Source organism: Pseudomonas atagonensis, assembly GCF_011369485.1.
Classification (GTDB): Bacteria; Pseudomonadota; Gammaproteobacteria; order Pseudomonadales; family Pseudomonadaceae; genus Aquipseudomonas; species Aquipseudomonas atagonensis.
The window spans coordinates 1-54603 of the sequence record NZ_VXCA01000019.1 but is presented as its reverse complement, the minus strand read 5'-3'; the positions used below and the strand labels follow the sequence as shown (position 1 = coordinate 54603).

General features: G+C 60.0%; 53 protein-coding genes, 6 tRNA genes and 1 pseudogene. 46 read left to right on the top strand and 14 right to left on the bottom strand.

What is annotated here, in order from left to right:
* The 3 genes from xopAW to F2P67_RS13810 all read right to left on the bottom strand — a co-directional run.
* Positions 1-275, bottom strand: a 275-nt coding sequence (gene xopAW / locus F2P67_RS13820; RefSeq protein WP_166221005.1) for an EF-hand domain-containing protein, incomplete at its 3' end; no start/stop codon positions are given.
* Positions 276-393: 118 nt separating this feature from the next.
* The gene (locus F2P67_RS13815) at positions 394-1443 is read right to left on the bottom strand and encodes a sensor histidine kinase (protein ID WP_166221004.1); all 1050 of its coding nucleotides are present in this window, start codon (positions 1441-1443) and stop codon (positions 394-396) included.
* Positions 1443-2192 carry a response regulator gene (locus F2P67_RS13810; RefSeq protein ID WP_484573262.1) on the bottom strand — a complete coding sequence of 250 codons (750 nt, stop codon included), beginning with the start codon at positions 2190-2192 and terminating at the stop codon, positions 1443-1445. The genes F2P67_RS13815 and F2P67_RS13810 overlap by 1 nt, the downstream gene beginning before the upstream one ends.
* Before the next feature lie 295 nt (positions 2193-2487).
* Here F2P67_RS13810 and pyrF point away from each other — a divergent pair, with 295 nt between their 5' ends.
* Complete coding sequence (gene pyrF, locus F2P67_RS13805) at positions 2488-3186, top strand: orotidine-5'-phosphate decarboxylase (protein WP_007960372.1); 699 nt, start codon at positions 2488-2490, stop codon at positions 3184-3186.
* A 52-nt stretch (positions 3187-3238) separates the two neighbouring features.
* On the opposite strand, the gene F2P67_RS13800 is transcribed toward pyrF, so the two are convergent.
* Positions 3239-4243: an NADP-dependent oxidoreductase gene (locus tag F2P67_RS13800; protein WP_166221002.1), complete on the bottom strand. Its 1005-nt coding sequence runs from the start codon at positions 4241-4243 to the stop codon at positions 3239-3241.
* Between the two features lie 236 nt (positions 4244-4479).
* Between F2P67_RS13800 and F2P67_RS13795 the strand changes: the two genes are divergently transcribed.
* The 4 genes and pseudogenes from F2P67_RS13795 (at position 4480) to F2P67_RS28100 (ending at position 8896) form a co-directional block, all read left to right on the top strand.
* Entirely contained in the window at positions 4480-5241 is a 762-nt protein-coding gene (locus F2P67_RS13795; protein WP_166221001.1) for an SDR family oxidoreductase, read from the top strand.
* A gap of 190 nt (positions 5242-5431) precedes the next feature.
* Positions 5432-6811, top strand: coding sequence for an aminotransferase-like domain-containing protein (locus F2P67_RS13790; protein WP_166221000.1), 1380 nt, complete (start codon positions 5432-5434; stop codon positions 6809-6811).
* Positions 6812-6928: 117 nt separating this feature from the next.
* A pseudogene (locus tag F2P67_RS28105) lies at positions 6929-8038 on the top strand (HAMP domain-containing protein); the annotation flags it as partial.
* Positions 8015-8896 carry a methyl-accepting chemotaxis protein gene (locus F2P67_RS28100; RefSeq protein ID WP_425511024.1) on the top strand — a complete coding sequence of 294 codons (882 nt, stop codon included), beginning with the start codon at positions 8015-8017 and terminating at the stop codon, positions 8894-8896. The pseudogene F2P67_RS28105 and the gene F2P67_RS28100, both read left to right, overlap by 24 nt.
* Positions 8897-9230: 334 nt before the next feature.
* On the opposite strand, the gene F2P67_RS13780 is transcribed toward F2P67_RS28100, so the two are convergent.
* Positions 9231-9989, bottom strand: coding sequence for a hypothetical protein (locus F2P67_RS13780; RefSeq protein ID WP_178120929.1), 759 nt, complete (start codon positions 9987-9989; stop codon positions 9231-9233).
* A gap of 383 nt (positions 9990-10372) precedes the next feature.
* On the opposite strand from F2P67_RS13780, the gene F2P67_RS13775 reads away from it, so the two are divergent.
* The 6 genes from F2P67_RS13775 to F2P67_RS13750 all read left to right on the top strand — a co-directional run bounded on the left by F2P67_RS13775 (position 10373) and on the right by F2P67_RS13750 (position 10993).
* Positions 10373-10448, top strand: a tRNA-Glu gene (locus F2P67_RS13775).
* A 2-nt stretch (positions 10449-10450) separates the two neighbouring features.
* Positions 10451-10526 (top strand) — tRNA-Gly (locus F2P67_RS13770).
* Positions 10527-10630: 104 nt separating this feature from the next.
* Positions 10631-10706: transfer RNA gene (locus tag F2P67_RS13765), tRNA-Glu, on the top strand.
* Between the two features lie 3 nt (positions 10707-10709).
* A tRNA-Gly gene (locus F2P67_RS13760) sits at positions 10710-10785 on the top strand.
* Positions 10786-10839: 54 nt separating this feature from the next.
* A tRNA-Glu gene (locus F2P67_RS13755) sits at positions 10840-10915 on the top strand.
* A gap of 2 nt (positions 10916-10917) precedes the next feature.
* A tRNA-Gly gene (locus tag F2P67_RS13750) sits at positions 10918-10993 on the top strand.
* 136 nt (positions 10994-11129) lie between these two features.
* Here F2P67_RS13750 and F2P67_RS13745 read toward each other — a convergent pair.
* From F2P67_RS13745 to F2P67_RS13730, 4 genes are all read right to left on the bottom strand, one after another.
* On the bottom strand, positions 11130-12869 hold the full coding sequence (locus F2P67_RS13745; RefSeq protein ID WP_166220997.1) for a dipeptidase: 1740 nt from the start codon (positions 12867-12869) through the stop codon (positions 11130-11132).
* 186 nt (positions 12870-13055) lie between these two features.
* A complete protein-coding gene (locus F2P67_RS13740) occupies positions 13056-13694 on the bottom strand; it encodes a LysE family translocator (RefSeq protein WP_166220996.1) in 639 nt (212 codons plus the stop codon).
* A 1-nt stretch (position 13695) separates the two neighbouring features.
* On the bottom strand, positions 13696-14466 hold the full coding sequence (locus tag F2P67_RS13735) for a 2OG-Fe(II) oxygenase (RefSeq protein ID WP_166220995.1): 771 nt from the start codon (positions 14464-14466) through the stop codon (positions 13696-13698).
* Positions 14467-14555: 89 nt separating this feature from the next.
* Positions 14556-15182 (bottom strand): alanyl-tRNA editing protein, encoded by a 627-nt coding sequence (locus tag F2P67_RS13730; protein ID WP_166220994.1) that lies wholly within the window; start codon positions 15180-15182, stop codon positions 14556-14558.
* A 90-nt stretch (positions 15183-15272) separates the two neighbouring features.
* Between F2P67_RS13730 and F2P67_RS13725 the strand changes: the two genes are divergently transcribed.
* The gene (locus F2P67_RS13725) at positions 15273-16271 is read left to right on the top strand and encodes a LysR substrate-binding domain-containing protein (protein WP_166220993.1); all 999 of its coding nucleotides are present in this window, start codon (positions 15273-15275) and stop codon (positions 16269-16271) included.
* A 62-nt stretch (positions 16272-16333) separates the two neighbouring features.
* On the opposite strand, the gene F2P67_RS13720 is transcribed toward F2P67_RS13725, so the two are convergent.
* Positions 16334-16741 (bottom strand): PA2817 family protein, encoded by a 408-nt coding sequence (locus tag F2P67_RS13720; protein WP_007950758.1) that lies wholly within the window; start codon positions 16739-16741, stop codon positions 16334-16336.
* An 88-nt stretch (positions 16742-16829) separates the two neighbouring features.
* A complete protein-coding gene (locus tag F2P67_RS13715) occupies positions 16830-19277 on the bottom strand; it encodes an acyl-CoA dehydrogenase (protein WP_166220992.1) in 2448 nt (815 codons plus the stop codon).
* Positions 19278-19526: 249 nt separating this feature from the next.
* Here F2P67_RS13715 and F2P67_RS13710 point away from each other — a divergent pair, with 249 nt between their 5' ends.
* The 4 genes from F2P67_RS13710 (at position 19527) to F2P67_RS13695 (ending at position 22698) form a co-directional block, all read left to right on the top strand.
* Entirely contained in the window at positions 19527-20198 is a 672-nt protein-coding gene (locus tag F2P67_RS13710) for a transglutaminase-like domain-containing protein (protein WP_166220991.1), read from the top strand.
* Between the two features lie 44 nt (positions 20199-20242).
* Positions 20243-20866: a glutathione S-transferase family protein gene (locus F2P67_RS13705; RefSeq protein ID WP_166220990.1), complete on the top strand. Its 624-nt coding sequence runs from the start codon at positions 20243-20245 to the stop codon at positions 20864-20866.
* 123 nt (positions 20867-20989) lie between these two features.
* The gene (locus F2P67_RS13700) at positions 20990-21922 is read left to right on the top strand and encodes an ABC transporter ATP-binding protein (RefSeq protein WP_166220989.1); all 933 of its coding nucleotides are present in this window, start codon (positions 20990-20992) and stop codon (positions 21920-21922) included.
* Complete coding sequence (locus tag F2P67_RS13695; RefSeq protein WP_166220988.1) at positions 21919-22698, top strand: ABC transporter permease; 780 nt, start codon at positions 21919-21921, stop codon at positions 22696-22698. The genes F2P67_RS13700 and F2P67_RS13695 overlap by 4 nt, the downstream gene beginning before the upstream one ends.
* Before the next feature lie 64 nt (positions 22699-22762).
* Here the strand turns inward: F2P67_RS13695 and F2P67_RS13690 are convergent, their stop codons facing one another.
* The gene (locus F2P67_RS13690) at positions 22763-23281 is read right to left on the bottom strand and encodes a DUF2062 domain-containing protein (protein ID WP_166220987.1); all 519 of its coding nucleotides are present in this window, start codon (positions 23279-23281) and stop codon (positions 22763-22765) included.
* 136 nt (positions 23282-23417) lie between these two features.
* On the opposite strand from F2P67_RS13690, the gene F2P67_RS13685 reads away from it, so the two are divergent.
* The 12 genes from F2P67_RS13685 to F2P67_RS13630 all read left to right on the top strand — a co-directional run bounded on the left by F2P67_RS13685 (position 23418) and on the right by F2P67_RS13630 (position 34882).
* Positions 23418-25652 (top strand): DNA internalization-related competence protein ComEC/Rec2, encoded by a 2235-nt coding sequence (locus tag F2P67_RS13685; protein WP_166220986.1) that lies wholly within the window; start codon positions 23418-23420, stop codon positions 25650-25652.
* A 101-nt stretch (positions 25653-25753) separates the two neighbouring features.
* On the top strand, positions 25754-26389 hold the full coding sequence (locus F2P67_RS13680; protein ID WP_016771007.1) for a MotA/TolQ/ExbB proton channel family protein: 636 nt from the start codon (positions 25754-25756) through the stop codon (positions 26387-26389).
* Positions 26386-26814, top strand: a complete 429-nt coding sequence (locus tag F2P67_RS13675; protein ID WP_166220985.1) for a biopolymer transporter ExbD — start codon at positions 26386-26388, stop codon at positions 26812-26814. Before F2P67_RS13680 ends, F2P67_RS13675 begins: the two co-directional genes overlap by 4 nt.
* Positions 26814-27824, top strand: a complete 1011-nt coding sequence (gene lpxK, locus F2P67_RS13670; protein WP_166220984.1) for a tetraacyldisaccharide 4'-kinase — start codon at positions 26814-26816, stop codon at positions 27822-27824. Before F2P67_RS13675 ends, lpxK begins: the two co-directional genes overlap by 1 nt.
* 23 nt (positions 27825-27847) lie before the next feature.
* Complete coding sequence (locus tag F2P67_RS13665) at positions 27848-28033, top strand: Trm112 family protein (RefSeq protein WP_003174668.1); 186 nt, start codon at positions 27848-27850, stop codon at positions 28031-28033.
* Positions 28030-28794: a 3-deoxy-manno-octulosonate cytidylyltransferase gene (kdsB, locus tag F2P67_RS13660; protein ID WP_166220983.1), complete on the top strand. Its 765-nt coding sequence runs from the start codon at positions 28030-28032 to the stop codon at positions 28792-28794. The genes F2P67_RS13665 and kdsB overlap by 4 nt, the downstream gene beginning before the upstream one ends.
* Complete coding sequence (locus F2P67_RS13655; protein WP_166220982.1) at positions 28794-29258, top strand: low molecular weight protein-tyrosine-phosphatase; 465 nt, start codon at positions 28794-28796, stop codon at positions 29256-29258. The genes kdsB and F2P67_RS13655 overlap by 1 nt, the downstream gene beginning before the upstream one ends.
* Positions 29255-30274 carry a UDP-N-acetylmuramate dehydrogenase gene (gene murB, locus F2P67_RS13650; RefSeq protein ID WP_166220981.1) on the top strand — a complete coding sequence of 340 codons (1020 nt, stop codon included), beginning with the start codon at positions 29255-29257 and terminating at the stop codon, positions 30272-30274. Before F2P67_RS13655 ends, murB begins: the two co-directional genes overlap by 4 nt.
* 246 nt (positions 30275-30520) lie before the next feature.
* Positions 30521-30991, top strand: coding sequence for a (2Fe-2S)-binding protein (locus F2P67_RS13645; protein ID WP_166220980.1), 471 nt, complete (start codon positions 30521-30523; stop codon positions 30989-30991).
* Positions 30988-33309 carry a xanthine dehydrogenase family protein molybdopterin-binding subunit gene (locus F2P67_RS13640; RefSeq protein ID WP_166220979.1) on the top strand — a complete coding sequence of 774 codons (2322 nt, stop codon included), beginning with the start codon at positions 30988-30990 and terminating at the stop codon, positions 33307-33309. The genes F2P67_RS13645 and F2P67_RS13640 overlap by 4 nt, the downstream gene beginning before the upstream one ends.
* Positions 33309-34289: an XdhC family protein gene (locus F2P67_RS13635; RefSeq protein WP_166220978.1), complete on the top strand. Its 981-nt coding sequence runs from the start codon at positions 33309-33311 to the stop codon at positions 34287-34289. The genes F2P67_RS13640 and F2P67_RS13635 overlap by 1 nt, the downstream gene beginning before the upstream one ends.
* Positions 34286-34882, top strand: a complete 597-nt coding sequence (locus F2P67_RS13630; RefSeq protein ID WP_166220977.1) for a nucleotidyltransferase family protein — start codon at positions 34286-34288, stop codon at positions 34880-34882. Before F2P67_RS13635 ends, F2P67_RS13630 begins: the two co-directional genes overlap by 4 nt.
* A 108-nt stretch (positions 34883-34990) precedes the next feature.
* On the opposite strand, the gene rne is transcribed toward F2P67_RS13630, so the two are convergent.
* Complete coding sequence (rne, locus tag F2P67_RS13625; RefSeq protein ID WP_166220976.1) at positions 34991-38218, bottom strand: ribonuclease E; 3228 nt, start codon at positions 38216-38218, stop codon at positions 34991-34993.
* A gap of 699 nt (positions 38219-38917) precedes the next feature.
* Between rne and rluC the strand changes: the two genes are divergently transcribed.
* The 3 genes from rluC to F2P67_RS13610 are packed head-to-tail and all read left to right on the top strand — an operon-like array spanning position 38918 to position 41543.
* The gene (gene rluC, locus F2P67_RS13620) at positions 38918-39880 is read left to right on the top strand and encodes a 23S rRNA pseudouridine(955/2504/2580) synthase RluC (RefSeq protein ID WP_007950779.1); all 963 of its coding nucleotides are present in this window, start codon (positions 38918-38920) and stop codon (positions 39878-39880) included.
* Positions 39867-40529, top strand: coding sequence for an HAD-IA family hydrolase (locus tag F2P67_RS13615; protein WP_166220975.1), 663 nt, complete (start codon positions 39867-39869; stop codon positions 40527-40529). The genes rluC and F2P67_RS13615 overlap by 14 nt, the downstream gene beginning before the upstream one ends.
* A gap of 24 nt (positions 40530-40553) precedes the next feature.
* Positions 40554-41543, top strand: coding sequence for a S49 family peptidase (locus F2P67_RS13610; protein ID WP_166220974.1), 990 nt, complete (start codon positions 40554-40556; stop codon positions 41541-41543).
* A 48-nt stretch (positions 41544-41591) separates the two neighbouring features.
* Here F2P67_RS13610 and F2P67_RS13605 read toward each other — a convergent pair whose 3' ends face one another.
* Positions 41592-42170 carry a Maf family protein gene (locus F2P67_RS13605; protein ID WP_166220973.1) on the bottom strand — a complete coding sequence of 193 codons (579 nt, stop codon included), beginning with the start codon at positions 42168-42170 and terminating at the stop codon, positions 41592-41594.
* Between the two features lie 105 nt (positions 42171-42275).
* Between F2P67_RS13605 and F2P67_RS13600 the strand changes: the two genes are divergently transcribed.
* The 15 genes from F2P67_RS13600 (at position 42276) to F2P67_RS13530 (ending at position 54548) form a co-directional block, all read left to right on the top strand.
* On the top strand, positions 42276-42803 hold the full coding sequence (locus tag F2P67_RS13600) for a YceD family protein (RefSeq protein WP_003204262.1): 528 nt from the start codon (positions 42276-42278) through the stop codon (positions 42801-42803).
* Positions 42804-42816: 13 nt separating this feature from the next.
* Positions 42817-42999, top strand: coding sequence for a 50S ribosomal protein L32 (gene rpmF / locus F2P67_RS13595; RefSeq protein WP_003179396.1), 183 nt, complete (start codon positions 42817-42819; stop codon positions 42997-42999).
* Between the two features lie 4 nt (positions 43000-43003).
* The gene (gene plsX / locus F2P67_RS13590) at positions 43004-44014 is read left to right on the top strand and encodes a phosphate acyltransferase PlsX (protein ID WP_166220972.1); all 1011 of its coding nucleotides are present in this window, start codon (positions 43004-43006) and stop codon (positions 44012-44014) included.
* 125 nt (positions 44015-44139) lie between these two features.
* Positions 44140-45078: an ACP S-malonyltransferase gene (gene fabD / locus F2P67_RS13585; protein ID WP_166220971.1), complete on the top strand. Its 939-nt coding sequence runs from the start codon at positions 44140-44142 to the stop codon at positions 45076-45078.
* Positions 45079-45094: 16 nt separating this feature from the next.
* Positions 45095-45838, top strand: a complete 744-nt coding sequence (fabG, locus tag F2P67_RS13580) for a 3-oxoacyl-ACP reductase FabG (protein ID WP_166220970.1) — start codon at positions 45095-45097, stop codon at positions 45836-45838.
* Positions 45839-46034: 196 nt separating this feature from the next.
* Positions 46035-46271 (top strand): acyl carrier protein, encoded by a 237-nt coding sequence (acpP, locus tag F2P67_RS13575; RefSeq protein ID WP_003175607.1) that lies wholly within the window; start codon positions 46035-46037, stop codon positions 46269-46271.
* A gap of 111 nt (positions 46272-46382) precedes the next feature.
* Positions 46383-47627, top strand: a complete 1245-nt coding sequence (fabF, locus tag F2P67_RS13570) for a beta-ketoacyl-ACP synthase II (RefSeq protein WP_007908259.1) — start codon at positions 46383-46385, stop codon at positions 47625-47627.
* On the top strand, positions 47627-48442 hold the full coding sequence (pabC, locus tag F2P67_RS13565) for an aminodeoxychorismate lyase (RefSeq protein ID WP_166220969.1): 816 nt from the start codon (positions 47627-47629) through the stop codon (positions 48440-48442). The genes fabF and pabC overlap by 1 nt, the downstream gene beginning before the upstream one ends.
* Before the next feature lie 3 nt (positions 48443-48445).
* Entirely contained in the window at positions 48446-49618 is a 1173-nt protein-coding gene (gene mltG, locus F2P67_RS13560; RefSeq protein ID WP_166220968.1) for an endolytic transglycosylase MltG, read from the top strand.
* Positions 49619-49637: 19 nt separating this feature from the next.
* Positions 49638-50270 carry a dTMP kinase gene (gene tmk, locus F2P67_RS13555; protein WP_166220967.1) on the top strand — a complete coding sequence of 211 codons (633 nt, stop codon included), beginning with the start codon at positions 49638-49640 and terminating at the stop codon, positions 50268-50270.
* Positions 50263-51246 carry a DNA polymerase III subunit delta' gene (locus F2P67_RS13550; protein ID WP_166220966.1) on the top strand — a complete coding sequence of 328 codons (984 nt, stop codon included), beginning with the start codon at positions 50263-50265 and terminating at the stop codon, positions 51244-51246. Before tmk ends, F2P67_RS13550 begins: the two co-directional genes overlap by 8 nt.
* 42 nt (positions 51247-51288) lie before the next feature.
* Positions 51289-51645 carry a PilZ domain-containing protein gene (locus tag F2P67_RS13545; RefSeq protein ID WP_166220965.1) on the top strand — a complete coding sequence of 119 codons (357 nt, stop codon included), beginning with the start codon at positions 51289-51291 and terminating at the stop codon, positions 51643-51645.
* Between the two features lie 15 nt (positions 51646-51660).
* Positions 51661-52452, top strand: a complete 792-nt coding sequence (locus tag F2P67_RS13540; RefSeq protein ID WP_166220964.1) for a TatD family hydrolase — start codon at positions 51661-51663, stop codon at positions 52450-52452.
* 351 nt (positions 52453-52803) lie between these two features.
* Positions 52804-53442 carry a TetR/AcrR family transcriptional regulator gene (locus F2P67_RS13535; protein ID WP_007908276.1) on the top strand — a complete coding sequence of 213 codons (639 nt, stop codon included), beginning with the start codon at positions 52804-52806 and terminating at the stop codon, positions 53440-53442.
* 137 nt (positions 53443-53579) lie between these two features.
* Positions 53580-54548, top strand: a complete 969-nt coding sequence (locus F2P67_RS13530) for a GTP 3',8-cyclase MoaA (protein ID WP_166220963.1) — start codon at positions 53580-53582, stop codon at positions 54546-54548.
* The last annotated feature ends 55 nt before the right edge of the window (positions 54549-54603 follow it).

Genomic DNA, 54603 nt, shown 5'->3' with positions numbered 1-54603 from the left:
GGCGGCGGCGGGGGCATGGCGGTCATTTCTTCGGCGCTGAGGCTGCCGCTGTCGTCGCTGTCCAGATCACCGAATTGCTTGCTCAGGCTGACCAGCAGGCCATCATCGGACTTTTGTGACAGGGCGCTTTTCAGTTCGTCCTGATCCACCGCGCCGTCGCCATTGCTGTCGAGCTTGGCGAACAGTTCTTTTTGCAGTTGCTGGCTGCGGGCATTTTGCGTGGTGGTGCTGCTGGTGCTGGTATAGCTCGTGTAGTTGCTGACGCTACCGATCATCGGGCTCACTCCTTGGATGGAAAACCGGTGGGTGTACCGGCTTGTGCAGCCTCAAGGGGCAAGTTGTCGTGGGTATGTGGAGTTTGTACCGGGTGGTACACAGACAGAAGGGCCGCTCTCAGGCGCGGGGCAGGCGGATGACAGCGGTGAGGCCACCGCCCGGCGTTTCTTCGAGTTTCAGTTCGCCGCCCAGCCGTTGTGCCGCTTCGCGGGCGATGGTCATGCCCAGGCCGACACCGCCGGAGTTGCGGTTGCGTGAACCTTCCAGACGATAAAACGGCTCAAACACCGCTTCGCGTTTGTCTTCGGCAATGCCCGGGCCGTGGTCGATCACGCGGATCAGCAGTTGCTCGCGTTGATCCGCCAATTCAATGTGTGCCTGTCCGGCATAACGCAGGGCGTTGTCCAGCAGGTTGTTGATACACGAACGCAGCGCCATCGGCTGCACCGGCAGGGGTGCGCAGTGGCCGCTGACCTGGACATCGGCGCCCTGGTCCTGAGCGTTTTCACACAGTGATTCGACCAGCGCCTGCACGTCCATCAATTGCAGCGCCTCACTGGTGCGCTGTTCGTGCAGGTAAGTGAGCGTGGCGTCGAGCATGCCGATCATGTCGTTCAAGTCCTGACGCATTTGGCCTTGCAGCTTTTCGTCGCTGATGTTTTCCAGACGCAGTTTCAGCCGCGACAGCGGGGTGCGCAGGTCGTGGGACACGGCGCCAAGCATACGTGCACGTTGCTGCACCTGTTCGCGGATGCGTTGCTGCATCAGGTTGAAGGTGTGCGCGGCTTGCCTGGCCTCCCGGGGGCCGGACTCATCGAGAGGCGGGCTGTCGAGGTTTTCACTGAGGCGTTCGGCGGCGTCGCTCAGGCGCTGGATCGGTCGGCTGAGCAGTTTGGCGCCGTACCAGGCGGCGATCATCAACGAGACAAATTGAAAGGTCAGCGGCACGATCGGCCCGCCAAACCAAGGACGCGGCGGGCGTGGCGGATAACGCGGATCGAGGGGAGGTCGCTGCCCCTCGGCGTCTTGCGAAGCTTCCGGTGGGGGTGGCGGCGGTGGTGGGCCGTAATGGTGGAACCAGGCAAAAGCCAACAGGTGCGCCAGGACAATCGCCACAAACAGCACGCCAAACAGGCGGCCGAACAGCGTGTCGAAGCGCACCCGCATCAGCCGATGTCCCGCGCGTCGAACAGATAGCCCTCACCGCGCACGGTTTTGATCAGCTGTGGGGCTTTCGGATCGTCGCCGAGTTTCTGCCGCAGGCGCGAGACCAGCAGATCGATGCTGCGGTCGAACGCTTCGATCGAGCGGCCACGGGCGGCGTCGAGCAATTGCTCGCGGCTGAGTACCCGGCGCGGGCGTTCGATGAACACCCAAAGCAGACGGAATTCTGCGTTGGACAGCGGCACGACGAGGCCGTCGTCGGCGATCAACTGGCGCAGGACGCTGTTCAGGCGCCAGTTGTCAAAGCGAATGTTCGCCCGCTGTTCGGTGCGGTCGTCGCGTACCCGGCGCAGGATGGTCTGAATCCGTGCCACCAGTTCGCGCGGTTCGAACGGTTTGGCCATGTAGTCATCGGCGCCGAGTTCCAGGCCGATGATGCGGTCGGTCGGTTCGCAGCGTGCGGTGAGCATCAGGATCGGGATATCCGACTCGGCGCGTAGCCAGCGGCACAGCGACAAGCCGTCTTCACCGGGTAACATCAGGTCGAGCACGACCACGTCGAAATGCTCGCCCTGCATCGCCTGACGCATCGCTGCACCGTCGGTTACGCCACTGGCGTGAATGTTGAAACGCGCGAGGTAGTCGATCATCAGCTCACGGATCGGCACGTCGTCGTCGACGATCAGGGCGCGAATGCTCCAGCGCTTGTCGTCTTTTGGCTCATCCGTCACGGTCGTTTGGGTGTTGTGCATGGGGCTGTTCATCTGCCAGTAGGCCGCCAACCACAAAGATGGGCTGCGAGGTTGTGGTTTCAGCATAGGCGTCCGGCCGTGAGGCGGGAAGTGCTGATGTAAGGACGTGTTGCGGCTGGCGAGGCTAGCGCGGGTGCTTGTTGGCGACATGTCGGTTGTGTATCGGGTTCGACACAATAGCAGCGGGCGCTATGCTGATCACGGCTGGCGCGACGATTTACCGATCATCGGGTGCCGCGCCGCCGCCGGTTCCGCTACAATGCGCGCCGATTTCGACTTGCCTGAGAGCCCACCCATGTCCGCCTGCCAGACTCCTATCATCGTCGCCTTGGATTTCCCCACCCGTGACGCCGCACTGAAGCTGGCCGACCAGTTGGACCCGAAACTGTGCCGGGTCAAAGTGGGCAAGGAACTGTTCACCAGTTGCGCCGCGGAAATCGTCGGCACCCTGCGTGACAAAGGTTTTGAAGTATTCCTCGACCTGAAATTCCACGACATTCCCAACACCACCGCGATGGCCGTGAAAGCCGCCGCTGAAATGGGTGTGTGGATGGTCAACGTTCACTGCTCCGGCGGTCTGCGCATGATGGCGGCTTGCCGTGAAGAGCTGGACAAACGCAGCGGGCCGCAGCCGCTGCTGATCGGCGTGACCGTGTTGACCAGCATGGAGCGTGAGGATCTGGCGGGTATCGGGCTGGACATCGAGCCACAAGAGCAAGTGCTGCGTCTGGCCGCGCTGGCCGAGAAGGCCGGGATGGACGGTCTGGTGTGCTCGGCGCTGGAAGCCACGGCACTGAAAACCGCGCATCCGTCGCTGCAACTGGTGACCCCGGGTATCCGCCCGGCGGGCAGCGCCCAGGACGACCAGCGTCGCATTCTGACCCCGCGTCAGGCGCTGGATGCCGGTTCCGACTATCTGGTGATCGGCCGTCCGATCAGCCAGGCGGCGGATCCGGCCAAGGCCCTGGCCTCGGTAGTTGCCGAACTGGCCTGAGCGAACAGCTGAAGCATCAAAGAAGGGAGCCCGATGGCTCCCTTCTTTGTTTTCAGACCTTCAACACCAATTTGCCGAAATTCTCGCCGCTGAACAGTTTGCTCAGGGTTTCCGGAAAGGTCTCCAGACCTTCGACGATGTCTTCCTTGCTCTTGAGTTGCCCATTGGCCATCCAGCCAGCCATTTCCTGCGCGGCACTCGCATATTGCGCGGCATAGTCCATCACCACAAAGCCTTCCATCCGCGCACGGTTGACGAGCAGCGACAGATAGTTGGCCGGGCCTTTCACCGCTTCCTTGTTGTTGTACTGGCTGATGGCGCCGCAGATCACCACGCGCGCTTTCAGGTTGATACGGCTGAGCACGGCGTCGAGGATGTCGCCGCCGACATTGTCGAAATACACGTCCACGCCTTTCGGGCATTCACGTTTTAGCCCGGCGGCCACGTCTTCGCTCTTGTAGTCGATGGCGCCGTCGAAGCCCAGTTCATCGATAAGGAATTTGCATTTGTCGGCGCCGCCGGCGATGCCGACCACGCGACAGCCTTTGATCTTGGCAATCTGCCCGGCAATGCTGCCCACCGCGCCTGCTGCGCCAGACAACACCACGGTATCGCCGGCCTTCGGAGCACCGACGTCGAGCAGGGCGAAGTAGGCGGTCATGCCGGTCATGCCCAATGCGGACAGGTAAACCGGCAGCGGTGCCAGTTTCGGATCGACCTTGTAGAAACCTCTTGGCTCGCCGAGGAAATAATCCTGCACGCCAAGGGCGCCGTTGACGTAGTCGCCGACGGCAAACCCCGGATTATTCGACGCGACGACTTTGCCTACGCCCAACGCGCGCATGACCTCACCGATAGCGACCGGCGGGATGTAGGACTTGCCCTCATTCATCCAGCCACGCATGGCCGGGTCGAGGGACAAGTATTCGTTCTTGACCAGAATCTGTCCCGTTGCAGGCTCGCCGAGCGGTACTTCCTGATAGGTGAACGTCTCGCGGGTGGCGGCGCCCACCGGGCGTTTGGCGAGCAGGAACTGGCGATTGGTCTGGGTAGTCATGACAGGCACTCAAGCTGAATGAAGCCTTGTTGATAGACCTTCATCGGCCAAGTCGCAAGGTTGGCTGATGCGGCGAATGCAGGTTGATCCAGTGCAGTGATAGTTGCCCCTGCGGTTTTATCACTGCGATCCATGGAAGGGTAAGCGGCCTTTTGATAGTGCTGACGCCGCACGGGCCGCTGTGGCTATGCTGCAGACAGGCAAATCCGCGCATCCATCCGTTCGAGGGCATAACAATGAGCATGACGTTTTCCGGCCAGGTTGTCGTAGTGACGGGCGCCGCCAATGGTATCGGCCGGGCAACCGCCCAGGCATTCGCCGCCGAAGGCCTGAAAGTGGTGGTCGCCGACCTTGATACGGCCGGAGGCGAGGGGACGGTTGCGCTGATTCGTACAGCCGGTGGCGAAGCGACCTTCGTGCGTTGCAACGTAACCGTCGAGAGTGAAGTGAAAAATCTGATGGACGAGGTGATCAATACCTACGGCCGCCTCGACTACGCCTTCAACAACGCTGGCATCGAGATAGAGAAAGGCAAACTGCCGGAAGGCACCATGGAGGAATTCGACGCGATCATGGGCGTCAACGTCAAAGGTGTCTGGTTGTGCATGAAGTATCAATTGCCGTTGCTGTTGGCTCAGGGCGGTGGCGCCATCGTCAACACGGCGTCGGTGGCAGGACTAGGTGCGGCACCGAAGATGAGCATTTATGCTGCGTCAAAACATGCGGTGATCGGCCTGACCAAGTCGGCGGCCATCGAATACGCCAAGAAGAAAATCCGCGTCAACGCGGTCTGCCCGGCCGTAATCGATACTGACATGTTTCGTCGCGCCTACGAGGCAGACCCGAAGAAAGGCGAGTTTGCCAACGCGATGCACCCGGTCGGACGCATCGGCAAGGTCGAAGAAATCGCCAGTGCCGTGCTTTATCTGTGCAGTGACGGTGCAGCGTTTACCACCGGCCATTCACTGGCGGTGGACGGCGGTGTTACCGCGTTCTAAGTCAAAGCAGCGCAGAAAAACAACCCGCCATCGTGCGGGTTTTTTATGCATTACGTTGAGTTCCGTGTATATCCTAAACAATGTGTTTCAAAGCGTTAGAACCGATGTTTTTGACGGTGTTGTCGCACAGCCAGTGGGCTGTGGCTGTGATTTACTGCCGCCAGCAAAACGGACAGGAGTTTGCGTGCTCATGGAATTGAGAATTGACCGACAGGCAATGGTGCCGGTCGTACAGCAGATTGTTGACGGAATTATCGACTGGATCCTGCGAAGTGGTGTGGCGCCGACCACGCGGTTGCCCTCTGTGCGACAAATAGCGCGGACCAATCTGCTTAGTCAGTCGTGTGTCATCGAGGCCTGTGAGCGGTTGGTGGCGCAGGGTGTTCTTAGCACCCGACAGGGTGCCGGGTTCATGGTCGCGGCGCCCCTTTCACCCGCCGTCGGTCGTAGTGAACCCCAGTTCGACAGTGGCCTGGTCTGGAGTCAAGCGTGCGGCTCGCCCGGCGGGTTGAAGCTTGGCAGCGGCGGGTTGCCGGAGAGTTGGCGTGAGTCCGATGATCTCAGCTACGCCATTCGGGAAGTGGCGCGAACCGACATGGCCAGTCTGTTCAATTACAGCTGCGCGCGGGGCCTGCCGGCACTGCGTGAGCTGATCGTCAAACGCCTCAAGCTGTTCGATATCGAGTCCGTCGACGAACAGGTACTTACCACGGCCGGAGCCAGTCATGCACTGGACCTGATCGTGCGCACACTATTGAAGGCCGGCGATTACGTGCTGGTAGAAACCCCGGGTTACCCACCGTTGTTCGATCTGTTGCGCCTGCATGGCGTGCACATGCTCGAAGTGCCCCGCACGCCGACGGGGCCGGACATTGCGGTGCTTGAAAGTTTGCTGATGCAGTTCCAGCCGGTTGCCCTGTTCATCAACAGCCACCATCACAACCCGACGGGTACGTGTCTGACCCCTGTGGTCGCGCAGCAGCTTTTGCAGGTCTGCAGGCGCCACGCGGTGCGGCTGATTGAAGACGACGTTTACGCCGATCTGCACCACAGCAACGGTGCGCGGCTGACGGCACTCGATGAGCGGGTGATCTACGTTGGCAGTTTTTCGAAAACCCTGAGCAGTTCGTTGCGGGTCGGCTTCGTCGTCGCCGATCGCGAGCTGATCGCGCAAATGGCTCGGGTCAAGATGATCAGCAGCATGGGCGCGTCCCGGTTCAGTGAAGCGGTACTCGCCAGCCTGATTGCCAGCGGTGCGTATCGAAAACTGGTGCAGCGCCAGCGTCAGCGCTTGAGTACCGATCGAACCGCCGCGTTGCAGATTCTCGAAGATGCCGATTGGGAGGTGTTCGGCAAACCGCTGGGCGGCCTGTTCATCTGGGCCCGTTCGGCGATCACCGAGCGCAGCCGCCTGCACTTGCATGCTCAGCGCAGCGGCGTGTTGCTGTCGGCGGCGAATGCCTTCAGCCCCAGCGGTGAAAACACCGAGTGGCACCGAATCAACGTGGCCTACGCCTGTGATCCACGGGCGCGGCAGTTTTTCCGCAATACCGGTGTGGATCGACCTTGAGTGTTCTGAAAGCGACGCGAACGTAGCTTTTTGCCATTATTCCGACGCCAGAGACTTGTGCTGGTTAGTGGCCGTTGCGAATCTTCGTCAACAGACTTTGGCAGGGGACTACGCGCAATGATTTCGGCCGTGCAAGGACGTTTTGCCAACCTCGGTATGGCGAAAAAACTGGGTATCGGGTTTGTGCTGGTGCTGCTGTTGACGGCGCTGGTCGCGGCCATTGGCGTCTGGTCCCTGCAGACCATCAGTCAGCGCTTCGACGGCCTCAAGCAGATGTCGTCGCTCAACAGCGGATTGCTCAAAGTGCGCCTGCTGGAACAGGAATATGCCTTGCGCGGTAACCCGAAAACCGCGGATGCCCTGCGCGAAGGGGTCGATGGGCTGATCGCCCAGGCCAACGAACTCAAGGCTCAGTCACCGGCCAATGTGCCGGTGATGACCGATGTCGAGCAGTCGCTGGACGCCTATCGCAAGGCGTTCGATGAGTTCGTGTCGCTGACGCAGGCCAAGGATCTGGCACTGGAAATGGCCAGTTGGTCGGTCTCCAGCGTCGCCAACAACCTCGATGTGCTGCAGGCCGGGCTGGCCGATGATGGCGCGTATACGCTGAAAGACACCGAGGGCAAGGACGGTGCGCAGTTCATTGAACAGGCCGGTCAGGTCAGCCAGGTTTCGCGGTTGATGCTGCAAGCCATGAACGAGGCGCGGATTCGTCTTGACCAGAGTCGCAAGGGCGATGCCGAGAGCGCCGGCAAGGGCAACATCGAGCAGGCCGCGCAGGCACAGACTCAGGCCGAGGCGCTGAAATCCACGGTCAAGGACGAAGGCTATCTGACGGTGCTCAACGAAGTGTCGGGGCACATTGCCGGTTTCAATGACAAACTTGCCGAGTACACCGGGTTGCTGGCCCAGGAAAAAACCGTCTACGAACAACTGCACCAGCGTGCCGCGCAGGTGGTGGAGCGGGTGGATCAGGCCTATGCCGCTGAAGACAGCGCCATGCAGGCAGAGCTGAAAAAGAACTCGGTGTTGATCATTGGCTCATCGGCCCTGGCCTTGTTGGTCGGGTTGATCGCCGCTTGGCTGATCACTCGCCTGATCGTCGCGCCCCTGCGCAGTGTGATTCAGGTGGCGCAGCAGATTGCCGCCGGTGATTTGAGTGCGACGGTGGACGTGACGCGGCGCGATGAAATCGGTCAATTGATGCTAGCGATGCAGCAGATGGGTGCCGGGCTGAGCCAGATTGTCAGCGGCTTGCAGGCGGGGATCGAGCAGCTGGCGAGTTCGGCGCAATCGCTGTCGGCGGTCACCGAGCAGACCAACCTCGAGGTCAGCAGTCAGAAAGAGGAAACCGAGCAGGTGGCCACGGCCATGAACCAGATGACCGCCACGGTTCACGACGTCGCGCGCAATGCCGAGGAGGCAGCGCTGGCAGCGCAGACTGCCGATGGCAAGGTCGAGAGTGGCCAGCAGGTGGTGCGTCAGAGCATGGCGCGGATCGGGCAACTGGCGGATTCGGCGACGTCGGCGAGTTCGAGCATTGAAAGTCTCAGTGCTGAAATCCAGAACATTGGTACGGTGCTTGAAGTGATCAAGAGTGTGGCCGAGCAGACCAATCTGCTGGCGCTGAATGCGGCGATCGAGGCGGCGCGGGCGGGGGAGCAGGGCAGGGGCTTTGCGGTGGTGGCCGATGAGGTTCGTGCGTTGGCCCGGCGTACGCAGCAGTCGACTGAGGAGATCGAGCGGCTGGTCAGTGCGTTGCGGTCGGCGGCGCATTCGTCAGTGCAGCAGATTCAGAGCAGCGGCGAGTTGGTGAAGCTGGCGGTGAGTGATGCTTTGCAGACCGAGAGTGCGCTGGGGAGTATTGCGGCGGCGGTTTCGTTGATTCAGCAGATGAATCAGCAGATTGCGGCGGCGGCCGAGGAGCAGAGTTCGGTGGCCGAGGAGATTAATCGCAGTGTGACGAGTATTCGCGCGAGTGCGGATCAGTCGTCGATTGCGATGCGCGGGAATGCGGCTTCGAGTATTGAGCTGGCGCAGTTGGGGAGTGAGTTGCGCGGGATGGTTGGGCATTTTCGGCTTTGACGCTTTTGACTTGGCGGCCTTTGGGCCGACCATGTTTTGGGTGGTTGGTGTGAATATCCGTTGCTTCGGNNGATCAAGATCAAGAGCGGTACTCGAGCTAACGCTCATTGTGGTGAGTGGGGCGGCATTCGCCGCGTTTGGGGTGTAGTCATTTTCGCGTGTGCGATGGCGGCTTGGCAGCCGACCAGTCTCTGGCTGGTGAGCCTGCTCAAACTGTGGGAGGGGGCTTGCTCCCGAAGAGGCCGGTTGGGGCTGCGGCTCTCTGCTGGGCTGTGCGAAAATTTTTGCCCCACAAAAAAGCCACCTTTCGGTGGCTTTTCTTCAGCATCTGCAATCAGTCGTAGATGACTTTTTTCTTCCAGTCCGCATCCGCCTCAACATCTTTGAGGCCGGCAGTAAGCTGGTTTTCTTCGCCTTCGACCGGGGCGATTTTGTCCATGACCTGGGCGTTGGCGCGGGCGAGGAGTTTTTCCAGGTATTGCAGTTGTTCGGCGTAGACCTGCGGGTCTTGCTGTTTGCGCAGGTATTGCACGCCGCGTTCGAAGGCGAGGCGGGCCTGGCCGGGCTGGTTTTGCTGGAGGGATTGCTGGCCGAGGTTGTTGAAGAATTCGATGTGCAGCAGGACCAGGATATGGCGGACTTCGCGGATCCAGTGTTTGGCTTCGTTCGGTGGCAGGAAGCCGTCGTGGGCGGCGCGGGTGATCTGGCCGTGGAGGGCTTCGAGCAGGAAGCGGACGTCTTTGGCTTTGGCTTCGGTCAGGATCGGGGCCGGCGGGTTGTTGACCGGGATCGATTCGCCCTGGGCGACCAGTGCGCTGAGTTCAGTGATGCGTGCCTTGGTCGTCGCGCTGGTTTTTTCCAGATTCAGCAGGCGCTGACAGACGTTCAGTTCCAGGCGGGTCAGCAACAGTTTGAGGGCCGGGGTCATGAACTGGCCGGGGAAGGTTTCGGTCAGTTCGCCGCAGCGGCGCAGGCGGTCGTTGAGTTCTACTTTGGTGCGGGCCTTCTCCAGTTTGTTGTTTTCCACCACATGGTTCATGTAGCCAATGGCGATCAGGATTGCGATCCCGGCTACGACGAGCAGGGTGATCATGAGTGGTGTCACCGGTAAGACCTCTTTATAGGGTTCGCATGCGAGTTTAGTGGCTGGGCATTTAGGCGCCTAGCGCCGCTCGACGAGTTGGATCGGCTGGTCAATCTGTATCGGCCGCGTGCTGCTTATATGAATGCTGGCGCTTGATGTGCAGATTGCCATCACTGTGCGGTGGACTATAACGTCTTGGCGAGTGGCGGAATATAGGCGTCAATCGCTGGACGACGGAAATGCCCGAATGGCTGCGTAAAGCAGGTCGAAGTCATTGATTTAAATAAATTTATATCTGGGGGTTGACGACCTCTCAATCCATCCATAGAATGCGCGCCACTTGCAGCGTAAAGCACACAGCGAAACGCGGCAGGGAGTGAATGTTGTAGTGTGTCCCCTTCGTCTAGTGGCCTAGGACACCGCCCTTTCACGGCGGTAACAGGGGTTCGAGTCCCCTAGGGGACGCCAATGCGGGAATAGCTCAGTTGGTAGAGCACGACCTTGCCAAGGTCGGGGTCGCGAGTTCGAGTCTCGTTTCCCGCTCCAATTTTAAACAGCACTGCTTTCGGGCGGGGCTGAGTGAAACCAGAACCCAGTCTTCGGATGCGGATCTGGACACCGAAACACACACCATGTGTTCCGGGTAGCGTGTCCCCTTCGTCTAGTGGCCTAGGACACCGCCCTTTCACGGCGGTAACAGGGGTTCGAGTCCCCTAGGGGACGCCATTTGCGGGAATAGCTCAGTTGGTAGAGCACGACCTTGCCAAGGTCGGGGTCGCGAGTTCGAGTCTCGTTTCCCGCTCCAAATTCGAAAACGCCGCTCAGTGAGCGGCGTTTTTATTAGTGAAAGTTGTAGCCTGTCCCCTTCGTCTAGTGGCCTAGGACACCGCCCTTTCACGGCGGTAACAGGGGTTCGAGTCCCCTAGGGGACGCCATTGCGGGAATAGCTCAGTTGGTAGAGCACGACCTTGCCAAGGTCGGGGTCGCGAGTTCGAGTCTCGTTTCCCGCTCCAAATTCACAAAAACGCCGATCAGTGATGATCGGCGTTTTTGTTTGTGCGTGATTCGTCGATGAAAAAAGGACCTCCGAGGAGGTCCTTCTTTCTGCCTGAACAATGATGGACCGCTGTTGGGCGGCCCATCGAGTTGTCAGAGCTTCGGCAACTGCCCGATACGGCCCATCATTTCAGTGACGATCTGCAGATCCAGCATGAACTGATCAACGGTCTTGAACTCGCCATCGGTATGCCCGGTGTATTTGACTTCAGGTCGTGCCAGACCAAATTGCACGCCATTCGGCAGTTCATGCACCGAGGTCGCACCGGCAGAGGTGCCGAACTCGTGTTTCATGCCGAGGTTTTCCGTGGATACCGCCAGCAGTGCCTTGACCCACTCACCTTCCGGATTGCGGTACATCGGTTCGGCGATCGAATAGTCGAAGGCTACAGCGACGTGGGTCTTCTTGGTCCAGGCGCTAAGCTTGTCGGCGATTTCAGCCTTGAGCTTCTCCGGCGACTTGCCCTTAGGCACGCGCAGGTTGACGGCCAGTTTAAAGGCTTTGTCGTCCTCGCCAACGTAAGTCAGCGAAGTGGTCAGCGGGCCCATGAAGGCGTCGCTGAAGCCTACGCCGAGTTTCTTGCCTTGGTAATCCAGGCCCCAGTTGTCGGCGGCGTAGCGGGCTGCGTCGGTGAATTGGTTGTGTTTGAGGGCGACTTTGCCATCCAGACTGTTGATAAACACCAACATGCGCGCCACCGGGTTAACGCCGGACTCCGGCTCGGAAGAATGCGCGGAAACGCCAGTGACGCTCAGTTTGACGTCCTTGCCGTCAACCTTCGCCGAAACCTGGAAGTCGCCACCATTGGCTTTGGCGTATGCCGTGCCGGCCTTTTGCAGGCTGGCTGCCAGTTCGGCAGGCTTGTCGGTCACCAGCGTGACAACAGACACCGACGGAATCTGGTTGGTCGCCAGGCCGCCGGTCATCGCAGTGATTTCCGCACCTTTGCCTTCACCTTTGCGCTTGGCGAAGTTGGCCATGACGGTGCCGTAGCCTTTTTCGGCAATCACAACCGGGTAACCACCATCCAGCGCCATGTTGTAGGCCGGCGTCGGGTTGTGTTCGAAGTAGTAAGGAATTGCGTCGCCAGTGGTTTCTTCGGTGGTATCGACCAGCAGCTTGAAGTTACGTGCCAGCGGCAGTTTTTCCTCCTTGATCACTTTCATCGCATACATCGCGACGACGATGCCGTTCTTGTCGTCCTCGGTGCCGCGACCGTACATGCGGTCGCCGATCAGGGTGACTTTGAATGGGTCGAGTTTGGTGCCGTCCTTGAGCACCCAGTTTTCCGGCGTTACCGGCACCACGTCGGCGTGGGCGTGAATGCCTACGACTTCATCGCCTTTGCCTTCGAGGGAGATTTCGTAGACGCGGTTATCGACGTTGCGGAAGTTCAGATTGAAAGATTCGGCAAGGCTTTTGATCTTGTCGGCAATCTTGATGAATTCCGGATTGTCGTGCTGGGCGACGCCCTCTTTGCGGAACGTCGGAATTTCGACCAGTTCGCGCAGGGTTTCCAGTGCGGCTTTGCCGTACTTGACGCGGGTGTAGAGGCCCAGCAGGCGATGGATTTCGTTCTGCTGTTCGGCAGTCAGGGTTTTGTTGTCGAGAAAAGCGCTGATGGCCGGGCCGAGATTATCGCTTTTGGCGATGTCGCTCTTGGCTAGGCTGCCCAGAAACTCGCGAAAATCCGTGACGCTTTTGTCGTCGAAGGATTTCAGGATGACCGCGCTCTGTTGTGGCGTGATGTTCGCTTGAGCGGCTGTGGTAAACGACGCGAGGCTGGCCAGCATCAGGGTAGCGGCGGCCAGTTGCTTGAGGGAGAAGTCCATTACGGAGGCATTCCTTGGCAGGCAGTTGATAAGAAGTTTCTGTCGGATGTGTCAGAAACGTTTTGCAAACTAACACCCCGAGGGAGTGCCAAGGGAGTCTTGAAACTTGATCTGTCGCACAGAAACGCAAAAGAGGCGCACAAATGAAAAGTCCCGGCAGGGTATGCCGGGACTTTTTTATGCGGGTTACATCGACAACATCAAGCGGCCGGCGAACAGAATCAGGATCACACCCATGCTGCGTTCGAACCAGTGCCCCATGCGCATGAACAACAGGCGCACTTTGTTGCTGGAGAAAAACAGCGCAACGATCACGAACCACAGTGCGTTCACGGCGCACATCCACACGCCGTACAGCGCCTGAATGTGCAGCGGTGTGTTGGCGCTGATGATTGTGGTGAAAATCGCCAGGAAAAACAGCGTCGCTTTCGGGTTGGTGGCATTGGTCAGAAAACCGGTACTGAACGCTTTGAACAGGGTTTGCTCGACCAGTGGTTCGTCGACGGTTTTTTCGCCTTCAAGTGTCGACTTCGGTTTGCTGCGAATCAGGCAGACCCCGAGGTAAAGGATGTAGGCGCCGCCGACCACTTTGGCTACTGTCAGCAGCCACGGCGTGGTGTGCATCAATGCGCCGACGCCGAGCAACGTGTAGAGAACGTGCACGGAAATCCCCGCGCCAATGCCCAGCGCCGTGCAGATTCCCACCCATCGGCCAAAGCGCACGCTCTGGCGAATGGTCACGGCGAAGTCCGGGCCGGGAGCGACGACGGCGAGAAAATGGATGGTGGCCAGCGCCAGAAATTCGCCCAGGTAATTCGAATACATCTCAGCTCCAGAAAGTCAGGGGTGAAGCATTGCCGCGATAGCCGACAAAGAACGAAAGGCTCAAGCGCGGATCCGCCACACCCGGGGTCACCGAATGCATGCAGCGCGAATTGAACATGATGAAATCGCCAGGTTGCGGCCGTACTTCGAGGGTTGGCGGGCCAAGCAACGCCGGGTCGATGCCATAGCTGTCGCCACGCATCTCGTCGAACTGATCCGGGGAAATATCGTCGTCCCACATCTGCAACGCGCCGCCCTCGGTCGGCATGTTCAGGTACACGTTGCAGGCGAACTGCGCCTCCAGGCTGCGCGCCTGAAAACTGTCTGGCGCGTCCTTGGCGAAAATGTCGTGATGGGCGAGGAAGCACACCCCCGGTTTCACCACGCGTGACAGGCCGACGTACATTTTGCGGCCGTAGAGGTTTTCCAGGTGTGCACCGGCCGGCCAGGATTCATCGAGCATGCAGCGCAAGGTGTCGATCGGCGAGGAGTAGGGCGCACAGCGATTGCGCAATTCGGCAATGTTGCTGGTGGCGCGTTCGAAATAATCCTCGATCAGCAACGGCTGGTTCTCCGCCTCGTAAAACGCCATGCCGATACGCCCGATACTGGGCGCGTTGATGTAGCCCTCAAAGCCTGGAGCGAGAATCTTGTCGCCAATCTGGATCGCCAGCGGTTCGGGCAAAAAGCCTCTGACGCGGAGGGCGAGGACTTCTTCGTTGGCCAGTTTTTTTATGCACGTCTCATCGAGACGCTCGACGTCTAGCATCATGTTATTTAGGTCCATCTATCGATAGTCAACGGAACCTGCGAGTGCGGTTCCCCGGCGCCGGACGCCGCGCGAGGCAGCGTCCGAAATGCTCAATCCACGCTGTAGTGGACGGACAACGTGCCCTTCTTCTGCGAAAGGGACGCGATCATGACTGTGCCCAGATCCTTCAGGCTGCGTACATGGGTGCCACCACAGCCATAGGCCGGGAGTTCACCGAAACCGATTTCCCGCGCGCCTTCGCGCAACGAGGTAAGACGTGGCAGATCGTGCTCGATCCACTGGTTGATGCCGTGTTGAACCGTGTCAGCGTCGATTTCCTGCGCGGCATCCCCCGGCTTGAATTGCACACGACCCTCGTCGGGCCAGTGGTGCGCCTTGATCGGCGTCCAGCCCATGGCTTGCACGAAGTGCCCGATCAGGTGGCCGGCTGAATGCATGCGGGTGTTGAAGCAACGACGTTGTTCGTCGACGCGAATACAGGTCATGCCGAGTGGCACCGGGCGGTCGACGAAATGAACGATCCGTTCGGGTTCCTGCACGACGCGCAGCACCTGACTTTCGCCGATCCAGCCGGTATCGCAGGGCTGGCCGCCACCTTGTGGATGAAACAGCGTGGCGCGCAGCACCACGGCAAACTCGTGCTCTTGGGGCGTGCAGTCGAGGACTTCCACATTAGCCTTGAGGTCATCACTATGGAAAAAGAGGCGAAGCGTCATATTCCATGCCCTTATTAAAGTTTCTGTTTTTATTATATGAATCGTGCAATAACGTGATAATCCGTTCAAACATCAAAGGACTTGTGCGCTGTGAGCATCAATCTCCCGCTGCCGCTGCTCGGTGAAATGGCAATCTTCGTCAAGGTCGTCGAGACCGGCAGCTTCTCCGAAGCCGCGCGTCAATTGGGCTCTTCACCCTCGGCGGTCAGTCGCAGCATTTCCCGTCTGGAAAAAGCGCTGGCCACGCGATTGTTGCAGCGCACCACGCGCAAATTGCGCCTGAGCGATGGTGGCGAGGAGGTGTTCAAGCGCTGTCAGGAAATGGTCAGCGCCGCCAAGTCAGTGATGGAAATCAGCGGCCAGTTCACCCATGAAGCGGAAGGCCTGGTGCGGGTCAGCGTGCCGAAAGCGGTGGGGCGCTTTGTGATTCATCCGCATATGCCGGAATTTTTGCGCCGTTATCCCAAAGTCGATGTCGAGCTGCTGCTGGAAGATCGACAAGTCGATCTGATCGACGATCACGTCGATCTGGCGATTCGCATCACCGAGCGGCCGCCTGCCGGACTGGTCGGTCGGCAATTGCTGACCATCGATCATCTGCTCTGTGCCACCCCGCAATACCTGGCCGAACACGGCACGCCGGCGCATCCACATGATTTGCTCAATCACGGCTGTATTTATCTGGGCGAAACCCCGAGCGATGCGCGCTGGAAATTCAAGAAAGGCAGCAAAGCGGTGACGGTCGGCGTGCGAGGTCGATATGCCGCCAACCATACCGGCGTGCGCCTGGGCGCGGTGTTGCAGCACATCGGTATCGGCAGCCTGCCGTATTTCACCGCGCGGTATGCTCTGGAGCAGAAATTGGTGGTGCAGGTGTTACCGGACTGGACATTCCTCGCGTCCTACCACGGCGGGCTTTGGCTGCTGCATTCGCCAACGCGCTACCTGCCGCCGAAGTTGCGGGTGTTTATCGATTATCTGGTGGAGTGCCTGGAGAAAGAGCCGACCCTGAGCAAACCGGGAAAGTCAGTCGAGGCGAGCAACGCCGCGATGGCCTATGAATTGCCCGAGAGCGAAGGGCTGCTTTAACCGCGCCAATAAAAAAGGCCCGCATGGACAACCATGCGGGCCTTTTCATGAGCGCTTGAAAATCAGTGCTTGCTGTCCTGAGCGGACATCGCCAGCAGTTGTTTTTCCTGATTCCAGTCGAACGGCTCATCGTTCTGTTCGGCTTCGTAGCGGCGTTCTTCCAGCGCCTGATACATGTCGATTTCTTCATCAGACAGGTAATGCAGGCAGTCGCCAGCGAAGAACCACAGCAGATCCCGCGGGATCAGGTGAGCAATTTGCGGATAGCGGGTAATCACTTGAGTCAGGATGTCCTGGCCCAGGTATTGGCTTTCGATGGGTTCGATCGGCAGCGACGCCAGCAGTTCGTCAAAGCGCTCCAGGAACAAGGCATGGCTTTCTTCGGGAACCTGATCGGCCTCACCTACGGCGACCAGGATACTGCGCAGGTGGTCGAGCAAAACCAGATGATCGGCAACGACATTGGACACGAGATAAGTCCTCAAGAGCAAAACGGGCGCAGGAGTATAAAGCCCTCGCGCCCGTTTTTCACAAATAACAGCTCTGTGGCTGTCGCACTCAGCGGACTTTACCTTCCGCCTGTTTCAGCTCTTCCTTGTCGAAATCATCGACATCAATCACTTTGCGCCGCGCCGCTTCGGCATCGCGCAGGCTCTGCGCTTCCCCGGGTTGCAACACGCCGGCCTCCAGCGCCGCGTCGATGGCGTGCTCGCCGGCGACCGGTTTGACCTGGCCGCTTTTCAGCGAGGTATGCAGTTTCTTATGCAGTGGTTGCGCGGCGTTCAATTGATCGCAGGCGTGCTGCAATGCGCCGACTGCATCGTCTGCCGATTGTGGGCGGTAGCAGCCGGCGAGCAGTTCCTCCAGCGCCGGATCACCTTTGGCCCGGCCAATTATACCGGCCACTTCTGCGCCGAGTTTGTCCGACGGGCCTTTGTGTCGACGGCCGAACGGGAACACGATGACTCGCAGCAGGCAACCGAACACCTTGTTCGGGAAGTTGCTCAGCAGTTCGTCCAGTGCGCGTTCCGACTGCCCCAGGCTTTCCTCCATCGCCCAGCGGAACAAGGGTTCCATGTACGCCGGCGAATCGAGGTCGTGATAACGCTTGAGCGCCGCAGACGCCAGATACAGATTGCTCAAGACGTCCCCCAGGCGGGCCGACAGGCGTTCGCGGCGTTTCAGCTCGCCACCCAGCAACATCATGCTGAAGTCGGCGAGCATGGCGAACGCCGCTGCCTGACGATTGAGTGCACGGAAGTAGCCCTGGCTGATTTTGTCCCCCGGCGCATGTTCGAAGTGGCCAAACCCTAGGTTCAGCACCAGTGTGCTGGCGGCATTGCTGACGGCAAAACCGATGTGCTTGAGCAGCAGACCGTCGAACTCTTTGAGTGCCTGGTCTTTGTCCTCGCGACCGGCCAGGGCCATTTCCTTGAGCACGAACGGATGGCAACGAATCGCGCCCTGACCGAAGATCATCAGGTTGCGCGAGAGAATGTTCGCGCCTTCCACGGTGATGAAGATCGGCGCTCCGTTCCAGCTGCGCCCCAGGTAGTTGTTCGGGCCCATGATGATCGCCTTGCCGCCATGAACGTCCATGGCGTGGCTGATGCACTCGCGACCGCGTTCGGTGAGGTGGTACTTGAGGATCGCCGACAACACCGACGGTTTTTCGCCCAGATCCACTGCGTTGGCGGTCAGCATGCGCGCGGCGTCCATCATCCAGGCGTTGCCGCCGATGCGCGCCATGGCTTCCTGAATCCCTTCGAATGCCGACAACGGTACGTTGAACTGTTCGCGAATCTGCGCGTACTGCCCGGTGACCAGACTGGTGAACTTGGCTGCACCCGTGCCAACGGCCGGCAGCGAAATCGACCGCCCGACCGACAGGCAATTCATGAGCATCATCCAGCCTTTGCCGAGCATTTCCTGACCGCCGATGAGGAAGTCCAGCGGGATGAATACGTCCTTGCCGGAGTTCGGGCCGTTCATGAACGCCGCCCCCAGGGGCAGATGCCGGCGACCGATTTCAACGCCGGCGGTATCGGTCGGGATCAGCGCCAGGCTGATACCCAGGTCTTCTTTTTCGCCCAGTAGGTGATCCGGGTCATAAGCCTTGAACGCGAGGCCAAGCAGCGTCGCCACCGGGCCGAGGGTGATGTAGCGTTTTTCCCAGTTCAGGCGCAGGCCAAGCACTTCCTGGCCCTCCCATTGACCTTTGCAGATGATCCCGGTGTCGGGCATCGCACCGGCATCGGAACCAGCGAGCGGGCCGGTGAGGGCGAAGCACGGAATATCGTCGCCACGGGCCAGGCGTGGCAGATAGTGATTGCGTTGTTCGTCGGTGCCGTAATGCAGCAGCAGTTCGGCCGGGCCCAGCGAGTTGGGCACCATGACGGTGGAAGCTAGGTCGCCGCTGCGGGTGGCGAGTTTCATCGCCACTTGCGAGTGGGCGTAGGCCGAGAAGCCTTTGCCGCCAAACTCTTTCGGAATGATCAGGGCGAAGAAGCCGTGTTCCTTGATGTGCGTCCAGGCCTCAGGCGGCAAATCCATCGACTGGCCGATCTGCCAGTCAGTGACCATCGCGCAGAGTTCTTCGGTCGGACCGTCGATAAAAGCCTGTTCCTCTTCGCTCAGTTGCACCTTGGGATAGGACAGCAGCTTGTCCCAGTCCGGGCGGCCGCTGAACAGCTCGCCATCCCACCAGACCGTGCCGGCATCGATCGCGTCGCGTTCGGTCTGCGACATCGGTGGCAGGGTTTTCTGGAACCAGTTGAACAGCGGCGCGGTGAAGTGTTTGCGGCGCAGGTCAGGCAACAGCAACGGTGCGGCCACAACCGCCAGCACCACCCAGAAAATCAGCAAAAGCCAGCCTGGCGCGTGACTGAGGATCCCCATCGCCAGCAGGTAAACGGCAACGATGCCCAGCGCGGGCAGCGGCGCGATCCGCCGGTGGGCGAGATACGCCACGCCAATGAACAAAACCAGTATCCACAACAACAGCATATTCAGTCCTCCGTGAACCAAGGCCAATCGACCCTCCAGAGCTTAGACGGCATCTGCAAAACCGGGCGGTCAGAACTTGGTGATTGAAATCGTGGGAAACCCCGGATGGTTTTCGTAGGTTCGGTGGGCAACACGCGTGGGAAATCGTTCGCCGATCCCGCGTCTTTGCGTCCAAGTTTGGCCGAAACGTCGTTATCTCTGTGCTGGAGCTGTCGTTAGACTCGGGACTCAACCAGGAGAACTGTCGTCATGCACGAGTATCTGAGCCCCGGCCGCTTCATCGATAGTGACCACCCGGCAGTGGTGGAGTTCGCCGAGAAACACCGAGGTGCCAGCCGCGACCCGCGCACGCAGGCGATCAATCTGTATTACGCCGTGCGCGAGGCTGTGCGTTACAACATGTACACCTTCAGCCGCGATCCGCAGACCTTGCGCGGCAGCTACGCGCTGGCCGCAGGGGAGAGTTATTGCGTGCCCAAGGCCACGCTGCTGGCCGGTTGTGCGCGGCACTGCGCGATCCCGGCGCGCATCGGTCTGGCGGATGTGAAAAACCATCTGTCGACGCCGCGTCTGCTGGAGCTGCTGAGAAGCGAAGTGTTCGCCATGCACGGCTACACCGAGCTGTTTCTCGACGGGCGCTGGGTGAAGGCGACGCCGGCGTTCAATCAGAAACTCTGCGAGATGTTCAACGTTGCGCCGCTGGAATTCGACGGCATTCACGACAGTGTTTTCCACCCGTACAACAGCGAGGGTGCGCAACTGATGGAGTATCTGGTCGATCACGGCCAGTTCGCCGATGTACCGGAAACCTTCTTCTTCGAGCACCTGCAAAAATGCTATCCGCACCTGTTCAACGATCAGCAGACGCCGCTGTCCGGTGATGTACGCGGTGACGTGCGCAGTGATGTCAGCGGCCGCTGATCCGGCGTATGCTGCTTGGCCACTTCATTTGAAAAGAGGCGGTCATGCTGAAGATCTGGGGACGTAAAAACTCATCGAATGTCAGGAAGCCATTGTGGGCCGCCGAAGAACTTGGCCTGGCTTACGAAGCGATCGATGCCGGTGGTGCGTTCGGTGTGGTCGACACACCCGAGTACCGGGCGATGAACCCGAACGGGCGGGTGCCGGTGATCGAAGATGATGGTTTCGTTCTGTGGGAGTCCAACGCCATCGTTCGTTATCTGCTGGCCAGACATGCGTCGAGCACGGCGTGGTATCCGGCGGATCCGCAAGCACGGGCCATTGCCGATAAGTGGATGGACTGGACCACTTCGAGTTTTGCCGGGCCTTTTCGCACGGTGTTCTGGGGCGTTCTGCGCACCCCCGCCGACAAGCAGGACTGGCCGGCGATCAACGCTGCAATCAAAGAGTGCAACGAGTTGCTGAGCATGGCCGACCAGGCTTTGGCCGGTCAGCCGTACTTGTCCGGCAGTGAAATCGGCATGGGCGACATTCCCCTCGGCAGTTTCATTTATGCCTGGTTCGAGATGCCCATCGAGCGCGCCCCGCAACCGCACTTGCAGGCCTGGTACGAGCGGCTGAAGCTGCGTGCGGCGTATCAAAAAGCAGTCATGACCGCGTTGACTTGATAATAACTATCGACACACTTGACTGTACTTGTGCGGCGGCGGCAAGCACCATTGCGCACTTGCGCTGCGGTTCGATCCATCGCCGCCGTCTCCTTTTATCCCTTCATGGTGCGTAAATCAGATATGAGTTCCGCTCTGTCCATCCGGCAGCTAACCAAAACCTACGGCAACGGGTTCCAGGCCTTGAGTGGTATCGATCTGGACGTCGCCGAAGGTGATTTTTTCGCCTTGCTCGGCCCTAACGGTGCCGGCAAATCCACAACCATCGGCATTCTCTCGACCCTGGTGAACAAGACCAGCGGTACGGTGAATATCTTTGGCAATGACCTGGACAAGAACCCGGCAGCGCTCAAGCGCTCGATCGGCGTGGTGCCCCAGGAATTCAACTTCAACCAGTTTGAAAAGACCTTCGACATCGTCGTGACCCAGGCCGGTTACTACGGCATTCCGGCGAAGATCGCCAAGGAACGCGCCGAGCAGTATCTGACGCAGCTCGGCCTGTGGGACAAGCGCGATGTACCGTCGCGTTCGCTGTCCGGCGGCATGAAGCGCCGTCTGATGATCGCCCGTGCACTGGTGCACGAGCCGCGTCTGCTGATCCTCGACGAACCGACCGCAGGCGTCGACATCGAGCTGCGCCGTTCGATGTGGACGTTCCTCACCGAACTGAACCAGAAAGGCATCACCATCATCCTCACCACGCACTATCTGGAAGAGGCCGAGCAACTGTGCCGCAACATCGGCATCATCGACCACGGCACCATTGTCGAGAACACCAGCATGAAACAGCTGCTGGGCCAGTTGCACGTGGAGACCTTCCTGCTGGACTTGAAGAACGACTTGAACGCCGCGCCGCAATTGATCGGCTACCCCGCCCGCTTGATCGACAGCCATACCCTGGAAGTCCAGGTCGACAAATCCATGGGCATCACGGCGTTGTTTACCCAGTTGGCGCAGCAGAACATTGAAGTGTTGAGCCTGCGCAACAAAACCAATCGCCTCGAGGAGCTGTTCGTGTCTCTGGTGGAGAAAAATCTGTCGAAGGTGGCGGTATGAGTTCCGAATTCCGTCCCAACCTTGTCGCGCTGAACACCATCATTTACCGCGAGGTCAAACGCTTCACGCGGATATGGCCGCAAACCTTGCTGCCGCCGGCGATCACCATGGTTTTGTACTTCGTGATCTTCGGCAACCTGATCGGCCGGCAGATCGGCGACATGGGTGGCTTCACCTACATGGAGTACATCGTGCCGGGGCTGATCATGATGTCGGTGATCACCAACTCGTACGGCAACGTGGTCTCAAGCTTCTTTGGCAGCAAGTTCCAGCGCTCGATCGAGGAGCTGATGGTCTCGCCGGTCTCGCCGCACACGATTCTGATCGGCTACACCTGTGGCGGCGTGCTGCGTGGTTTGATGGTTGGTGTGATCGTGACGATTCTGTCGCTGTTCTTCACCCATTTGCAGGTGCATCACCTGGGCGTGACCATTCTGGTGGTCGTGCTGACGGCGACGATCTTCTCGCTGCTGGGCTTCATCAACGCTGTGTTTGCGCGCAACTTCGATGACATTTCGATCATCCCGACGTTTGTACTGACACCGCTGACCTACCTGGGAGGGGTGTTTTACTCGATCACATTGCTGCCACCGTTCTGGCAGACCGTGTCGCTGGCCAACCCGGTGCTGCACATGGTCAATGCCTTCCGTTACGGCATTCTGGGCGTGTCGGATATTCGCATCGGGATTGCGATCACCTTCATGCTGGTGGCAACGGTGGTGCTGTACTTCGGTTGCGCACGGTTGCTGGTGAGTGGGCGCGGGATGCGTACTTGACGCCATACCGCACGAACACTGACAGCACAAAAAAACGGCCTCCATTGCGGAGGCCGTTTTGCATTCACGACATTCGGTTTTTCTTGCGCCGCGCCCACTGCCGCGCCACCCACCAGCGCCAATACAGCATCACCGCAAAGTAGGCGAGGGCGCCGAGTACCAGCCCGCACACTACCGAGCCCAGCAGAAACGGTTGCCACAAGGTCGACAGTTCACCGCTGATCCATTCCCACGTCAACTCGTCCGGCAGGTGCCGCGCGGGGACGTCCATCAGCCACGCCCCGGCCTGATAGGTGCAGAAAAATACCGCCGGCATGGTAATCGGATTGGTCAGCCACACCAGGCTCACCGCAATCGGCATGTTGCCGCGCACGGTGATGGCCAGCGCTGCCGCCACCAGCATTTGCGCCGGAATCGGCAGAAAAGCCGCGAACAGACCCACCGCCATCGCCCGGGCGACCGAGTGGCGATTGAGGTGCCAGAGGTTCGGGTCATGCAGCAACTTGCCGAGAAAGCGTAAGGATTTGTGTTCCCTGATGCTCGTCGGATCGGGCATGTAACGTTTGAATAAGCGCCGGGGCATAAGGCTTCTCGGTCGGTTAAGGCGGCAAGTATGTCTGGATTCTACGAACCGCCCATTCAGACTTTGTGACAATTGTTGACGACGCTCGTGCCCGACACCCGCTATGCCTAGGGAAGGAACTCTCAAGGACGGGCTTATGCGCACAGGGATGATGGCGCTGGCAGTCGGTCTGCTGGTTCCGGTTTTTATGCCGGCGTTACCGCCGGTCTGGTTAATGCTGTTGCTGCCAGTCGTGGCTTTGATCCTGCTGCCGTTTCGCAGTTATCCGCTGGCGCTGTTGTTGTTCGGTTTCACGTGGGCCAGCGTCAGTGCGCAATGGGCGTTGAACGATCGGCTGCCCGTTGAGCTGGATGGCGAAACCCGCTGGGTCGAAGGGCGGGTGATCGGTCTGCCGCAAAGCAGCGATGGCGTAGTGCGCTTCGAACTTGCAGATGCGCGCTCGCGGCACGAAACGCTGCCGACATTGATGCGCCTGGCCTGGTACGCCGGGCCGCCGGTCAACAGCGGCGAGCGCTGGCGTCTGGCGGTCAAACTCAAGCGTCCCGCGGGCTTGCTCAATCCTGACGCGTTCGACTACGAAGCCTGGCTACTGGCGCAACGCATCGGCGCAACCGGCACGATCAAGGATGGCGAGCGCCTGACACCGGCGCGCGGTGCCTGGCGTGATGGCATTCGCCAGCGACTGCTGGCCGTGGATGCACAGGGTCGGGGCGGTGCGCTGGCTGCGTTAGTGCTGGGTGACGGTTCGGGGCTCAGCCGTGAGGACTGGCAGATTCTGCAGGACACCGGCACCGTGCACTTGCTGGTGATTTCCGGCCAACACATCGGCCTGTTGGCGGCGGTGATGTATCTGCTGGTCGCCGGATTGGCGCGTTTTGGGCTGTGGCCGTTGCGCTGGCCGTGGTTGCCGTGGGCCTGTGGGCTGGCGTTCGCGGCGGCGCTCGGCTACGGATTACTCGCCGGATTCGATGTGCCGGTGCAGCGCGCCTGTGTGATGGTCGGGTTGGTGTTGTTATGGCGATTGCGTTTCCGTCATCTTGGGGCGTGGTGGCCACTGCTGCTGGCGTTCAACGCCGTGTTGTTGCTGGATCCACTGGTCAGCTTGCGTCCCGGTTTCTGGTTGTCGTTCGCCGCGGTGGCGGTGCTGATTTTCACCTTTGGCGGTCGCCTCGGGGCGTGGCGTTGGTGGCAGACCTGGACGCGGGCGCAATGGTTGATCGCGATCGGTTTGTGCCCGGTGCTGCTGGCGCTGAATTTGCCGATCAGTCTGAGCGGGCCGCTGGCGAATTTGCTCGCCGTGCCGTGGGTCAGTCTGGTGGTGCTGCCGCCCGCGTTGCTCGGCACGCTGTTGTTGCCGCTGCCCTATGTCGGCGAAGGTTTATTGTGGCTGGCCGGTGGCTTGATCGATTGGCTGTTTCAAGGACTGGCGGTGATTGCCGGGCAATGGCCAGCGTGGGTGGCTGCGTCGATTCCGAGTGGGGTCTGGGGACTTGGCTGTCTCGGTGCAGTGTTATTGTTGCTGCCGCGCGGCCTGCCCATGCGTCCGCTGGGTTGGCCGTTGTTGCTGATCCTCGCTGTGCCGCCCCGAGAACGCTTGAATGAAGGACTTGCCGATGTCTGGCAACTGGATGTCGGGCAAGGTCTGGCGATTCTGATTCGCACCCGTCACCACACCCTGCTTTACGACGCCGGGCCGCGTTTCGGTGATTTCGATCTGGGTCAAAGGGTGGTGCTGCCGGCGTTGCGCAAACTGCGTGTCGAGCGACTGGATCTGATGCTGCTCAGCCATGCGGATGCAGACCACGCTGGCGGTGCACTGGCGGTTGCACGCGGTTTACCGGTCAGTCGAGTCATCAGCGGCGATCCGCCGGGACTGCCAGCGGAATTGAATGCCGAAGCCTGCGCAAGCGGCCAGCAATGGCAGTGGGACGGCGTCCGCTTCCAGCTCTGGCAATGGGCGGATGCCGACGACAGCAATCAGCGCTCCTGCGTATTGCAGATCGAAGCCAATGGCGAACGCCTGCTGCTGACCGGTGATATCGACACTCACGCCGAACAGGTCCTGCTCGACAGCCCGCTGGCGGTGCCCACGCATTGGCTGCAAGCGCCGCATCACGGCAGTCGCAGTTCCTCGTCGATGGCTTTGCTCAAAGCCCTGAAACCCGAAGCCGTGCTGATTTCCCGAGGGCAGGGCAATTCCTTCGGTCATCCGCACCCGACGGTGCTCGCTCGTTACCGAAAGCAGGGTCTGCGCATTTACGACAGCGCCGAGCAGGGCGCCATTCATCTGCAACTGGGACGCTTCAAACCACCGTGGACGATGCGCCAGCAGCGGCGTTTCTGGCGCGATCCGCCGGCGCCCGCCCGTTGATCGGCAGGAGCAGAAATGCTCTATCACGGTCGTCGGGGAGTCGGGACTCAACGTTTACCCTATATGGTAAAGTGGCGCACTTTTTCGAGGGGACTGTCACTGTGTGGGAATTGGTCAAATCCGGCGGCTGGATGATGTTGCCGATCATTCTGAGTTCCATCGCGGCCATGGCGATTGTCGCCGAGCGCCTGTGGACCCTGCGCGCCAGTCGCGTCACCCCCGAGCATTTGCTGGGTCAGGTCTGGGTCTGGATCAAGGACAAACAGCTGAATAAAGAAAAACTCAAGGAGTTGCGTGCCAATTCGCCGCTGGGGGAAATCCTCGCTGCCGGCCTGGCCAACTCCAAGCATGGTCGCGAGATCATGAAAGAGTGCATTGAAGAGGCCGCCGCCCGGGTCATTCACGAACTCGAGCGCTACATCAATGCACTTGGCACCATTGCCGCGATGGCGCCGTTGCTGGGCCTGCTCGGCACCGTGCTGGGCATGATCGATATTTTCAGTGCATTCACCGGTTCCGGCATGACCACTAACGCCTCGGTACTGGCCGGTGGTATCTCCAAGGCGCTGATCACCACGGCGGCGGGCCTGATGGTCGGTATTCCGGCGGTGTTCTTCCACCGGTTCCTGCAACGGCGCATTGATGAGCTGGTGGTCGGTATGGAGCAGGAAGCGATCAAACTGGTTGAAGTGGTGCAGGGCGACCGTGACGTCGATCTGGCCGAGGGCAAAGCGTGAAATTTCGTCGCAAGCCTCGGGAAACGGTAGACATCAACCTCGCGTCGCTGATCGACGTGGTGTTCATTTTGCTGCTGTTTTTTGTCGTGACCACCACATTCACCCGCGAAACCCAGTTGCGTGTCGATTTGCCGGAGTCGGTCAGCGGCTCGCCGGCCGAAGATCAGCAGCTCAAGCAGATTGATGTGGCCATCAGCGCTGAAGGCGTGTTTTCGGTGAACAACAAGATTCTGCCGAAAAACGATCTGGCGACCCTGATGGAAGCCATGCAGAAAGAGTCCAACGGCGATACCAACATGCCGTTGTCGATCAGTGCTGATGGCAAGACTCAGCATCAATCCGTGATCACCGCCATGGACGCGGCCGGCAAGCTCGGTTTCAGCCATCTGCGCATGACCACGGTCGAGGCGGCGCCCAAATCCTGATGAGCCTGTCCGATCGTTTGCTCGCCGCGTGGTATCAGGGGCATCCGGCCCTGACGCTGCTGCGGCCGCTGGAATGGTTGTACCGCCGGGTGGTGGTCAAAAAACGCCGGCGCTTTCTCGAGGGCGAAGGCCAGATCTATCAGCCACCGGTGCCGCTGATCGTGGTCGGCAACATCACCGTGGGCGGCACTGGCAAGACGCCGATGATTCTCTGGTTGATCGAACATTGCCGACGCCGTGGTTTGCGTGTTGGCGTGGTCAGCCGTGGCTACGGTGCCAAACCGGCGCAATTGCCGTGGCGGGTCGAGGCCGAGCAGAGCGCCGATATTGCCGGCGACGAACCGCTGTTGATCGTCCAGCGCACCGGCGTGCCGCTGATGATCGACCCTGATCGCAGCGCAGCGGTCAAAGCCTTGATCGCCAGCGAACCGCTGGATCTGATTCTGTCCGATGACGGCATGCAACATTATCGTCTGGCCCGTGATCTGGAACTGGTGTTGATCGACGCCGCCCGTGGCCTCGGCAATAAACGTTGTTTGCCGGCAGGGCCGTTGCGCGAGCCGATCGAGCGTCTGCAAAGCGTCGACGGTGTGCTGTTCAATGGCGCCAGCGAGGATCGCGACGACGGTTTCGCTTTCCGTCTGCAACCCACGGCGCTGGTCAACCTGCTCAGCGGCGAGCGCCAGTCGCTCGAACATTTTGCGCCGGGGCAGCGCGTGCACGCGGTGGCCGGGATCGGCAACCCGCAACGTTTCTTCAATACCCTCGAAGCGCTAGACTGGCGGCCGGTTCCGCATGCATTTGCCGACCACGCCGAATACAGCGTGCAGGCCTTGAATTTCACACCGTCATTGCCGTTGGTGATGACCGAAAAGGACGCGGTGAAGTGCCGTGCCTTCGCGGCTGCCGACTGGTGGTATCTGGCGGTCGATGCCGTGCCGTCGCCGGCCTTCGTGGCCTGGTTCGACACACAGTTGATGCGCCTGTTACCGGATCGTGTTTTGCCTTAACTCTTCTATTTCTGGGAATGTTCATGGACACCAAATTGCTCGACATCCTCGCGTGCCCGATCTGCAAAGGCCCGCTCAAGCTCAGCGCCGACAAGACCGAATTGATCAGCAAGGGCGCCGGTCTGGCGTATCCGATCCGCGACGGCATCCCGGTAATGCTCGAAAGCGAAGCCCGTACCCTGACCACCGACGAGCGTCTGGATAAATGACCACTGCCTTCACCGTTGTCATCCCGTCGCGTTACGCCTCGACCCGCCTGCCGGGCAAACCACTGCTGTTGATCGCCGGCAAGCCGATGATCCAGCACGTCTGGGAGCAGGCGAGCAAAAGCAGCGCCTCCCGTGTCGTGGTGGCCACTGACGATGCGCGCATCGTTGAGGCCTGCAAGGGTTTTGGCGCCGAAGTGGTGCTGACCCGTGAAGATCACAACTCCGGCACCGATCGTCTGGCCGAGGTCGCCGCGAAACTGGGCCTTGAGCCCGATGCAATCGTGGTCAACGTGCAGGGCGACGAGCCGCTGATTCCACCGAGCGTGATCGATCAGGTCGCGGCCAACCTCGCCGCCCACACCGAGGCGCGCATGGCCACCCTGGCCGAGCCGATCGAAGACGTCGAAACCCTGTTCAACCCGAACGTGGTCAAGGTCGTCAGCGACCTCAACGGTCTGGCGCTGACCTTTAGCCGCGCTACGTTGCCGTGGGCTCGCGATGCATTTGCCAAGAGCCGCGAGCAATTGCCCGAAGGTGTGCCGTACCGTCGCCATATCGGCATTTATGCCTACCGTGCCGGTTTCCTCCAGGACTTCGTGAGTTGGGCCCCGTGCTGGCTGGAAAACACCGAATCCCTCGAACAACTGCGTGCCCTGTGGCACGGCGTGCGGATTCACGTGGCCGATGCGTTGATCGCACCGCCGACTGGCGTCGACACCGTCGAAGACCTTGAGCGCGTTCGACGCCTGCTGGAGGCCTGATGCGCGTTCTGTTCGTGTGCCTGGGCAACATCTGCCGCTCGCCCACCGCCGAAGGCGTGTTGCGCCACAAATTGCGCGAAGCGGGGCTGGCGGAGCAGGTTGAAGTGGCCTCCGCCGGCACCGGTGACTGGCACGTCGGCAATCCGCCGGACAAGCGTAGTCAGGCTGCCGCCAGGTCGCGCGGTTATGACCTGTCGGCGCAACGCGCGCAGCAAGTCAGCCGTGCCGATTTCGCCAGCTACGACCTGATTCTGGCCATGGACAACAGCAACCTGCGTAATCTCAAGGCGCTGCAACCGTCCACCGGCAAGGCTGAGCTAGACCTGTTCCTGCGCCGCTACGCCGGGGTTGTCGATGAAGTGCCGGACCCGTATTACGACGGCGATCAGGGCTTCGAACAGGTGCTGGATCTGATTGAAGCGGCTTGTGACCAATTGCTGATCGAAGTGAAGGGCCGGCTATGAGTTTGCAGGTACAGGCGCAGGTTTCCCTGAAACCGTTCAACAGTTTTGGCGTCGACGTTCGCGCGCAACTGTTTGCCGAGGCCCACAGCGACGCCGATGTGCGTGAAGCGCTGGCCTATGCCGCGTCGAACGCCGTGCCGTTGCTGGTGATCGGTGGCGGCAGCAACTTGCTGCTAACCGCCGACATTCCAGCCCTGGTGTTACGCATGGCCACTCGCGGAATTCGCGTGATCAGCGACGACGGCAATCGCGTGGTGATCGAAGCCGAGGCCGGCGAACCCTGGCACCCCTTTGTGCAGCACACCTTGGCGGCGGGTTTCTCCGGTCTGGAAAACCTCAGTCTGATCCCGGGCACTGTTGGCGCTGCGCCGATGCAGAACATCGGCGCCTACGGTGTCGAGATCAAGGATGTGTTTGCCGGTCTCACGGCGCTGGATCGCCAGACCGGTGAACTGCGCGACTTCAGCCTGGAAGAGTGCAACTTCGCCTACCGCGACAGCCTGTTCAAGCAGCAGCCTGGACGCTGGCTGATTCTGCGGGTGCGGTTCAAGCTCGACCGCGTCGCTCATTTGCATCTGGAATATGGCCCGGTGCGTCAGCGCCTGAGCGAGCAGGGCATTGACCAGCCAACACCCAGCGACGTCAGTCGCGCAATCTGCAGCATCCGCAGTGAAAAACTGCCGGACCCGGCGGTGCTCGGCAATGCCGGCAGCTTCTTCAAGAATCCGCTGGTGTCGACGGCCATCCTCGCGCAGATCAAAGTGCAGCACCCGGATGTGGTGGCCTACGCGCAGCCGGACGGGCAGATGAAACTGGCGGCGGGCTGGTTAATTGAGCGCGCTGGCTGGAAAGGCTTCCGTGAAGCCGATGCCGGCGTGCATAAATTGCAGGCGCTGGTGCTGGTCAACTACGGTGGCGCGACCGGGCTGCAATTGCTCGATCTGGCGCAACGTATCCAGAAAGACATTGCAGAACGTTTCAATGTCGAGCTGGAAATGGAGCCCAACCGCTATTGAGGCTACGCTTTCAAGCAGTCTCCAAAGCCCTGCACTGGTGAAAAAGTGCAGGGCTTTTTTGTTAACGCTGGGTTAACTTAGCGAGCTAACGATACCGATCATTTGCTCCACCAAAGGCCCGGTGCAGACATTCCCGTCAGCACAAGAGAGCCTCATTAGCCTGAGCCGATCTGCACGAACCCACCGCCGATTTTCCGGCGGCAGATTGCTCGACCCCATAACCTCCATGAATATGCGGGCGTGCCCATGATTACCCTGAAACTCAATGGCCAAGACCATTCACTCGATGTCACCGAAGACATGCCGCTGTTGTGGGCTATTCGTGACGTCGCCGGTTACAACGGCACCAAATTCGGCTGCGGCATGGGCCTGTGCGGTGCCTGCACCATTCATATCGATGGGTTGCCCGCGCGCAGTTGCATCACGCCGATCGGCTCGGTGGTCGGCCAGAACGTCACCACCATCGATAACCTGCACGCCGACCCGGTCGGGCAAATCGTTCAGCAGGCCTGGCTCGATACGGCGGTCGCCCAATGCGGTTTCTGTCAGGGCGGGCAAATCATGTCGGCCACCGCATTGCTCAAAACCAACCCGAACCCGAGCGACGAGCAGATCGAAGAGGCAATGGTCGGTAACATTTGCCGTTGCGGCACCTATAACCGGATCAAATCCGCGATCCGTCAGGCGTCCACGCATTTGAAGGAGGCGAAAGCATGAGCCGCCTTCCGAACGATTTCGCCCTGAGCAATCTCAGTCGTCGAGGTTTTCTCAAAGGTGTCGGCGCTACCGGTGCGCTGGTGTTGGCGGCCAGTTGGGGCTGGCAGGACGCACTGGCCGAAGACAAGCCCAAGCAGTTCGGCGCCGATGGCATGCCCAACGGCTGGATCGATGATCCGAAGGTCTACGTCAGCATTGCAGCGGAAGGCACGGTGACTGTGGTCTGCAACCGCTCGGAGATGGGGCAGGGCGTGCGTACCAGTCTGACCATGGTCGTCGCCGATGAGCTGGAAGCTGACTGGACTCACGTCAAAGTGCAGCAGGCGCCGGGCGATGAAGTGCGTTTTGGCAACCAGGACACCGACGGTTCGCGCAGCATGCGCCACTGGTACGAGGCGATGCGTCGTTGCGGCGCCGCAGCCCGAACCATGCTTGAGCAGGCTGCTGCCGAACAATGGAAGGTGCCGGTTGGCGAGTGTCATGCGCAACTGCACAAAGTCATTCACAAGCCGTCCGGTCGTGAGCTGGGTTACGGCGAACTTGCCGCTGCGGCGAGTGCTCTGCCGGTACCGGCGCGCGACAGCTTGCGTCTCAAGCAGCCGTCGGAGTTTCGCTACATCGGCAAGGAAAGCAGCAAAGCCATCGACGGTGCCGACATCGTCAACGGTCGCGCGGTGTACGGCGCTGACGTGCATTTCGACGGCATGTTGTACGCGACCATCGCCCGCCCGGCGGTGTATGGCGGCAAGGTCAAATCGCTGGACGACAGCACCACGCTGAAAGTCCCTGGCGTGCTCAAAGTGATTCAGATCGAAAGTCGCCCGTTGCCTTCGGAGTTCCAGCCGTTGGGTGGTGTGGCCGTGGTGGCCAGCAATACCTGGGCGGCGATCAAGGGGCGTGAGGCGCTGAAGATCGAATGGGACGATGGCCCGAACGCCAGTTATGACTCCATCGCCTATCGCAAGGAGCTGGAAGCCGCGTCGCTGAAGCCCGGCAAAGTGGTGCGCAATACCGGTGACATCGACAAGGCTTTGAGCGGTGCTGCCAGCACGCTTGAAGCTTCTTACTATTTGCCGCACTTGGCGCAGGCACCGATGGAGCCGATGGTCGCCATTGCTCGTTACAACAACGGGGTGTGTGAGGCCTGGGCGCCGAGTCAGGCGCCGCAGGTCACCCGTGAGCGAATCGCTGAACGCCTCGGTTTGCCGTTCGATAACGTCACTTTCAACGTCACGTTGCTGGGTGGCGGTTTCGGTCGCAAGTCAAAACCGGACTTCGTTGTCGAAGCGGCGATCCTCGCCAAGGAGTTTCCTGGTAAAGCGGTGCGGGTGCAGTGGACGCGCGAGGATGACATCCATAACTCTTACTTCCACACCGTGTCCGCCGAATATTTGAAGGCCGGGATCGGCAAGGATGGCATGCCGTCCGGTTGGTTGCATCGCACGGTCGCGCCAAGTATCACTGCGCTGTTCGCGCCGGGCATGAACCACGAAGCGGCGTTCGAATTGGGCATGGGCTTCACCAACATGGCTTATGCCATCCCCAATGTGCGCCTGGAAAACCCCGAAGCCACGGTGCATACGCGGGTCGGCTGGTATCGCTCGGTGTCGAACATTCCCCACGGTTTTGCGATCCAGAGTTTTGTCGACGAACTGGCGCACAAGGCGGGAGAAGACCCGCTCAAGTACCAGGTCAAACTGCTCGGCCCGGATCGGCAGATCGACCCGCGCACCCTGAGCGAAGAGTGGAACTACGGTGAATCCCCCGAGCGTTATCCGATCGACACCGGGCGTATGCGTACCGTGCTGGAAACGGCGGCCAAAGCGGCCGACTGGGGGCGCAAATTGCCCAAGGGCCGTGGTCTGGGGCTGGCGGTGCATTACAGCTTCGTCACCTATGTGGCGGCGGTGATCGAGGTTGAAGTCAAAGATGACGGTTCGCTGATCGTACACAAGGCGGATATCGCCGTGGATTGCGGGCCGCAGATCAACCCTGAGCGCATTCGTTCGCAGTTCGAGGGCGCCTGCGTGATGGGCCTGGGCAATGCGGTGCTGGGCGAAATCAGTTTCAAGGACGGCAAGGTCCAGCAGGACAATTTCCACATGTACGAAGTCGCGCGCATGTCGCTGGCGCCGAAGGAAGTGGCGGTGCATCTGGTGACGCCGCCGGGCGACGTACCGTTGGGCGGTGTCGGTGAGCCGGGCGTGCCGCCGATTGCGCCGGCATTGTGCAACGCGATCTTCGCGGCCACCGGCAAGCGCATCCGTAATCTGCCGGTGCGTTATCAGTTGCAGGGCTGGCAGAAGGCAGAAGCCTGATGGACAGCGTCGACCTCAATGTCCTGCGCAGTGTCCTCGAGTGGCGCCGTGCCGGACAGCGGGTGGTGTTGTTTAGCGTGGTGCAGACCTGGGGCACCGCGCCCCGGGCGCCCGGCGCGATGTTGGCGTTGCGCGAAGATGGCGTGGTGATCGGCTCGGTGTCCGGTGGCTGTGTCGAGGACGATCTGATCGCTCGCCTGCACGACGGGCGCATTGCCACCGAGGGGCCGCCGGTGCAACTGATTACCTACGGCGTCACCCGGGAGGAGGCGGCGCGGTTTGGCTTGCCGTGTGGCGGCACCCTGCGTCTTACCGAGGAACGAGTCGGTGATCCGGCCTGGGTTGCCGAGTTGCTGGCGCGTTGTGAAGCCCATGAAATCGTCGCCCGAGAGTTGAATATCGAAACCGGTGAAGTGGTGCTGACTGCCGCGAGCAAATCCGACTCTCTGGCATTCGACGGCAAAACCCTGCGTGCGATTTATGGGCCTCGCTGGCGGCTGCTGCTGATCGGCGCGGGGCAGTTGTCGCGTTATGTGGCGGACATGGCGCGGCTGCTGGATTTCGAAGTGCTGATCTGCGATCCGCGCACCGAGTTCGTCTACGGTTGGGAAGAGCACCACGGTCGGTTCGTCCCCGGCATGCCGGATGATGCTGTGCTGAGCATTCAAACCGATGAGCGCACGGCGATTGTCGCGCTGACCCACGATCCGCGACTGGACGATATGGCTTTGCTCACGGCACTCGACTCGCCAGCCTTCTACGTCGGCGCATTGGGCTCGCGGGTCAACAGTCAGAAACGCCGGGAGAATCTGGCTCAGCTAGGCTTGTCGGTACAGGCGATTGATCGTTTGCACGGGCCGATAGGCCTGCACATCGGCAGTCACTCGCCGGCGGAAATTGCCTTGTCCTTGCTGGCGGAAATTGTCGCGATCAAGAACGGCGTCGAGTTGAAACAGAAAAAGACATGGGAGGGCGCATGAGTCGATCCATCGCAGTGATTGTGCTGGCGGCGGGCGAGGGCAGTCGCTTTCGCGAAGTCGCGGGCGCCGACAAGGATAAATTGCTCGCCGATTGCACCGGGCGCGATGGCGCAGTGCGTTCGGTGATCGAGCAGGTGTTGGTCAATCTGCCGGCCAGTCTCGACAAGCGGGTAATGGTGACCACTGAGGCGCGACCGCAGGCCATGCGCATGGCCCAGGCTTATGGCTGCGAGATTGTGTCGATTGAGTCAACCGGGATGGGCGACAGCATTGCTGCCGGTGTGGCGGCATGCCCGGATGTCGATGGCTGGCTGATCGTGCTGGGTGATATGCCGTTTATCCTGCCGTCGAGTATCGAGCGGGTGGTGGCGGCGATGGCGGACGATGCGGTGAGCGTGCCGGTGCAGGACGGCGAGTTCGGCCATCCGGTGGGGTTTGGGCGTTCGTTCGCTGCAGGGCTGCAGGCGTTGAACGGTGATCGAGGCGCCAGGCCGCTGTTCAAACAGGGGCGGGTGGTTGAGGTGGCGGTGGAGGATCCCGGAGTGTTGTGGGATATCGATGTGCCTGAATCTCTGCTCTTCCCTCAATCCTGAGCCCTGCACAGATCCCTTGTAGGAGTGAGTGGTGTTGAGGGTTAAAACCGAGGCAAAAAAAGCCCCGCCAGGCTTTCACCTGGCGGGGCTTTTTATTGGCTTCTGGAATCAGACGAGCGGTTTAGGCTCGTGTTCTTTTTCCTGGGCCTCTTCGTGTTGCTCTACCGCGTCCTGAACGGAGCGTGGAGCTTCAGCGATCACCGATTCAACCACGGCTTCTTCAGTGACCGGGGCAGGTGCTGCCTCGACCACTTCAGCTACAACGGCTGGTTCGGCAGCTACTGGAGCGGCAGCGGCAGCCAGTTCGGCTTCTTTCGCCAGACGCTCTTCTTCACGCTTGCGACGACGCACTTCACGTGGGTCGTTTGGCGCGCGGCCGTTAGGCGTCAGAGCGCTGACTGGAGCAACCTCGGCAACCGGAGCCGGAGCTTCGGCAACCACCGGCACTTCGACGACCGGTGCTTCAACGACTGGCGCTGGAGCAGGTTCGGCAGCCTTGGCTTCCTCAAACACTGGCGCTTCAACCACTGGAGCTTCAACCACAGGCGCTGGGGTTTCAGCGACAACCGGCTCGGCTACCCAGTTGAATGCGGTCTGTTCTTCGCGAACTTCACGCACGGTTTCGGTCACGGTTTCAGCGACGGTTTCGACAACCGGCTCGGCAACCACAACCGGCGCTGGCTCTACCTGAGGCAGGGTTTCCTGCACCGGTGCCACTTCAACTTCCGGAGCTGCGATCACTTCCACCGGGGTGGTAGCTTCTACTACCGGTGCTTCTACTGCAGCAGTTTCCTGGACGGCAGCGGTGGCACGTTCGGCTTGCTCGTGAGCTTGTGCTTCAGCCGGGGCGCTGATCACGCTGCTGGCAACGGCTGCAGTGACAGCCAGGCCGGCGGCCAGATCGGCGGTGCTTGGCTCGGCAGCGTTTTCGCCGGCTTCGGACTCTTCCGAGCCTTCGATCACGTTGCCGTTGGCATCACGCTGACGCTCACGACGGTTGCTGCGACGACGCTGGCCACGGGAGCGACGACGTGGACGATCGCCTTCGGCGTTCTCCGAACCGTCTTCCGGCAGTTGCTCTTCGTTGCTGGTGATTTCTTCTTCAGCGACGGCAGCGACTTGTTCTGCACGCGGTTGACGCTCTTCACGCGGAGGGCGCGGCGCGCGTTCTTCGCGTGGCTGACGGGCCGGACGCTCTTCAGCGGTGGCGGCAACGGCAACAGCGGGGGCTGCGTCCAGAGGCTCGCGCAGTTCACGTACGCGTTCTTCACGCTCGCCACGTGGCTTGCGGTCTTCGCGCGGTGCGCGCGGTGCACGTTCTTCGCGAGGCGCGCGTGGTGCGCGTTCTTCACGAGCTACCGGTGCTTCGTCACGGGACTCACGCGGCTCGCGGACTTCACGAGGCTCACGGGCTTCACGTGGTTGACGCTCTTCACGCGGCTCGCGTGGAGCGCGTTCTTCACGCGGGGCACGTTCTTCGCGAGGCTTGCGCTCTTCATCGCGGCGACCGTTACGGTTGCGGCTCTGCTGGCGACCGTTGCGACGCTCCTCGTTACGAGCAGGGCGTTCGGTAGCCGGTTTTTCAACCACGGCCGGAGCGGCTGGCTCTTCTTTGGTGGCGAACAGGCTGACCAGCGACTTCACCAGACCCTTGAACAGGCTTGGCTCTGGTGCGGCAACCGGAGCCGGTGCAGCAGCGGCAGGTGCGGCGACTTCGGTCGGAACCGGGGCGTTGGCGCGGGCCGGAGCTGTCTTGACCGCAGCTTCCTGGCGAACCAGAGTGCGGGTCGCAGCGGCTGGCTGGACTTCTTCGACTTCAGCAGCAGCAGCAGCGATTTCGTAGCTGGACTGGTTGGTCGCAGCTTCCGGGCTGTCGTCACGCAGACGCTGAACTTCGAAGTGCGGGGTTTCCAGGTGATCGTTCGGCAGAATGACGATACGAGCACGGGTGCGCAGTTCGATCTTGGTAATCGAGTTGCGTTTTTCGTTGAGCAGGAACGCCGCCACCGGGATCGGCACTTGTGCGCGAACTTCGGCGGTACGGTCTTTCAGGGCTTCTTCTTCGATCAGGCGCAGAATCGCCAGCGACAGCGATTCAACGTCACGGATGATGCCGGTGCCGTTGCAACGCGGGCAGACGATGCCGCTGCTTTCGCCCAGCGAAGGACGCAGGCGCTGACGGGACATTTCCAGCAGACCGAAGCGCGAGATGCGGCCGATCTGCACGCGAGCGCGGTCGGCTTCCAGGCATTCGCGGACTTTCTCTTCCACGGCGCGCTGGTTCTTGGCAGGAGTCATGTCGATGAAGTCGATCACGATCAGGCCGCCGATGTCGCGCAGGCGCAACTGACGGGCGATTTCTTCAGCCGCTTCAAGGTTGGTCTGCAGGGCGGTTTCTTCGATGTCGCTGCCTTTGGTGGCGCGCGCCGAGTTGATGTCGATGGACACCAGGGCTTCGGTCGGGTCGATGACGATGGAACCGCCGGAAGGCAGTTCGACGACGCGCTGGAAAGCGGTTTCGATCTGGCTTTCGATCTGGAAGCGGTTGAACAGCGGAACGCTGTCTTCGTACAGCTTGATCTTGCTGGCGTACTGCGGCATTACCTGGCGAATGAAGGTCAGGGCTTCGTCCTGGGCTTCAACGCTGTCGATCAGCACTTCGCCGATGTCCTGGCGCAGGTAATCGCGGATGGCGCGGATGATCACGTTGCTTTCCTGGTAGATCAGGAATGGCGCGGAACGATCCAGCGAGGCTTCTTTGATGGCGGTCCACAGTTGCAGCAGGTAGTCGAGGTCCCACTGCATTTCTTCGCTGCTGCGGCCAAGGCCGGCAGTGCGCACGATCAGACCCATGTCGGCCGGTGCAACCAGGCCGTTCAGCGCTTCACGCAGTTCGTTGCGCTCTTCGCCTTCGATGCGACGGGAGATGCCGCCGGCACGCGGGTTGTTCGGCATCAGCACGAGGTAACGACCGGCCAGGCTGATGAAGGTGGTCAGGGCTGCGCCCTTGTTGCCACGTTCTTCTTTTTCGACCTGAACGATGACTTCCTGGCCTTCGCTCAGGACGTCCTTGATGTTGACGCGGCCTTCAGGCGCTTTCTTGAAGTATTCGCGGGAGATTTCTTTGAGGGGCAGGAAGCCGTGGCGCTCGGAGCCGAAATCGACAAAGGCAGCCTCAAGGCTTGGTTCGATGCGAGTGATACGGCCTTTATAAATGTTGGCCTTCTTCTGCTCGCGTGCACCGGATTCGATGTCCAGGTCGTAGAGGCGTTGGCCATCTACCAGTGCAACACGCAACTCTTCGGGTTGAGTTGCGTTAATCAGCATTCTTTTCATGTAGTACCGTCGGTTTCCGGGCTGCCGGAAACGGCGTTCGGCACACACGACTTCTCACGGTCGGTGTCAGGTGCGTCGGGAGTGGTTGGCCATTCCCGTGTCCAGCGATGTACGACCAATTGGGCCGATACCGCGACGTACGCGTCCTGCTTGCTGTGGCTACTTAAGCACTCAGTCAGGAGGAGGAATCAACCAGCGGCTGTGGACGAGATGAAGCGTCTTGATAAAGCCTATTGCTACACAGTCCGGCGGTTGTGCATCTCCACCCTACACGTATCCCTGATAATTCGGGTGCTGCCGCGCGCAGAATCCGCAGCGGGTTGGCATTTACCGTGAGCTCCGAAAGGGGAGGTCACGCATCATGGCTAATTCAGGCGGTGTTTCCGAAGCGTTCGCTCGGGGTCATCTGCAGCTGACTGCACTTTGTGAACTGGCCTCGAATATTTGCCTGCCAGGCGAGTAAAAACTCTGCTCGGCGGTGTGATTCAGGCCTCATGTCACCTGCGCTTGTTACAACCGCAAACTCCACCGTTACGTAGCGAAAGCCCCGTAGGACGGCCTCGCGTCCTGGTGAATTGCGTTGGTCAGGGCCGGTTTTTGACCGTGGTGCCGCTGTCCAGGCCGCTTTTGGCGGCGTTCGCGACTATAGCAGCAATGATTAAGTGCTTCAATTCCATAAAAATTGTTATCATCCGCGGCATGACAACTACTGCCCCTTCGACTCCAGGCGTTCAATTGCTTGAAGTCTCGCCGGAGTATGCCGGCCAACGAATCGACAATTTCCTCCTCGCCCGGCTCAAAGGCGTGCCCAAGACCTTGATTTACCGCATTTTGCGTAAAGGCGAAGTGCGAGTGAACAAAGGTCGGATCAAGCCCGAATACAAGCTGCAGGCCGGTGATATCGTGCGCGTGCCGCCGGTTCGCGTGCCGGAGCGTGATGAGCCGGTGCCTCTGGCCCAGGGTCTGTTGCAGCGCCTGGAAGCCTCGATTGTCTACGAAGACAAAGCCCTGATCGTGATCAACAAGCCCGCCGGGATTGCTGTTCACGGTGGCAGCGGCTTGAATTACGGCGTTATCGAAGCCTTTCGTCAGTTGCGCCCCGATGCCAAGGAGCTGGAACTGGTTCACCGTCTCGACCGTGATACCTCCGGCCTGCTGATGATCGCCAAGAAGCGCAGCATGTTGCGTCACTTGCATGCCGCATTGCGCGGTGACGGTGTCGACAAGCGCTACATGGCACTGGTTCGCGGCAACTGGGCGACCTCGATCAAACAAGTCCGTGCGGCGCTCGGCAAGAGCAATCTGCGCTCCGGTGAGCGCATGGTCGAGGTCGACGAGGAGGAGGGCAAGGAGTCTGTGACCGTGTTCAAGGTCCTGCGTCGCTTTGGCGATTTTGCCACGCTGATCGAAGCCAAGCCGATCACCGGTCGCACGCACCAGATCCGCGTTCACACGTTGCACGCCGGGCACTGCATTGCCGGCGACACCAAATACGGCGATGACGGTTTCAGTAAGGAAATCCGTGATCTGGGCGGCAAGCGCCTGTTCCTGCACGCCTACATGCTGACCGTGCCGCTGCCCGACGGCGGAGAGCTCAAGTTGCAGGCGCCGGTCGATGAAATGTGGGCCAAGACCGTGGAGCGATTGAGTGCGCCCATCTAATTACAAACTGCTGATTTTTGATTGGGACGGCACATTGGCCGATTCCATTCATCGGATTGTCGAGGCAATGCACTCGGCATCCGCGCGTTCGGGTTTCGAGCTGCGCGATGATTTTGCCGTCAAGGGTATCATCGGTCTGGGCTTGCCCGAGGCTATCCGTACCTTGTACCCAGACATCACCGATGCCGAGATGACCTTGTTTCGCGAGTATTACGCGGATCACTACATCGCTGCGGAAGCCGTACCTTCGCCGTTGTTCGAAGGCGTAGTCGAGTCGATGGCGTCGTTTCGCGAGCAGGGCTATCACTTGGCGGTGGCGACCGGCAAGAATCGTCGTGGGCTGGACCGGGTGCTCAAGGCCAATGGTTGGGAAGATTATTTCGATATCACCCGCGCCGCCGATGAAACTGCCAGCAAGCCGCACCCTCTGATGCTTGAGCAGATTCTCGCCCACTGCGGCGTGCCTCCCGAGCAAGCGCTGATGGTCGGGGATTCGTCCTTCGACCTTCTAATGGCGCGCAATGCGGGCATGGCCTCTGTGGCGGTCAGTTACGGCGCGCAATCGATCGAGTCGCTGCAGCAGTTCGAGCCGCGATTGTCGATCGACCGTTTTTCCGAATTGCATGCCTGGCTGGGGCAGCAGGCTTAATACGATTTTGCTGGGGTGGATGGCATGACCGATGAATGGAAGGCACCGGCCAAGGCAGAGGCTGACGGCGGTGACGAGAAAAGCTGGAAGCTGCTGGAAAAGACTTTGCTGGCTGGCGTGCAGGAGCAGCGTCGTTCGCGGCGCTGGGGAATCTTCTTCAAGCTGCTGACGTTTGTTTATCTGTTTATTGCCCTGATCCTGTTCACGCCGTTGATGGACATGGAAAAGAGCGCCACCCGTGGCCCGAACTACACCGCGCTGATCGACGTTACCGGCATGATCGCCGACAAGGAGCCGGCCAGTGCCGACAACATCGTTGGCAGTCTGCGTGCGGCGTTCGAGGACAAAAAGGTCAAGGGTGTGATCCTGCGGATCAATAGCCCGGGCGGTAGTCCGGTGCAGTCGGGTTATGTCTACGACGAGATCAAGCGTCTGCGCGGCCTGCACCCGGATATCAAACTGTACGCAGTGATTTCCGATCTCGGCGCGTCCGGTGCTTATTACATCGCCAGTGCGGCTGATCAGATCTATGCCGACAAGGCCAGTCTGGTCGGCTCCATTGGTGTAACGGCAGCGGGTTACGGTTTTGTCGGTACCATGGATAAGCTGGGGGTCGAGCGTCGCACCTATACGTCGGGTGAGCACAAGTCGTTCCTCGATCCGTTCCAGCCGCAGAAGCCTGACGAAACAGCTTTCTGGCAGACGGTGCTGGATACCACGCACAAGCAGTTCATCAATAGCGTCAAGCAGGGTCGTGGCGATCGCTTGAAGGACAAAGAGCATCCGGAGCTGTTCTCCGGGCTGGTCTGGTCGGGCGAGCAGGCACTTCCGTTGGGTTTGATCGATGGTCTGGGTAATGCCAGCTCGGTGGCGCGTGACGTGATCGGCGAGAAAGAACTGGTCGATTTCACCGTGCAGGAATCGCCGTTCGATCGTTTCTCGAAGAAGCTCGGTGCCAGCGTGGCTGAGCAGTTGGCGATGTGGATGGGTTTCCACGGGCCTTCGTTGCGCTAAGCGTTCGATGCTAAAAAGAACCGGCCTTGAGGGCCGGTTTTTTGTGGGTCAGGGAATCTGCACGCCTTCGGCCAGCAGCATGTCGATCAGGCGAATCAGCGGCAGGCCGATCAGGCTGGTGGCATCCGGGCCTTCGGTGGACTGGAACAGGCTTACGCCGAGACCTTCGGCCTTGAAGCTCCCGGCACAGTCGTAAGGCTGCTCGATACGCAGGTAGCGCTCGATGTGCGCCTGGTCGAGTTGGCGCATATGGACGGTGAAGGGCACGCAGTCGATCTGACAGTGGCCAGTCTGGCTGTTGAGCAGGGCCAGGCCGGTCAGGAAGGTCACGCTGGCGCCGCTCGCCGTCAGGAGCTGTTCGCGGGCCTTATCGAAGGTGTGTGGCTTGCCAATGATCTGCTCGCCGAGCACGGCAACCTGATCTGAGCCGATAATCAGATGAGCGGGATGGCTGTCGGCCAGGGCGCGGGCTTTTTGTTCGGCGAGGCGTTTGACCAGATCGATGGCTGTCTCGCCCGGGCGATGACTTTCATCGATATCCGGTGAGCTGCAGACGAACGGCAGGTGCAGGCGGGCGAGTAATTCCCGACGATAGATCGAGCTTGAAGCGAGTAATAAAGGCAGCATTCGCGTCTCCTGAGGCAGGTGCAGATTCTAGCGGAGGCGCGCAAGTGACGGACAGGGCACAATTTCCTTTGACATGGGTGGGTGCATCCCTATAATGCTGCGCCTATGTTGAATGACCCGATTCCACCTCACGTTGACCCGCGCAAATTGGCTGACCGTGGCACCACCCTTCAAGGTGAACTGCTGCTGGCCGATTTGAAGAGACTCTGCGACCCGCTTTCCGACGATGTCGGTACGGTGCAGGCGAAATTCGTTTTTGAACGAGATGAACGTAAATCTGTGGTGATCCACAGCTTTATCGACACCGAAGTCAAAATGGTTTGCCAGCGTTGTCTTGAGCTGGTCACCCTGCCGATCCACAGCGAATGCAGTTACGCTGTAGTGAAGGAGGGTGCGAATACCCAGTCGTTACCGAAAGGTTATGACGTGCTGGAACTGGGCGAAGATCCATTGGATCTGCAGTCACTGATCGAGGAGGAGCTTCTGCTCGCCTTGCCCATTGTGCCTGCTCATCATCCGGAAGAATGCCAGCAGCCGGCGGGAGCAGATGAGCCCGAACCGAGCGAGGACGAGGTAACGCGGTCCAACCCGTTCAGTGTATTGGCGCAGTTAAAGCGTGACCCAAACGTTTAGGAGTTAATCAATTATGGCTGTTCAGCAGAACAAAAAATCCCGCTCTGCCCGTGACATGCGCCGTTCGCACGACGCTCTCGAGGCTAGCACCCTGTCTGTAGAAAAAACCACCGGTGAAGTTCACCTGCGTCACCACGTATCGCCAGAAGGCGTATACCGTGGTCGTAAAGTGATCGACAAGGGCGCTGACGAGTAATCACTTGTCCGCTCAAGTCATCGCGATTGACGCAATGGGCGGGGACTTCGGTCCCCGCAGCATTGTTCAGGCCAGCCTTGCTTGCCTTTCTGCTACCCCCTCGCTGCACCTGACCCTCGTCGGTCAACCCTCCCTTCTTGAAGAATTGATCAACGGCCAATCGGCTGCCGATCGCGCGCGCCTGACAATTGTTGCGGCGAGCGAAGTCATCACCATGGACGAAAAGCCGACCCAGGCCTTGCGTGGCAAGCCGGACTCGTCGATGCGTGTCGCCCTGGAACTGGTCCGCGATGGCAAGGCGCAAGCGTGTGTCAGCGCCGGTAATACCGGTGCGCTGATGGCCTTGTCGCGGTTCGTTCTGAAAACCTTGCCGGGTATCGATCGTCCCGCCATGGTGGCGGCGATTCCGACGCAGAAGGGTTATTGCCAGTTACTCGACCTTGGTGCCAACGTCGATTGCAGTGCCGAGCATTTGTTGCAGTTCGCGGTGATGGGCTCGGTGGCGGCGCAGACACTGGGCATTGCTCGTCCACGTGTGGCATTGCTGAACATTGGCACCGAAGACATCAAGGGTAATCAGCAGGTGAAACTGGCAGCGACGCTGTTGCAGGCTGCTCGCGGCATCAACTACATCGGTTTTGTCGAGGGCGACGGCCTGTATCGCGGCGAAGCGGACGTAGTGGTTTGCGACGGATTTGTCGGCAATATCCTGCTCAAGTCCAGCGAGGGGCTGGCAACGATGATTGCGGCGCGGATTGAAGCGCTGTTCAAAAAGAATCTGGCTTCCCGCGCCGTGGGCGCCTTGGCGTTGCCGCTGATGAAGCGCTTGCAGGCTGATCTGGCGCCGGCGCGACATAACGGCGCAAGCTTCCTCGGCTTGCAGGGTATCGTGGTAAAAAGCCACGGTTCCGCCGGGGTTCAGGGCTTTCAGAGTGCGATTCAGCGCGCGCTGATCGAGATTCAGGAAAATCTTCCGGAGCGCCTTCATGGTCGTCTGGAGGATTTGTTGTCTTAGGCGTTTTCGTCGGACAATGCTTAAATGTGACCGCCCGGTTCAAAGGGCCATCCAACTGTCAGTTTCTTGCGTCCCTCTAGCGGGATGCCATTTTTCCGACGACAAGATCATTAGGGGCTTGTTACATGTCTGCTTCCCTCGCATTCGTCTTTCCAGGACAGGGTTCGCAGTCCCTCGGCATGCTGGCCGAGCTGGGCGCGCAACATCCGCTGATCCTCGAAACTTTCAAAGAAGCCTCAGATGCACTGGGCTACGACCTGTGGGCATTGACCCAGCAAGGTCCGGAAGAGCTGCTCAATCAAACCGATAAAACCCAGCCGGCCATTCTGACCGCCTCGATCGCCCTGTGGCGTCTGTGGCTGGATGAAGGTGGCGCGCGTCCGGCCTTCGTTGCCGGTCACAGCCTGGGTGAATACAGTGCGCTGGTCGCTGCCGGCAGCCTGACTCTGGCTGATGCCGTGAAGCTCGTTGAGCGTCGTGGTCAGTTGATGCAGGAAGCGGTTCCGGCCGGGCAGGGCGGCATGGCTGCCATTCTCGGTCTGGAAGATGCTGATGTGCTGGCAGCCTGTGCAGAAGCTGCGCAAGGTGAAGTGGTCAGCGCCGTCAACTTCAACTCCCCGGGCCAAGTCGTTATTGCGGGTGCCAAGTCTGCTGTCGAGCGCGCCATCGAAGGTTGCAAGGCGCGCGGCGCCAAGCGTGCCATGCCGCTGCCAGTGAGCGTGCCGTCGCACTGCGAGTTGATGCGCCCGGCGGCCGAGCGATTTGCCGAATCCATCGCCGCCATCGACTGGCAGGCGCCGCAGATTCCGGTGGTGCAGAACGTCAGCGCGCAAGTACCGGCCGATCTGGAAACCCTCAAGCGTGATCTGCTCGAACAACTCTACAAGCCGGTTCGCTGGGTCGAATCGGTACAGACGCTGGCGGCCAAGGGCGCGACCAATCTGGTCGAATGCGGCCCGGGCAAAGTACTGGCCGGTCTGAACAAACGTTGCGCCGAAGGCGTCGCGACTTCCAACCTCAATACCCCAGACGCTTTCGCTGCCGCCCGTGCAGCGCAAGCCTGAATCAGGAGAAACTTGCATGAGTCTGCAAGGTAAAGTTGCACTGGTCACCGGCGCAAGCCGTGGCATCGGCCAGGCTATCGCACTGGAACTGGGTCGTCAGGGCGCCATCGTCATTGGCACCGCTACCTCCGCTTCGGGCGCCGAGCGCATTGCTGCGACCCTGAAGGAAAACGGGATTCAGGGTGCAGGTTTCGAACTCAACGTCACCAGCGATGAGTCGGTCACTGCGGTGTTGGCAGGCATTCAGGCGCAGTTCGGTGCTCCAGTGGCGATCCTGGTCAATAATGCCGGTATCACCCGCGATAACCTGATGATGCGCATGAAAGACGACGAGTGGTACGACGTGATCGATACCAACCTGAACAGTCTGTATCGCCTGTCCAAGGGCGTGCTGCGCGGCATGACCAAGGCGCGCTGGGGTCGAATTATCAGTATTGGCTCGGTGGTGGGTGCCATGGGCAACGCAGGCCAAGTAAACTATGCAGCCGCCAAGGCCGGTCTGGAAGGTTTCAGCCGTGCAATGGCGCGTGAAGTCGGTTCGCGTTCGATTACGGTCAACTCGGTAACCCCAGGGTTTATCGACACCGATATGACGCGCGAGCTGCCTGAAGCACAGCGTGAAGCCTTGCAGACGCAGATTCCGCTGGGTCGTCTGGGACAAGCTCAAGAGATCGCCTCTGTGGTCGCTTTTCTTGCATCCGACGGTGCGGCATACGTCACTGGGGCTACAATCCCGGTGAACGGTGGGATGTACATGTAAGTAAAATGTGACGGATTGCTTCAAAAAAATGTCATACGAGCTGTCTAAAATCCGTTATAAAGCTGCAATCTATTTATAGGCAGAGGGCTGCAGGGTTTGAGGAGTGAAGCTTTCAGTTGAAAAGCTGAAAAGTCTTTCTATACACTTACCCACTGGCCAGCTGCCTGAATTTGTCCATTAGGAGTGAAAACAAGGTATGAGCACCATCGAAGAGCGCGTCAAGAAAATCGTTGCCGAGCAACTGGGTGTTAAAGAAGAAGAAGTGGTCAACACCGCTTCCTTCGTAGAAGACCTGGGTGCCGACTCCCTTGACACCGTTGAGCTGGTGATGGCTCTGGAAGAGGAATTCGAGACCGAAATCCCTGACGAAGAAGCTGAAAAGATCACTACTGTACAAGCTGCAATCGACTACGTTACTAGCCACCAGGCGTAATAGTTTGTAATCGTTGTTTGCTGTCATGGAAAAACCGCACTGCCATCATGGCGTGCGGTTTTTTCTTTAGGCCTGATGCAAAGTCGTCGTCATTTGAAAAAGGAGAGTGCTGTGTCGCGTAGACGCGTCGTAGTCACCGGTATGGGTATGTTGTCGCCACTGGGCACGGATGTGCCGAGCAGTTGGCAGGGCATTCTGGCTGGCCGTAGTGGCATTGGTCTGATCGAACACACCGACCTTTCTGCCTATTCCACCCGCTTTGGCGGCTCGGTAAAGGGCTTCAATGTCGAGGAATACCTGTCGGTCAAGGAAGCGCGCAAGCTCGACCTGTTCATTCAGTACGGTCTGGCGGCTGGCTTTCAAGCCGTTCGCAATGCCGGTCTGGAAGTCACCGACGCCAACCGTGAGCGCATTGGCGTGGCCATGGGTTCGGGGATCGGCGGTCTGACCAACATCGAAGAAACCAGCCGTACCCTGCATGAGACGGGCCCGCGTCGAATCTCGCCATTCTTCGTGCCAGGCTCGATCATCAATATGATTTCCGGTTTCCTGTCCATCCATCTGGGGGCACAGGGGCCTAACTACGCCATCGCCACTGCATGTACCACCGGTACGCACTGCATCGGTATGGCGGCGCGCAACATCATGTACGACGAAGCCGACGTGATGATTGCCGGCGGTGCCGAGATGGCCGCGTGCGGTCTGGGCATGGGCGGCTTTGGCGCTTCCCGTGCACTGTCGACCCGCAACGACGAGCCGACCCGTGCCAGCCGTCCGTGGGACAAGGGCCGTGACGGTTTTGTGCTGTCCGACGGTGCCGGTGCGCTGGTGCTTGAAGAACTCGAGCACGCCAAGGCGCGCGGCGCGACCATCTACGCCGAGCTGATCGGCTTCGGCACCAGCGGCGATGCTTTCCACATGACCTCGCCACCTGCCGACGGCGCCGGTGCAGCTCGCTGCATCACCAACGCGCTTCGCGACGCGAAGATTAATGTCGATCAAGTGCAATACATCAACGCCCACGGCACCTCGACGCCGGCCGGCGACCTCGCCGAAGCCAACGCAATCAAGTCGGTGTTCGGTGATCACGCCTACAAACTGGCGGTCAGTTCGACCAAGTCCATGACCGGTCACCTGTTGGGTGCGGCAGGCGCGGTTGAAGCGATCTTCAGCGTGCTGGCGATCAACAGCCAGGTGGCGCCGCCGACCATCAACCTTGATGAGCCGGATGAAGGCTGCGATCTCGATTTCGTGCCGCACACCGCGCGCAACATGGACATCGATGTCGTGTTGTCCAACTCCTTCGGTTTTGGCGGCACCAACGGCACCTTGGCGTTCCGCCGGTTCGCCGGCTGATGGACTGCTGGGTCGACGGTCAACCGGCTGACAGTCTGTCGCTGAAAGATCGCGGCCTGGCTTACGGCGATGGTCTGTTCGAGACCATCGCCGTGCATGACGGTCAGCCGATCTTGCTGGATCGGCACCTGACGCGACTGGCCGACGGCTGTGCGCGTCTGGCCATCGCCGCCGATATCGAGCTGATTCGCCAGGAACTGCTGAGTTACTCGGCAGCCATGGGCGAAGGTGTGCTCAAGTTCATCCTGACGCGTGGCGACGGTTTGCGCGGTTACGCACCCGATCCCGCGGCACCGGGCCGACGCATTCTGCAAGGCAATCCACCGGCGGCTTATCCTGCGGTTAACGCTGAACAAGGCATTCGCCTGTTTCCCTGCAGTAACCGTTTGTCCAGACAGCCACTGCTCGCCGGACTCAAGCATCTCAATCGACTTGAACAAGTCATCGCCCGTGCCGAGTGGCAGGACAGCGAGCACGCCGAAGGCTTGATGCTCGATCAGGCGGGGCGGGTCATCGAAGGCGTGTTCAGTAACCTGTTCATGGTGCGCGACGGCGTATTGATCACCCCGGACTTGAAGCGTTGTGGCGTCGCCGGTGTGATGCGCGCCGAAATATTGTTTCAGGCCGAGTCGTTGGCCATCCCCACCCAAATTACCGACATCAGCCTCGAACAGCTGCAATGGGCTGATGAAGTCTTTCTCTGCAACAGCGTTTATGGCGTCTGGCCGGTACGCGCCTGTGCTGCTCTGAGCTGGCCGGTTGGCCCGCTCACCCGTAAACTGCAAACCATTGCCCGCGCGCTACTGGATGCCTGATTCGTGAGACGTAAACTTTTGCTGCTGCTGGAAACCGGACTGGTTCTGGCAGGGCTGCTGATGGGCGCCAGCGCCTGGAAGATTCACTCCGCACTGGAACAGCCCCTGAACATCAAGCAGGAAGAACTGCTGGATGTGCCGAAAGGCTCTACACCGACCCGTACTTTCCTTGAGCTCGAAACCGACGGCGTCATCAAGGACGCGTTCTGGTTGCGGGTTTATTGGCGTTTCAACCTCGCCGGCACCCCGATCCACAGCGGTGAATACCGCATGCAGCCGGGCATGACCGTCAACGGTCTGATCGACTTGTGGAAACGTGGCGAAGTTGTTCAGTACAGCCTGACGCTGGTCGAGGGCTGGAATTTCCATCAAGTGCGAGCTGCGCTGGCGAAAGATGAAAAGATCGAGCAGACCCTGAATGGTCTGAGCGACAGCGACGTCATGGCGAAGATTGGTCATAAAGGGCTGTTCCCGGAAGGGCGTTTTTTCCCTGACACCTATCGCTTCGTTCGCGGCATGTCCGACGCCGAACTGTTGAAAAAGGCATTCGATCGTCTCGACGAAGTGCTGGCCAATGAGTGGGAAAAACGCTCGGCCGATGCGCCCTACAGAGAGCCGTATCAGGCATTGATCATGGCCTCGCTCGTCGAGAAGGAAACCGGTGTGCCACAGGAGCGCGGCGAGATCGCCGGGGTCTTCGTGCGTCGTATGGCACTGGGCATGCAATTGCAGACGGATCCGACGGTGATCTATGGTTTGGGTGATCGTTACACTGGCAAACTGACCCGTGCGCATCTGAAAGAGCCGACGCCGTACAACACGTACGTGATTCCCGGCTTGCCGCCGACGCCGATCGCGATGGTCGGGCGCGAAGCAATTCACGCGGCGCTGAACCCGGTGGACGGCACCAGCCTGTACTTTGTCGCCCGTGGCGATGGCAGCCACGTTTTCTCTGATGACCTCGATGCGCACAACAATGCGGTTCGCGAGTTCCAGCTCAAGCGCCGTGCCGATTACCGCTCCAGCCCGGCGCCGGCGGCAGCCCCTGAAGCGACGCCGACTGAGGACGCGATTCCTGCGGCATCCCCGGACACCGCGCCGGAATCGCTGCCTCAGGTTGCACCTCAGGAACCTGCCTCGACTCCGGAAGCCGCTGCCCCACAAAACGCGCAATGACTTTGATTAAGGACTGCCTGTGACTGGCTTGTTTATTACCCTGGAAGGCCCGGAAGGCGCCGGCAAAAGCACCAACCGCGAATACCTCGCCGAGCGCCTGCGCGCCGCCGGTATCGAGGTGGTGCTGACCCGCGAGCCCGGCGGCACGCCACTGGCCGAACGCATTCGCGACGTGCTGCTGGCGCCGGCCGACGAAGTCATGAACCCTGACACCGAACTGCTGCTGGTTTTCGCTGCGCGGGCCCAGCATCTGGCTGAAGTCATTCGCCCGGCACTGGTCCGTGGCGCGGTGGTGCTGTGTGACCGGTTCACCGATTCGACTTACGCCTATCAGGGTGGCGGTCGCGGTTTGTCGCTGGAGCGAATCGCCGCGCTGGAGGCATTCGTACAAGGAGATCTGCGTCCGGATCTCACACTGATTTTCGATCTGCCGGTGGAAATCGGCCTGGCCCGTGCCAGCGCCCGAGGTCGTCTGGACCGTTTCGAACTGGAAGGCCGTGAGTTTTTCGAGGCCGTGCGCAGTACGTTCCTCAAGCGCGCCGAAGCTGATCCGGCGCGTTACGTGCGGATCGACGCCGGTCAGCCGTTGGCCAAGGTTCAGCAATCGCTGGACACGTTGCTCCCGAACTTGCTGGAGCTGGCTCGTGGCTGAAGCCTACCCATGGCAGGACAGCCTTTGGCAGCAACTGGCCGGTCGCGCTCAGCATGCCCACGCGTATCTGCTTCACGGTCCGGCCGGCATCGGCAAACGGGCGCTGGCCGAGCGGCTGATGGCCAGCCTGTTGTGCCAGCGTCCAACGCCGGAAGCCTGTGGCGAGTGCAAATCCTGCCTGCTGCTCAAGGCCGGCAGTCACCCGGACAATTACATCCTCGAACCGGAAGAAGCCGACAAGGCAATCAAGGTCGATCAGGTGCGCGATCTGGTCAGTTTCGTGGTGCAGACCGCGCAACTGGGCGGGCGCAAAGTGGTGTTGATCGAGCCGGTCGAGTCGATGAACATCAACGCCGCCAACGCCTTGCTGAAAAGCCTTGAAGAGCCCTCGGGCGATACCGTGTTGCTGTTGGTCAGTCACCAGACCAGCCGTTTGCTGCCGACGATCAAGAGCCGTTGCGTGCAGCAGGCCTGCCCATTGCCGGGTGAGGAAATGAGCCTGCAATGGCTGGCCCAGGCGCTGCCGGACTGTTCCGAAGAGGAACGTGTCGAACTGCTGACGCTGGCTGCCGGTTCGCCGTTGATGGCGGTCAGTCTGCAATCCCAGGGCGTGCGCGAGCAGCGCGCGCAAGTGGTCGAGGGCGTGAAAAAACTGCTCAAGCAGCAGCAATCGCCGACGCAACTGGCCGAAGAATGGAAGAGCATTCCGATGCTGCGCCTCTTCGACTGGTTCTGCGACTGGTCGAGCCTGATCCTGCGCTATCAGTTGACGCAGGATGAAACTGGCCTCGGTCTGACGGACATGCGTAAAGTCGTGCAGTATCTGGCGCAGAAGAGTGCGCAAGGCAAAGTCCTGGAAATTCAGGACTGGATTCTCGCCCAGCGACAGAAAGTCCTGAGCAAGGCCAACCTCAACGCGGCATTGCTGCTGGAAGCGTTGCTGGTGCAATGGGCGGGATTGCCTGGCCAAAGATAAGAATGTGTACCTAGACTCTGAACATCAGCAGTGGAGGTCAACATGAATGAACCGATCAGCCCTGGGCCGCGCAACGGCATCTTGTCCCTGACCATCAAGGACAAGTCGGTGCTTTACGCCGCGTACATGCCGTTCATCAGGAATGGTGGCCTGTTCATCCCGACCAACAAGAGCTACAAGTTGGGCGACGAGGTGTTCATGCTGCTGAACCTGATGGACGAGGCCGAAAAGATTCCGGTGGCCGGCAAGGTCGCGTGGATCACGCCAAAAGGGGCGCAAGGCAATCGCGCCGCCGGTGTCGGCGTGCAGTTCAACGATGGCGACAACACCGCGCGCAGTCGCATCGAAACCCATCTGGCCGGAGCCCTCAAGTCCGACCGTCCCACTCATACGATGTAAGTAGCCGTATTTTTTATGCTCGTAGATTCCCATTGTCACCTTGATCGTCTCGACCTTGCCGCCCATGACGGCTCGCTGGATGCCGCACTCGATGCTGCCCGCGCACGCGGAGTGGGGCACTTTCTGTGCATCGGCGTGAGTGCCGACAACGCCGCCGACGTCAAAGCGCTGGCCGAGCGTTATGTCGACGTCGATTGTTCGGTCGGCGTGCATCCACTGGATGTGCAGCCGGGCGCAGCCCCTGCACTGGACTGGCTGCTGCACGAACTCAATCACCCGAAAGTGGTGGCGATCGGCGAAACCGGTCTGGATTACCACTACGAGCCGGAAGCGGCCGAGTTGCAGCAAGAGTCTTTCCGGCTGCACCTGCAAGCTGCGCAACAGACCGGCAAACCGGTGATCATCCACACCCGTGGCGCCCGTGCCGACACGCTGGAATTGTTGCGCGAAGCTGCGCTGCCCCAGGCCGGCGTGCTGCATTGCTTCACCGAAGACTGGGACATGGCCAAGGCTGCGCTGGACATGGGTTATTACATTTCCCTGTCGGGCATCGTCACCTTCCGCAATGCCGATGCGCTGCGTGATGTCGCGAGCAAGGTTCCGGCGGATCGTCTGCTGGTGGAAACCGATTCGCCGTATCTGGCGCCGATCCCTTATCGCGGCAAGCCGAACCTGCCGCAATATGTTCGCGAAGTGGCGGAGTTTCTGGCGATGCTGCGCGGTGAGAATTACGAGCGTTTTGCCGAGCAGACCACGGAGAATTTCAAGCGTCTGTTCCCGCTGGCGAGTGTTAAATCTGCCCTGTAAGCCCTGGCCAAATCGCAGGCAAAAAAAACCCGGGTTCTGGGGGGTGAATCCGGGTTAAGACCATTAGGAGTAAAACAAAGGCACGCGGTCCTTTGGTACCTTTACCGGCGCGGCACTTGGGGGAGATGCCGCCCGACAGTTCAAGTATTGATCAGTCTGGCGTGCAGTCCAGTTAGCCGGTCGGGGTTTTTAAACAAATTTGGAATACGTTCGCTTCAGTTGAGTTCTCATTGCGCCTCAAACGTTCGCAAAATGAACAAGAAACACAGATATGGTCGGATGATCCGTGCATTTTTGCGCAAGTTAGGCATAATACGCGGCTTCGAATTTTGACCCTTCAGACCTTTTCTTATGCACAAAGAACCTCGTAAGGTCCGTGAGTTTCGTCGCCGCGAGCAAGAAATTCTCGATACCGCGCTCAAGCTGTTCCTCGATCAAGGTGAAGACAGTGTCACCGTCGAGATGATTGCTGATGCCGTGGGTATCGGCAAAGGCACGATCTACAAGCACTTCAAGTCCAAGGCCGAGATCTATCTGCGCCTGATGCTCGATTACGAGCGCGATTTGAACGAGCTGCTGCATTCGGCCGATGTCGACAAGGACAAGGAAGCGCTGTCCCGTGCCTACTTCGAATTCCGCATGCGCGATCCGCAGCGTTATCGCCTGTTTGACCGCCTCGAAGAGAAGGTGGTCAAGGGCAATCAGGTGCCGGAAATGGTCGAGGAACTGCACAAGATCCGTGCCTCGAACTTCGAACGCCTGACCCTGCTGATCAAGGGCCGCATCAGCGAAGGCAAGCTCGAAGACGTGCCGCCGTATTTCCACTACTGCGCATCCTGGGCGCTGGTGCACGGCGCGGTGGCGCTGTATCACTCGCCGTTCTGGAGCAACGTGCTGGAAGATCAGGAAGGTTTCTTCCAGTTCCTGATGGACATCGGCGTGCGCATGGGCAACAAGCGCAAGCGCGATCCGGAAACCCCGAGCAGCTGAGCCATTCAGCTGCCTTATGGCGCCATTATTTCGCTACATGACGCCGTACCGCAGGAATATACTCAGGCATAGGGCTTGCTAAAACTTGAATTCTGAGTCAAGTTTTAGCCGCTCGATTTTCCACCGCCGGAGTGATCATGATCGTTGACCGTCAAGGCAGGCGTTTTCGCAATTTGCGCATCAGCCTGACCTCAGCCTGCAATTACGCGTGTACCTACTGCGTGCCCAACGGCAAGCGGCTGGTCGCTGCGCAGGATGAACTGTCGGCCGAGGCCATGGCACGCGGCGTGGCGTATCTGATCGAAGCCGCCGGCATCGAGCGTCTGCGCATTACCGGTGGCGAGCCGCTGGTCAGCCCCAAACTCGAAACCTTCATGACCGCCGTCGGCCAGATGGGCCTGGAAGACATCAGCCTGACCACCAACGGTCAACTCCTCGCGAAAAAGCTGCCGCTGCTGGTCGATGCCGGTTTGCGCCGCATCAACGTTTCCCTCGATACCCTGGACGCCGGTGCGTTCCGCAGCATCGCCCGTGGCGGTGATCTGGCGACCGTGCTTGATGGCATGGATCAGGCGAAAGCGGCGGGGATGAAGATCAAGGTCAACATGGTGCCGTTGCGCGGGCAGAACCTCGATCAGGTGATGCCGCTGCTGGACTACTGTCTGGAGCGTGGCTATGAGCTGCGTTTCATTGAGCTGATGCGCATGGGCCACCTGGCCAACGACTCCAACGCGTTCCTGCAACAGTTCGTCAGCCTGCAACAACTGCTGGAGTTGATCGGCGAGCGCTACGAGTACGCGCAAACCGACGCGCCGGTGGACGCCACGGCCGTGCGTTATGCGATTCCCGGCCTGGGCAATTTCGGCGTGATAGCCAACGAAAGCGTGCCGTTCTGCCGGACGTGCTCGCGTCTGCGGCTTTCGTCGACCGGTTGGCTGCATGGCTGCCTGTCATCGAGTAACCGTCACTATGTCGGCGACCTGCTCGACAAGCCGCGTCATCAGGCCCTGCCGGCGTTGCAACGCCTCTTGGTGAAAGCCTTGGGCGACAAGCAGGAAGTGGCGTTCTCCGGCGGCGCAACCATCATGAAAATCATCGGCGGCTGAACAATAGTCTTCGCGAACAAGCCCGCCCCCACCCTGGAATGCATTCCAGGGTGGG

Excerpts from the sequence above, each read along its gene's own strand:
- F2P67_RS13605 (WP_166220973.1), bottom strand. The coding sequence starts at position 42,170 with ATGCTGCCTTTATTACTCGCTTCAAGCTCGATCTATCGTCGGGAATTA.
- F2P67_RS13740 (WP_166220996.1), bottom strand. The coding sequence starts at position 13,694 with ATGTATTCGAATTACCTGGGCGAATTTCTGGCGCTGGCCACCATCCAT.
- F2P67_RS13600 (WP_003204262.1), top strand. The coding sequence starts at position 42,276 with ATGTTGAATGACCCGATTCCACCTCACGTTGACCCGCGCAAATTGGCT.
- acpP (WP_003175607.1), top strand. The coding sequence starts at position 46,035 with ATGAGCACCATCGAAGAGCGCGTCAAGAAAATCGTTGCCGAGCAACTG.
- rpmF (WP_003179396.1), top strand. The coding sequence starts at position 42,817 with ATGGCTGTTCAGCAGAACAAAAAATCCCGCTCTGCCCGTGACATGCGC.
- F2P67_RS13535 (WP_007908276.1), top strand. The coding sequence starts at position 52,804 with ATGCACAAAGAACCTCGTAAGGTCCGTGAGTTTCGTCGCCGCGAGCAA.
- murB (WP_166220981.1), top strand. The coding sequence starts at position 29,255 with ATGAGTTTGCAGGTACAGGCGCAGGTTTCCCTGAAACCGTTCAACAGT.
- F2P67_RS13665 (WP_003174668.1), top strand. The coding sequence starts at position 27,848 with ATGGACACCAAATTGCTCGACATCCTCGCGTGCCCGATCTGCAAAGGC.
- kdsB (WP_166220983.1), top strand. The coding sequence starts at position 28,030 with ATGACCACTGCCTTCACCGTTGTCATCCCGTCGCGTTACGCCTCGACC.
- F2P67_RS13690 (WP_166220987.1), bottom strand. The coding sequence starts at position 23,281 with ATGCCCCGGCGCTTATTCAAACGTTACATGCCCGATCCGACGAGCATC.
- F2P67_RS13685 (WP_166220986.1), top strand. The coding sequence starts at position 23,418 with ATGCGCACAGGGATGATGGCGCTGGCAGTCGGTCTGCTGGTTCCGGTT.
- pyrF (WP_007960372.1), top strand. The coding sequence starts at position 2,488 with ATGTCCGCCTGCCAGACTCCTATCATCGTCGCCTTGGATTTCCCCACC.
- fabG (WP_166220970.1), top strand. The coding sequence starts at position 45,095 with ATGAGTCTGCAAGGTAAAGTTGCACTGGTCACCGGCGCAAGCCGTGGC.
- fabD (WP_166220971.1), top strand. The coding sequence starts at position 44,140 with ATGTCTGCTTCCCTCGCATTCGTCTTTCCAGGACAGGGTTCGCAGTCC.
- F2P67_RS13610 (WP_166220974.1), top strand. The coding sequence starts at position 40,554 with ATGACCGATGAATGGAAGGCACCGGCCAAGGCAGAGGCTGACGGCGGT.
- F2P67_RS13655 (WP_166220982.1), top strand. The coding sequence starts at position 28,794 with ATGCGCGTTCTGTTCGTGTGCCTGGGCAACATCTGCCGCTCGCCCACC.
- F2P67_RS13715 (WP_166220992.1), bottom strand. The coding sequence starts at position 19,277 with ATGCTGTTGTTGTGGATACTGGTTTTGTTCATTGGCGTGGCGTATCTC.
- F2P67_RS13635 (WP_166220978.1), top strand. The coding sequence starts at position 33,309 with ATGGACAGCGTCGACCTCAATGTCCTGCGCAGTGTCCTCGAGTGGCGC.
- F2P67_RS13745 (WP_166220997.1), bottom strand. The coding sequence starts at position 12,869 with ATGGACTTCTCCCTCAAGCAACTGGCCGCCGCTACCCTGATGCTGGCC.
- F2P67_RS13710 (WP_166220991.1), top strand. The coding sequence starts at position 19,527 with ATGCACGAGTATCTGAGCCCCGGCCGCTTCATCGATAGTGACCACCCG.
- F2P67_RS28100 (WP_425511024.1), top strand. The coding sequence starts at position 8,015 with ATGCTAGCGATGCAGCAGATGGGTGCCGGGCTGAGCCAGATTGTCAGC.
- F2P67_RS13815 (WP_166221004.1), bottom strand. The coding sequence starts at position 1,443 with ATGCGGGTGCGCTTCGACACGCTGTTCGGCCGCCTGTTTGGCGTGCTG.
- F2P67_RS13630 (WP_166220977.1), top strand. The coding sequence starts at position 34,286 with ATGAGTCGATCCATCGCAGTGATTGTGCTGGCGGCGGGCGAGGGCAGT.
- F2P67_RS13640 (WP_166220979.1), top strand. The coding sequence starts at position 30,988 with ATGAGCCGCCTTCCGAACGATTTCGCCCTGAGCAATCTCAGTCGTCGA.
- F2P67_RS13540 (WP_166220964.1), top strand. The coding sequence starts at position 51,661 with ATGCTCGTAGATTCCCATTGTCACCTTGATCGTCTCGACCTTGCCGCC.
- F2P67_RS13730 (WP_166220994.1), bottom strand. The coding sequence starts at position 15,182 with ATGACGCTTCGCCTCTTTTTCCATAGTGATGACCTCAAGGCTAATGTG.
- F2P67_RS13735 (WP_166220995.1), bottom strand. The coding sequence starts at position 14,466 with ATGATGCTAGACGTCGAGCGTCTCGATGAGACGTGCATAAAAAAACTG.
- rluC (WP_007950779.1), top strand. The coding sequence starts at position 38,918 with ATGACAACTACTGCCCCTTCGACTCCAGGCGTTCAATTGCTTGAAGTC.
- pabC (WP_166220969.1), top strand. The coding sequence starts at position 47,627 with ATGGACTGCTGGGTCGACGGTCAACCGGCTGACAGTCTGTCGCTGAAA.
- F2P67_RS13810 (WP_484573262.1), bottom strand. The coding sequence starts at position 2,192 with ATGCACAACACCCAAACGACCGTGACGGATGAGCCAAAAGACGACAAG.
- lpxK (WP_166220984.1), top strand. The coding sequence starts at position 26,814 with ATGAGCCTGTCCGATCGTTTGCTCGCCGCGTGGTATCAGGGGCATCCG.
- F2P67_RS13645 (WP_166220980.1), top strand. The coding sequence starts at position 30,521 with ATGATTACCCTGAAACTCAATGGCCAAGACCATTCACTCGATGTCACC.
- F2P67_RS13705 (WP_166220990.1), top strand. The coding sequence starts at position 20,243 with ATGCTGAAGATCTGGGGACGTAAAAACTCATCGAATGTCAGGAAGCCA.
- F2P67_RS13545 (WP_166220965.1), top strand. The coding sequence starts at position 51,289 with ATGAATGAACCGATCAGCCCTGGGCCGCGCAACGGCATCTTGTCCCTG.
- F2P67_RS13695 (WP_166220988.1), top strand. The coding sequence starts at position 21,919 with ATGAGTTCCGAATTCCGTCCCAACCTTGTCGCGCTGAACACCATCATT.
- F2P67_RS13780 (WP_178120929.1), bottom strand. The coding sequence starts at position 9,989 with ATGATCACCCTGCTCGTCGTAGCCGGGATCGCAATCCTGATCGCCATT.
- F2P67_RS13700 (WP_166220989.1), top strand. The coding sequence starts at position 20,990 with ATGAGTTCCGCTCTGTCCATCCGGCAGCTAACCAAAACCTACGGCAAC.
- F2P67_RS13530 (WP_166220963.1), top strand. The coding sequence starts at position 53,580 with ATGATCGTTGACCGTCAAGGCAGGCGTTTTCGCAATTTGCGCATCAGC.
- F2P67_RS13800 (WP_166221002.1), bottom strand. The coding sequence starts at position 4,243 with ATGACTACCCAGACCAATCGCCAGTTCCTGCTCGCCAAACGCCCGGTG.
- rne (WP_166220976.1), bottom strand. The coding sequence starts at position 38,218 with ATGAAAAGAATGCTGATTAACGCAACTCAACCCGAAGAGTTGCGTGTT.
- F2P67_RS13790 (WP_166221000.1), top strand. The coding sequence starts at position 5,432 with ATGGAATTGAGAATTGACCGACAGGCAATGGTGCCGGTCGTACAGCAG.
- F2P67_RS13795 (WP_166221001.1), top strand. The coding sequence starts at position 4,480 with ATGAGCATGACGTTTTCCGGCCAGGTTGTCGTAGTGACGGGCGCCGCC.